Source organism: Bdellovibrio sp. (genome assembly GCF_047637665.1).
Taxonomy (GTDB): domain Bacteria; phylum Bdellovibrionota; class Bdellovibrionia; order Bdellovibrionales; family Bdellovibrionaceae; genus Bdellovibrio.
In genome coordinates this window covers 1-54,710 of the sequence record NZ_JBLJBT010000011.1, presented here as the reverse complement: position 1 = coordinate 54,710, position 54,710 = coordinate 1, and the positions used below count along the sequence as shown (strand labels likewise).

Here is a 54,710-nt window from a genome sequence, read left to right as displayed (position 1 = left end):
CGTTCTCCTGAAAAGCCCGCATCCTAGCGCATTGACTCTATTTTAGGAACTTTCCGGGATAGATCTTGCCGCGCATCATTGCATATTTCCAGTCTCCGTCCATAGTCTCAGAACAAACGCCTCCCGTTTCTAAAATCCAGGACAACTCCAGCCCCAGCTCAAATATAACCTATTCCCAGCCATTTTTGAGGAGTCACCTCCTTTGCTTAAAGAGGGTTTATAAACAAATCAAAGAAAGGTCCCGCCACATGAAATCTTTAGCAATGTTCTTTATCGTAAGCCTACTTTCTATGCATACCTTTGCGAATCAGCCTCCCGAAGTATCCGACACAGAGGTCTACCAAGCCATTGAAGATCTCGCTCTGTATGTGCAAAGTAAGGATCCGCAGTTTAACGCCTCCCAGATCTATCGAGACATCCTGAACAACTCATCAGAAGAGGGCCTCAATGTCGGGCTTTTTTTACCAACAAAAAGACTTCTCGCCCTTGAGTCTCATCCCACTCAAAGAAAAAGACTCGAACAAATCTTACAGCTAGGTTCTCATGATCAAATCGGGGAAATGGACGACTCGTCGCAGATTCCTCACCGTCGCATTGACCTAGTTGCAAACTCAAAAAACGAATGTGTTGGGCAATGCATCCGAGATATTTTTGGAACTGCTGCCGGAGGTGCCACTGTCGGGGCCTCAATAGGCGGAGTCGCCGGAGGGGTTGGTGGTGCTATTATTGGAGGTGCCCTCGGGGGAGTCGCCTGCTCCACAAGTCCCCAGTGTGACAAAGACAAAGACAAAGACAAAAAATTTTCCACTCCCCCAAACATTGATAAAATCACAGAGAAGTTTCTACCTGAAAAAGCAAAAAGAAAACGAGATATCGTTATCAATCCGGGCCCCAGAAGAATAAAGGGATGGTAAGTATGCGAAAAATTATTTTCCAACAAAGTTTTTGGCCCACTCTTTTTCTCCTAATAGCATTGACTATCAGGGCCTGGGGACCACCAATTTTTAAGGAGTTCTGGGGGGATTTTCTGATTACGTACCTAGCCTCATTGCAACTTCTGAGATTCAGAGAAGAAAATCCTTCCGCAATTTACGGTCTTGTGACACTGCTGTGGGTCGGACTGGCTCTGGGGATGGTCTGGAGTAAATAGAATTGGTCATCAAAAAAAAAGGAGTTGTCGCCAACTCCTTTTATTAAATCTTGAACTGATTTTTGTTGTTTTTAAATCTCAAACGGCAAAGACACTGAAAGCATCACGGAATCATGCTTTAAATCTGTCGTCCCGCTTCCAAGATTAGTATCAACATCTTTGAAATCATCTTTAATGTATTCCACATTCAAGGAAACAAAAGGAAGTCCGGTAAAGCCAACGCCCACCTTCACATTGCTTCCCTTAACCTTACTATCAAAGGCATCATCAAATTTGATCTCGTTGACAAAACCATAAGCTAACCAAGCTCTAAGAAGAATAGGGAAGTCCATCCCCACGACCGCAGATAAAGACGTTCTCTTCGTATCGACATCTGTACCGGTATCTGGCTTGTATTTTCCGCTGGTTCCAACGTTGGCATCCACACCCAACCAAAACATGACCGGCAAAGTATAAGCAATGCGACCTCCGACATTCACGGCCTCGGTTTTACCATCGCCACCGGAATCAGATTTCGCAGTACCCATTTCATAACCAATATAAGGCTCCAACAACAACCCCGCCTGGGAAACACTTGTAAAGCCAAGTACCAATGCAAATACCGCCAAGAGCTTTTTCATAAAGTCTTCTCCTTTTGTAACCCAAAATTATTATGGATTCCTTTAGAATTCTGATGAGACTCTTTGCCGTGGTCAATGGGGGCCCCTAAGAACCCCCGACCTTCAATGAGTTCTTCTGGTATAGAGGCTAGTCCAGGAGGGACTATGTTACGCACATTCAAAGACGATAAAGAATTTTATGATTCACTTCCCAAAAAACGCATTGGCACCGGAGTGCTGCTATTCTATAAACACGATTTACTGATCGTGCAACCAACCTACAATCCCGGCTGGATTCTTCCCGGCGGCACCGTCGAAGCCGAAGAGTCTCCTTTAGAAGGTTTGCATCGCGAAATCAAAGAAGAACTGAACATCAATATTCACCCCACCCATCTTCTCGCCATCGACTATGTTTCCAACAAAGATGTGCGCGGTGAATACATTCAATTTCTTTTTGCGGCTCACGATCTCACAGCTTCTCAGGTCGAACGAATTCAACTATCTCCCTATGAGCTTCGCAACTATAAGTTTGCTCCTCTAGAAGTCGCTTTAGAATTGCTCACACCCCTTGTTTCCCAACGCGTGGCAAGCAGCCTTGAAAATCAAGGACTCAATTCGGGAGCTCTATATTTGGAAAATGGGAAACCGGTTTATGATTCTTTAAGACTCGCGATGGCCGATTTATATTCACGACCGAACACGTAACTTCCGGCCACAAAAACATCCGCCTCATGGCACAGTTTGGCCGTTTCATCATTGATGCCACCGTCGACTTCGATCAAACAAGAAAGATTCTTTTTTTGAATCTCCTCACGAAGGCGGGTGATTTTTTTAACTTGATCGTGCATGAAAGACTGCCCACCGAAACCCGGTTCAACAGTCATCACAAGAACCAGGTCACAGAGAGGCAACAAGGGAAGAACCCCCTCCAAAGAGGTGCGCGGACGCAAGGTAATCCCCGGCTTTGCTCCCAACTCACGAATGCGCTTGAGAACCGTCGCAGGATCTTGGGTCGCTTCCACATGGATCGTTAAATAATCACTGCCCGCCTTAATAAAATCTTCCACGTAACGTTCAGGTTCTTCGATCATCAAATGAACATCCAAAGGCAAAGGCGAAATCTTTTTTAAAGACTTTACGACCGGAATCCCAATCGTGATATTCGGAACAAAACGGCCATCCATCACATCCACGTGAATCCAGTCAGCCCCCGCTGCGGCAACAGCCTTAATCTCTTTTTCAAGATTCGCAAAATCTGCCGACAAAATAGAGGGGGCAACCATCTTAGACGCCAAGTTTGTCTCCTACTTTCAGATCATGACCTTTTAAAAAGTCTTGGACCAACATACGATTGCGCGACTCGGGCTGAACTTCATAGAGTTTTAAAATTCCGTCTCCGCAAGCGACAGAAAAATAGTCGTCATGGATGGAGGTCACCGTTCCGGGATCCGCTGTCGCCACACCAGGAACTGAGGTCGCCTTATGCAGCTTGAGTTTTTTTCCCTGCAGCAAAGTATAAGTTCCCGGTCCATACACGAAACCACGAATCTTTCCGTCGATCACTTTGGCTGAAATATTCCAATCAATCAAAGACTCTTGCTTTTCAATTTTCTTGGCAATCGTCACCTGTGATTCATCCTGAGGAATCGGCGCTAAATTCCCGCGCACATAATCCATCAGTTCCACTTTCAATAAGTTCGCGCCCAAGACCGCCAACTGATCATGTAATTCTAAGGCATTCATCTCGGGAGTGATCTTCACGCGGCGAATTCCCAGAATATCGCCCGCATCTAACTTCTTCACCATCTTCTGCAATGTAACGCCGCTTTCGACATCGCCAGCTTCGATCGCCCTTTGAATGGGCGCAGCCCCCCGCCAACGCGGAAGAATCGAGCCATGCACATTCACGCAGCCAAAGCGGAACGAATCCAAAAAACTTTGCGTCAGGATCTGTCCATAAGCGACAACAACGCCGACTTCAGCACCCCAACTGGCAATTTCATCAAGAATGAGTTGATTGGATCTCAAAGACTCTGGTGCCAACACTTTCAAGCCGTGGGCTTGGGCCAGCATTTTCACAGGACTGGGAGTCAATTGAAGTTTTCGTCCCGCAGGACGATCTGGTTGAGTGACAACTCCGACGACCTCAAAATGCTCGTCTTCAAGAAGAGCCTTTAATGAGGTCACGGCAAATTCAGGGGTACCTAAGAAGCAAACACGGACCTTACTCACACTTCACACTTTTCTTCGTCAGCAGTCGTGGCTTCCCCTTCTTTCTTTTCTTTGACAGGGTAGCCGTACTTTTTGATTTGGTTTTTAATCTTATTGCCCTTCACGAAGCTCAAGTGATCCAGGAACAAAGTCCCTTCCAAATGATCCAACTCGTGCTGCATACAAATCGCCAAAAGACCGTCGGTTTTCACCACGAACTCTTTGCCATTCACATCAAAGGCTTTCATTTCAATGTAGTTAAAACGCTCGACCGTTTCAAAGTAACCTGGGATCGACAAACAACCTTCATCAAAAGTGGTCTTTCCTTCCCCTTTAATGATTTCAGGGTTGATCAAAATCAAAGGCTGCTTAACAGCGGCCTCAAGCTCTGACATCTCTTCGTACTTATAACGGCGACCTTTTTCATCCTTAGGACGCGTATCAATAACCACCATACGAACCAGCTCGCCCACCTGAGGGGCAGCCAAACCAATACCGTTGGCGTGGTACATCGTTTCAATCATGTCCTCAGAAAGCTTCTTAATTTCAGGCCCAAAGGTTTCCACGGGTTGCGAAACTTCACGCAACTTTGGATCTGGGAATGTGAGGATTTTCATTATCATGGGAACCTCCGGGAGGCCCCCATTATATCAGCGTTTAAGCCTTTTGAGAAGAACCAAGGCAAAGCCGGTCATGACAATATTCGGGGTCCAAGCCGCCACAACCGGAGGTAGCGTCCCGTGCTGCCCCAGGGTGATTCCTGAAGAGTAAAAGACGTAATAAACAAAGACCAAAGCCAGACAGATCCCCACATTCAGCATGGTCCCGCCCGAACGAGCCCGCTCCACGCTAAAGGGAATACCCAACAGACACATCACCAAACCGGCAAAAGCAAAGCTGATTTTGGAGTGATAATCGACCTCATAGGCCACCGTATCCAGCCCCGCGTCCTTGTTCTTTTTAATAAAGTGTTCGAGCTCCTTTTGCGACATCATGTCCGCAGTTTGCCCGGCACTTTGTAGGTCTTTAGAGTCCTCGGCCATCACAATATTCTTGGTTTTAAACTGACTGGTCAGAGGAAAGCTAGAGTCTTTAGAGAACACCGTCACCGTTCCATTTTCCAAAGACCATTGAGGCCCCTTAATGGTCACTTGACGAGCCGTGATCATTTGCACCAAATCCCACGCCTCACTAAAGAAATACATTGTCAGCCCCTGAGCCCCGTCCCCTTTGGCATTCAACGTCTGAATGTTAAAAATGGAATTCTTAGAGCGATACCAAATCTTGTCGGTCTTGACCGTCGAAAAACGATGGGGCTCTTTTTTGAGGTCGTAGTACAAAATATAGTTCTTCTGTTTGGTAGCCTTCGGAACCACCTGATCCGAACTCCAATAACCCAGGCCCGAAATGATCAACACCCAAATCAAAATGGGCGTGGTAATTCGCAGCAAGCTCATTCCACTGGCAAATAACGCAACGAGTTCATTGGCTTTATTCAGGCTGGATAAGGTCAGAATCGTGCCCAATAAACAGGCGACTGGAAGCAGTTTTTGAATAATCTCTGGAAAAGAATACAAATAAAAATTGAGCAGAGCCGAGGGGGCTACATTCTTATAGTTCACCATCGTCGACATGGCGTCGACCGCCGTGAAGATGGTCAAAAAAACCAAGAGGCCACCAATAAAATAACCCCAGAAGAGCCATGATGTGTATCGATCGATTCTGTTCATTCTTTAAAGTCTACTCCAGGTGCCACTTTGCCCTATTATCCTTGACTCGATGGCAAATTCCTATTTTACTTTTCATATGGCTTTACGCGTCTTACTTGCAGATGAGAGTTCCACAATCAAAAAAGTAATGCAACTGGCATTGTCTGATTTCGGTGTCGAAGTTAAGGCGGTGCCCGTGGGCCTCGATGTCTTGTCGGTCGCAAAAACCTTCAAACCTGACATCGTTTTTGCCGATGTCCTTTTGACCAAACGTTCGGGTTACGAAGTCAGCTCAGATCTTAAAAATGATCCGGAAACCACTCACATTCCTGTGGTTCTTATGTGGAGTGGCTTCATGGAGATCGACGAAACGAAAGCTACTGAGTGCCGCGCGGATCGTCGTTTGGAAAAACCCTTTGATGCGGAACATTTGCGCTCTTTGGTGACAGATCTTGTGCAAAAAACCCTCACAAATCCAGTGAGCAGCTTCCTGACCTTTCCCGAGATGCCCGAGTTTGAAGAGACTCCCGTCACTCAAGAGCTCACTTCTTCCCAAGTGGAAAACGTCTATGCTATTCCTGAAGCCAGCGAAGAGGGATTTCTCAACATTCCTGAAGTCGACGATGTCGATGCCAACCCCTTAGAGGTCGCTGGCGAAGAATTCTCGGCAGTTCCCCTAACAACCCCGAAGGTTGCTGAAGAGCACGATGAGGGTGGCTGGGCTCATCAAGATCTTACAAAATTTAAGATTCAACTTCCCGAAAATGACGCCAACGACTTTGCCTCAAAGTTTGTCATCCCGCAGGATGATGAACTCTCCCAGGCTCACATTGAAGTCGCGGGAGAATTCGAAGAGATCAGCTTTGCTAAACCTGAAGTCAGCAAAGACTCTTTCGTTTCTAAGGTCGAAAAATCAGTTAAAGAACAAATGATGGAGACTTTGCAAAAGGGGCCTGCGAAAGCCGCACCTTCTAATGCTCAGCCCAATACACAATCCAAGGTGGACTTAAACAGCAATATGATGGAAAAGATTATTCGTGAGGAAGCTCGCGAAGTGATTGAGTCCATTTGCTGGAAGGTCCTTCCCGAAATCGCGGAACGTGTGATCCGCGAAGAACTCAGTAAAATCCTCAAAGAAACAGAGAAATCTATTTAAGCACGTGCGCTTTCTTTCAAGGGCCTGACGTGCTTTTGAAAGAGGTTAACGGAAATGATATTGCTGGATCTCATTCGTGCTGCCATCAAAGAAGACATGCCTCATGGGGATGTCACCACTGAATCTTTAGCACTAAAACCTCGTATGGGTCGCGCCCGCCTCAAAGCCAAAGAAGACATTGTTCTTTCAGGAGCCATGGCCTTTGAACAGTCCATGCAAGCACTGGAACCCACTTGCCGTATCAAATGGCACTTTGAAGAGGGTGATGAAATTTTGAAGAATCAGCTGATTTGCACCATCGAAGGGGACCTTGTGCAGATTCTCAAAGCCGAACGCGTGGCTCTCAATTTCCTCGGTCACCTCTCGGGCATTGCCACTCACACTCGCCGTTTCGTTAAAAAAGTGGCCGGCACAAAAACCAAGATCCTTGATACGCGCAAAACCACACCGGCCTTTCGCGAGCTCGAAAAGCGAGCGGTCGTTCATGGCGGAGGCGTAAATCATCGCATGAATTTAAGCACCGCGATTTTAATCAAGGACAATCACATCGCCGTGATGGGAGGCATTACCAATGCCGTGAATCGCGTGCGCGAACACAGCCACCTGCCCATTGAAGTGGAAGCACGCACCTTAGAAGAGGTCAAAGAAGCCGTCACAATGAAAGCACATCGTATCCTTCTCGATAACATGGATAACGAGATGCTAAAAAAAGCCGTGGCCATGGTCCCTGCCGATATTGAAACAGAAGCCAGCGGTAATATGAACTTAGAGCGTGTTCATTCCGTGGCTGAAATTGGCGTGAATTATATTTCTGTCGGGGCTCTCACCCACTCTGCACCGTGTGCGGACGTGAGCCTTATTTTCCAATGGGAGGATTAAAATGGATACTCCTTTAGCAGATATCCGTATCGGACAAGTGACGTCTCAGTGGGCAGAAAACAATCATCTTTATGTCTGCTACAAGTCCCAACAAGACAGCACCAATAATCTTGCCAAAGAGGAAGCCTTCGAAGAAAGCCTCTTGGAAGAGTCCTTGTGTCTTTATCTAACAGATCATCAAACCGCCGGGCGAGGACGTGGTGTCCACTCTTGGACTGATTCTCAACCGGGCAGTTCTTTGCTAAGTTCTTGGTCCTTCCTGTTGGGAATCAAACCGCAGCCAACAACGGCTTGCTTGGTGGGCCTTGCTGTTTATCGTGCTTGTTCAACCACTTGGCCCTTCTTACCTTGGAACCTTAAAGCGCCCAATGATATTTACATTGGCGACAAAAAGGCGGCAGGCATTCTGACGGAAAGCCTTATCCAAGGTGATGAGGTTCGTTTGATTATCGGCTTGGGATTTAATGTCACCGCTTCCCCGGAAGATATGGACACAGCCACAAGTCTTTTAGAGTCGTTGCCAGCGGGCGCTCCTCTTTTGGGACAAGACTATATGGCGTTTTTGGATCGTCTTCTTTTTGAACTGACCGACGCTGTTTCTCACTGCGATGAGCCTCTGAGCACCACAGATCAACTGTCCTTATTGACAGCCCTGAATCAGCACCCTCTATTAGCGGAAAAATACACGGGTGTTCAGGCCGATGGCAGTTTGTTGATGGGTGATAAAAAAATCAGTTGGACTTCGCTCTAGGAGAAACGCCATGGCTTTAACATTTACTCCCTTTCCTGATTTGGGGAACACTTGCCCGGACTTTTCCCTGCCCGCCGTGGATGGGAAAACTTATGCGCTGAAAGACTTCCCGAAGGGGTCGCCCCTTGTCGTGATGTTTATCTGCAATCACTGCCCGTACGTAAAGGCGATCGAAGATCGTTTGATTCAACTGGGACTGGATCTCAAAAAACAAAATGTCCCGGTGATCGCTATTTGTTCTAACGATGACAAAAGCCATCCCGAAGACTCTTTTGAAAATCTAAAAAAACGTGCCGAAGAAAAGGCCTACCCTTTCCCTTATCTGCACGATAAATCTCAAGAGGTCGCTCACAAATTTGGCGCCGTGTGCACACCGGACTATTTTGTGTACGACAAAAATCACAAACTCGCTTATCGCGGTCGTTTGGATGATTCCTGGAAAGATGCTAGCAAAGTCACAAAGCGGGAGCTTTATGAGGCTGTCCAGGTGCTTTTAAAAAATGAAAAGGTTTCTGAAGAACAAACAGCCTCTATGGGCTGCTCAATCAAATGGATATAAAATGAAGTACATTATTGTTTTTGTTACGGTCGCTGTTATTTCTTTCGGTCTTTTTTTGGCAAACTATCTAGGCGCCTTCAAGGGTGTCGATATCAGCGAAGCAACTCAAGGCCCGTTTAAAACCGTCTATCTAGAGCACGTCGGACCTTACCACAAGGTGAATAAAATCATCGAACAAGTTGAAAAGTACATGGCCTCCCAAGGAGCTCCTTGCGGACGCACGTTCGGCGAATACATGGATGATCCTCAATCTGTGGAAGAGGCTCGTTTGCGTTCAAAAGTAGGTTGTATCGTAGAAACAGTTCCCGCAAATCTTCCTGAAGATTTCAAATCAGGGGAGATTCCACAAAGAAAATATGTGGTCGCGGTTTTCACGGGCTCTCCGGGGATTGGGCCTTTGAAAGTTTATCCACGCGTGAATGATTATATGATTAAGCAGAATTTAAAGCAGACTGGCGCCATCATCGAAATCTATGAGATTCACTCGATCACAGAGAAGAATGCGATGACGACGACTTATTTATTTCCGGTGCAGTAGGAAATAAATCCTTGAGGGACTCAACAACTGCTCTCGGAACTTTCTCAGTCTGACCATCCGTGAGTGGTCTTCCTGACGAGCATCCAGCTCGTCAGGATAAGAAACTGGGGGATCGAGAGTCCGCAATTACCTAATTAATTTCGTACTCAGCTGTCACTTCTACGCGAACCTTGATCTGTCCTGCAGCTACTTCCGTGGAAGCCGACTCAGCCATGGCTTTGAGTCCGTAGTTTCTAAAGATCGGCTGCGGGCCACCACCTGACATTGTATGACTGATTTTGGAGACTCCCTTAACTTTTACTCCTGCGGCCTTGGCGATTTCTTCAGCTTTGGCTTTCGCCGAGCGAACGGCATCCCCCAAAGTTGCGGTTTCAACTTGAGATCTCTTGTCGGAATCCCAGGCCAAGGAGTTCACATTCACTCCCGAGTCCATGGTTTTTTTCTCTGATACCAGGGCATCTAGGAAATTGCCGGCGTCCTCGACCTTACGCAAAGTTACAAGCAACGTCTGACTTACGCGAAACCCGATCATTTTATTCTGACGAAGCTTTTGATCGTATTCATATTCAGGGGTCAAAGAGTAGTTATCTGTTTGAACGTCTTCCTTTTTGATCTTGAAGTCATCCAGGGTCTTCTTCATTTGTTTGAACTGCTGAGCCGCCAGCTGTTGGGCCTGTTTTGCCGTGGTTGCCTTACTCCATACCTCCACGGTCAAATTCACAAGATTAGGATCCAAACTTTTTTCGGCCGCGCCACTGACAACGATCAGACGCTCTTCCGCCGCATGAGCAACACCCGCTCCGAGTACCAAAGCAAGAAGACTTGCTCCCAACATCTTTTTCATACATGCCCCTTTCCCTGGGTCTTTGAGTCTTTCCAGATAAAAATATAAAACAGAGAGCGATTCAGAGCAACAGAGCCTCCACAACGCACCGACTCTACTATTGCGCTTCCCAAGTTGTTGTTTTGATAATGTATCCTTTAACAAGGAGACACCATGAAAAAACTAATCTTGATCTGCACTTCTGTCGCTATTTTGGGCACAGGCTGCGCAACAACAAAAGAAAATCCTAACACAGTCAAAGGAGCTGGCATCGGAGCTGCGATTGGAGCTGTCGCTGGAGCCGTGATCGGCCATCAAACAGGCAAACGCAACGAAGGCGCTTTGATCGGTGCCGCAATCGGAGCTGGAATCGGCGGCGTTGCCGGTCAACGTATGGACAAGCAGCAAAAAGAGCTTGAGAAAATCGCCGAAACAAAAAGAACTGAACAAGGTCTTATCACAAAACTTAAAAGTGACATCCTTTTCGACACGGGTAAAGCAGACTTGAAACCTCAAGCCAAAGAGAACATCAATCAGTTGGCGACAATCATGAAGAAGTATCCCGAGAACGTTTTGACCATTCGTGGATACACTGACGACACCGGCGCCGCGGTTGTGAACAATCCCCTTTCGCAACAACGTGCAGAAGCCGTTCGCGCGCAATTGATCGCGTCTGGTGTTCCTGGCAACACGGCAAGTGCTATCGGCATGGGTGCTTCAAACCCTGTTGATCCGGCGAAAACGAAAGAAGCTCGCGCGAAAAACCGCCGAGTGGAAATCGAAATCACTGTGGACGAATCAAAAGTTCCTAAGTCTTAATTAAAGACAGGTCACGATAGGCGAGGGGTTTAAGGGAAACTTTTTTAGAGTTTCAACAAACCCCGAGCCATCTCAAGAAAGCGCGCCTCAGTGACTTCCGGAGGCCAAGGGATCACTGGGAAATCAAAAGGTTCATCCTCGCCAATCCCCCACGACTTCAGATCCTTTGTAATAAGATCTCTAACTTCGGTTGCCAACAGGCGACGATCAATTTGCTTCACAACTTTAGGAAGTGGAAATTCCAAATTAAATTTTTTCGAAATCGCCCAATGAATCCGCGACTCGATGATTTCAAAATCAGGCAACAACGCCTTCACCGGAGACACCAAGTCCCCAATATAAGCTTCGGTGGCATCGTGAAATAGCATGTGCAAAGCAATCTCTTTTGTCGGCGAAACTTCCGCCCCAAGGCAAGAGTGTTGCCCAACGCTGTAAAAGAATCGCGTGTGTCCATTGAAACGCGCCTGGCGAGCCAAGGCACAAGCAATATCTTCAATTTTAACGGCGTCTGGATCTGGATTGAGAATACTAAAACGATTTCCAGAGAGTGTGATCACCCATGATTTTTCAATAATCTCAGGTTTATTCAGCTTTTCAGTCAGTGCAGGGATTTGTAAATTCATGGTTGACCTGATTACCCGAGGACCTTCGAAGTTGCATGATCTTTTTGAGGTGATTCGAGGCGTTAGAATAAAATCCCATCGTCTTAATATGAGAATACAGTGAAAAACATCTAAAGATCGGAAGCGATAGATCGATAAAGAACTATGCGATTTATTGCCTTACTTTTTATCTTATTTTCCACCTCCGCCTCCTGGGCCAAAGGCAAGGCCTATTTGGATATGGAAGATGATCAAATCATCTCTGTTTTTAATCAACCGGGCATGAACTGGAAGAATTGCGCTAAAGACCCCGCCTGCCGCTCGGTGGCCTGGCCGGACAATACGGCAGAAATCGAAATCATCTCGGACTACCCCCAAAGAATGCAGGTTGAGAGCCCCTACACCGGAGAACTGCAAGAGGAAGAGTATCTCGAGGTCAAATATCGCTACAAAAGAACTGTCGATGGAAAGGTGTACACTCAAGAGGGGCAAGGGTGGGTTGATGCCGCCTATGTTTCTCTTAAAAAAAGAAGTTCCTTTTATGGAAAGACCACGGAGCCCTCCAAAGACTGCCCTCCCGGCTCAAAGCCTTCTGGAAAAGGCCCCAAAGAAGTTCAAAAAAACCTAGCACCTTTTGAAAGAGCCCTTTCAAACACGAGCGTTACTGAAACAACCAAGTTGCTGAAAGAGCATGTCGGAGCTTGTGTGATTGATCCCAAGAAAAACGCCGTCAGTGCGGGATCCGGCAATCCCTACGACAACCTAGTCCTTCCCCATCTTCAAAAAAAAGGCGTTCCCCAAATCATTAAAGAAGACGGGAAAGCGATGACCAAAAAAGACCTCATTGATATTGATGCTCTCGCACGGACAATTTATGCCGAGATGGCTCAATGCTATAAGCATGGTTTACACTATCCCATGACCGTGGCCAAAATCGCCGTCAATCGCGCCAATGAAGATCGCCGAGCCAAAGAGTTTATTCGTGGCACCCATAGCTCCGCCAAAGGCGACCTTGCCAAGGTCGCCACTTCACCGACTCAATTCTCTTTGTGGTTAACAACCATCAACGGAAAGCCCAACAACAGTCTTCGCCAAGCCCTCTGTCCTCCGGCGGATAAATCCAAAGCCTTCTGGACAGGCAACGCGCCTCCTCCTTTTGAACTGGATATCTGGGAAAACACCCTTCGTATCGCCACAGAAGCCGTTTTATTCCCCAAAAAATTTAATAGTCGCACCCAGCAGATTAAACAATTTCATTACACCTCAGGGATGCCCGGCTTCTATGGTATGAAGCAGGTTTTCCCTTGGATTGAAGATCGTAAAGTCTCAAAAAATGCTTGTGTACAAGTCTGGGATGACGGCGCAAAATCTTAGATATGAACAATCAGAAGTCAGGCTACGTCTTTTTAATGGATTGCGCGGATTTTGCCGAGGCCCAAGTTGTTAAGTCCTTTCTGGAGTCTCAAGGGCTTCACCCCAAAGTGCGAGACGAACAAACCCGCGGCGTCGCTCCTCACTTCGGCCAGCTTTTAGGACGTCTGACTTTAGAGATTCCCGAAATCGAATACATGGAGGCATCCAAAGCCCTGGAAAGCCGCGAGCGCCCAAGGCTGACCATCGCCCCTGAATTTTCTTACGAACACACGCAGTCACTGGCAAAGAAATCTCTTTGGAATGCCATCATTGGCTGCGTCTTTCTTCCATTGATCTGCAATTTCTATTCGATGATCCTGGGTTACCACGTTCTGCAACAGGAGGTCCCATTAAGTAAGATCAGTCGCAATAGATTACTGTGGGCGATATTCTTTAACTCTCTCGCATTCTATGTTTGGCTCACCCTTGGTCCGCGGATATTTCTGAAGAATATTTGATCTTAGCTTTCACACAGTGTTTTTCGACATCAATCTTTCCACTTAATCATTCGATGAGCTCATGTAAGCTATTCTAAAAGCATGAGAAGACTCAATATCAAACAACTCATCGCCATGGGGATCTTACTTTTCCCTCTTCACGCGGCCCAGGCGTTTGTTGTTGTCGGTCATGAGTCCGAGCCCTTCTATTTCACCGACGGATCAAAAGGCATTCAGGGAGCCTGTTACGAGATCATCCAGCAACTCTGTAAGTTAGAAGCCCGTCACTGCAAATTTAAAATCGCCCCTTTGCGATTAGCCCTTTCCATGATTAAAAAGGGAGAGGCCGACCTAGGCTGCCCTTTGATTAATAGTCCGCCCCGTAATAGCGCCTTCTCATTTAGTCGTGGTCTATTTAAAACCCATCTCTATTTTTATGGACTTCCCAACGTCGCCCATAAAATACAAAAGTATGAGGACCTCAAAGGCCTCAGTGTCGGCGTACAATCGCCATCGATGATTGAGGTGAGTCTGCAGCGAATTCACGAGTTCTCGGATAAAAGCTTCAAGATCATGCCGGAAAATACGGCTATTTTAGCCCTGCGCAAAGTGGAAAAGAAGAACTATCAACTCGCTTATGTCAGCGGCGAAATGGCGCGAGTATGGCTCAAAAGAACCCATAGCCCCGTGATCGAAGTCCCGCAGTTGGGTGAAGACACCGAGTATTCCATCTTCTTTTCGCGGAAGACAATCTCGGAAAAACAATTCAACAAATTACAAAGTCATCTTACCGAGCTGAGCAAGAATAGGTTTTTGGACTCCATAGCCGAGAAGTACCAACTGACTCCACTCGTCGATCAGTAGTACTTTTCAAGAAATCGAAAGTACTGACCTTGGAAGACATCCAACTCCATTTTATTCCCCTCGGAGTCCTGCATCTCTGGGATACTGAGGGTCAGCTTGTCATCGACTTTTTTATACTCTAAATATTTCGTAAAAAGAACGCTGGCATCTTCACCTGTTCTTTCGGAGTAGTAGGGAACAAAAAAACTTTCGATTTCAGCTTTGGCGGGCAAAAAGCCTTCAACCAGATTCAGTTGGTTGATAAAAATGCGCGGACAGTAAAAAAATCGCAAGCGCTCACACTGAATACTATGAATCCAATTATGGAAGTTACGAATTCCCAAAGAATTCATCGCCACCAAATCTTTAACGTCAATATGCAAATCAAAAGAAGGATTGACCTCAACCCCATCCAAAGCAGAAGAGTATTCATTCAGGCTGCCCTTCAAATGAATCGTTGTACATTTATCGCTAACGCTGAAGGAAAGTTGCAAAGCCATTGTTCTCTCACCTTAAACTCTTCGTGGAATCAAAATCTTATTCTATGAAAGAACACCCCTTGGAGCCAGTGAAGAACAAACTTCCCCTGGACCTGAGCCTTGCCTTGAAAATAAAAAACCCACGGTCCATAAACCGTGGGCTATATAGTTCAAACTATGTCCTGATTCCCTAATCCCCAGTGGGAATTAAAGACCGCGAATCAAGTTCAACGCACTTCCCGCACGGAACCATTTCAATTGTTCCGCATTGTAAGTGTGTTTCAACTCGACCGTTTCAGAGGCACCATCTTGATGCTTCACGATCATCTTCACAGGTTTACCAGGAGCCAGATCCTTCAAATCTACAAGGCTGACCAAGTCCGTCTCTTGGATCTTGTCGTAATCTTTTGGATTCGCGAAAGTCAAAGCGAGCACACCTTGCTTTTTCAAATTGGTTTCATGGATACGCGCGAAAGATTTCGTGATCACAGCCGTGCCACCCAAGAATCTTGGAGACATCGCCGCATGTTCACGAGAAGAACCTTCACCGTAGTTTTCATCCCCAATGATCACCCAGCCACGATGAGCTTTTTGATATTGACGAGCGATCTGCGCAAATTCCAAACCAGCTTGGCCTGTCAGCAAGTTCTTACCCTTACCAATTTCGCCGGTGAACGCGTTATCCGCACCCAAAAGCATGTTGTTTGAAATATTGTCCAAGTGACCACGGTAGTTCAACCATTTACCGCCCGGAGAAATATGATCTGTCGTACACTTTCCTTTTGCTTTCGCAAGCACGAGGTTGTCGACAAAGTCTTTACCATCCCATTTTGTAAATGGAGAAAGAAGCTGCAAACGCTCAGAAGTCGGGCTGACTGCCACTTGCGCCTGGGCTCCTGCAGGTTTTTGGTAACCTTCAGTGTCAGGGATGAAACCTTTAGCAGGAAGTTCTGGAGCCACGGGAGCTTGCAACTTCACCTTCCCTTTAGGTCCTTCAAGCTCGTCTGTCGCTGGGTTGAAATCCAAACGACCCGCCAAGCCCAATGCCATCACGATTTCAGGAGACGCGATGAACGCCAAAGTTTCAGGGTTCGCATCGTTACGTGCGCGGAAGTTACGGTTGAACGAAGTCACGATCGTGTTCTTCTCACCCGTCTTCACATCATCACGCTTCCACTGGCCGATACAAGGTCCACATGCGTTGGCAAGAACCGTCGCACCCACCTCATTGAAGGTCGCCATTTGACCGTCGCGCTCAATAGTTTTTTGAATTTGCGTCGAACCTGGAGATACCAAGAACGGCTGATTCATCTTCACGCCCACTTCCATAGCTTGTTTTGCTACGAAAGCCGCACGACCGATATCTTCGTAAGAAGAATTCGTGCAAGAACCGATCAAGGCTGAAGAAATCTTGATTGTGTAACCTTTTTCAGCCGCTTCTTTTTTCAACGCAGAAATCGGACGAGCGATATCTGGAGAGTGAGGACCCACCAAGTGAGGTTCGAGCGCTGACAAATCAATTTCATAAACTTCATCGAAGTACTTACCAGGATTCGCCACAACATCCGCATCCGCAGACAAAAGATCTTTGTGAGAATCAGAAACTTTAGAGAGCTCGTCACGGCCTGTTGATTTCAAATAAGCCGCCATACGCTCGTCGTAAGGGAAAACAGAGCAAGTCGCACCCAACTCCGCACCCATGTTGGTGATTGTGGCTTTACCAGTACAAGAAATAGAAGAGGTGCCTTCACCGAAGTACTCAACAATCTTGTCAGTTCCACCCTTCACAGTCAGCATTCCGCAAAGTTTCAAGATCACGTCTTTCGCGGACGCCCAGCCAGAAAGTTTTCCTTTCAAGTGAACACCGATCAACTTTGGATTTTTAACTTCCCAAGGAAGTCCAACCATAACGTCAGAAGCGTCAGAACCGCCAACACCCACTGCACACATTCCCAAACCACCCGCATTGGGAGTGTGAGAATCTGTACCGATCATCAATCCACCAGGGAACGCGTAGTTTTCCAAGATCACTTGGTGAATGATACCAGCGCCTGGTTTCCAGAAGCCGATGTTGTAACGAGAAGACGTCGTCGCCAAGAAATCAAAAACTTCTTTGTTCGACATATTTGAAGCCGTCATGTCGGCATCTTTGCCTTTGTACGCTTGGATCAAGTGATCACAGTGAACCGTAGAAGGAACAGCCGCTTCATCTTTTCCCGCAAGCATGAATTGCAACAAAGCCATTTGCGCTGTTGCATCTTGCATTGCTACACGGTCTGGTCTTAGTAACAAGAAGCTCTCACCACGAACAAGTTCTTGGTGTTGTGGATCGTCCAAGTGACCAAACAAAATTTTCTCCGCCAACGTCAAAGGGCGGTTCAAGCGATTGCGAACGACAGCCAATCTTTCAGCTGTTTTCTTATAAACGTTCTGCACCATTTCAGGTGTCGTTTCGATTTTAGAAGCCATTGTTATTGCCTTTCTTTGAAGAACGCCCCATCCTAATGAAAGTCAGTTGAAAGCTCAATGTTTCCAGCACTTTATGCGAGGCATAATGGACCTAAGGCTTTTTAAAAATATCGTTATTCTTACCGGCGCAGGGATCTCCGCCGAAAGCGGTATTCGCACTTTTCGCGATCAGGACGGACTTTGGGAGGAGCATCGCATCGAGGATGTCGCCACTCCTGAAGCTTTTGCTCGAGATCCCGCCCTGGTTCAGCGCTTCTACAACTTGAGAAGAGCTCAACTCAAAGACCTTCAAATCCAACCCAATCTCGCTCATCTCGCATTAGCTGAATTGGAGAGGCACTGGGAAGGCTCTTTTCTGCTCGTCACTCAAAATGTCGACAATCTCCACCGCCGAGCCGGATCTAAAAATCTGCTTCACATGCATGGGCGCCTGGACCGGGTTTTCTGCCTCTATTGCGACGAGCATTTTGAATGGACCGAAGACTTGGCCGTAAATGAGAAGTGCCCTCATTGCAGTCGCCAGGGCGGTGTTCGCCCCGACATCGTGTGGTTTGGAGAGATGCCCCACCATATGGAGGAGATTTACGCAGCTTTGGATAAGGCGGATTATTTTATCTCGATCGGCACCAGTGGGAACGTCTACCCTGCCGCCGGTTTTGTGCGCCTGGCTTGGAAGGCAAAAAAAATTGAGATCAATCTCAAGGATACGGAGATTTCACCGGCATTTGATAAACACTTTGTCGGACCAGCGTCTTTAGAGGTCCCTCGTTTTATCAAAGAGTTTTTAGAACTCGAACCCTAATACCCCGGAGCCCCCGCCTCGGGTTCTCCCTTGTTGTGCTCTTCAAACAAAGGCAGAAACTCGCCATAACCTTCTTTTTCCAAATCCTTCACGGGAATAAAACGCAAAGCTGCTGAGTTCATACAATAGCGTTGCCCCGTCGGGGCCGGACCATCGTTGAACACATGGCCCAGATGCGAGTCACTGGATTTACTGCGCACTTCAATGCGCGGCAAAGTTAAAGAGCGATCCACCTTTGTCGTAATATGCTCTGCCTCCAAGGGGCGCGTGAAACTGGGCCATCCCGTTCCCGAGTCGTATTTGTCGCGAGAACTAAAAAGCGGCTCTCCAGAAACCACGTCCACATAAAGACCATCTTCTTTGTTATCCCAGTACTTGTTATTAAAAGGTCGCTCCGTTCCCTCAAGCTGAGTCACTTCATATTGAAGTGAGGTCAGCTTGCGCTTGAGTTCGGATTGATCGGGTCTGTGATAATTCGAGAAATCTTTTCCCATATCGCCTCCCATTCCCCACAAAGCACCCCAAAATATTAGTAGCACTAAACTCTTCATAAAGACCTCAATAACATTCTACTCTCATATCTTCGAATAGAACTCGCGTAGGTCATTTGTCTTACAGCAAAGATCACGTAAATTATAAAATTCACTTTAGACTCCAGTTGGTCTTTGCTATACCACCCCCTGTATGAGGCTAAATCTACTGCTCCTTATGGGCATTTATTTTGCGTTTTCACCCACGGCGGAGGCCCTTTCTATTCCGAAGGACTACCTCGGCGGCGTGGAGGTCTGCGCGAAAAACTTAGACTCTCGTCAAAATGAACTGGGCCGCTGGATCAAGGTGCCTGTCGACTACTCGTCTTTGCATCGTGGCACGACAGACTTATACACATGGACAAAGAAGCCCTATGATGCACAAAAAAAGACCGTGGTTTTTGTCTCGGGAGGGCCTGGCGACACGGCTCACTCTTCGTCACTGGATTTGGACGAGTGGAATATCATCTTCTTCGACCAACGAGGCAATTCCTGCTCGCGACCTGCGGCGAAAGAACTATATCTGGATCGTTCTTTCTATAGCTCAGAAAAAACCGCACGGGATATCGAAGAGATCCGCAAGGCATACGCCGTCGACGCTATTTCTGTCTATGGAGTCTCCTACGGGACCGTGCCCGCGCATCTCTATGGACACTTCTTTCCTCAGACAACCCGTGCTGTGGCCCTTGAGGGGGTTGTTTACGAAGGCGGTTCTCGCCTCATCCAGCCCGCTCGTCGCACAAAAATCCTTCAACACTTTTTCGATTCTCTTCCTGAAAAAACCCAGAATCGGATTTTGGAGCTCTCCGCTCACCCTGAAGTCGCTCCGACTTGGTTTTCCAGTGCCGGAATGATGATGTTGTACTTGGACGATTCATTGGGAAGTTATCTTCATTTTTTGAACAACATTCTTTGGAATGATGACGTGGCCATTGGAACGCTTAAGTCCTTTGAAAAAAGCAACTCGGAAGAGGATGTCGAATATGGTTTTGGTCATGTCATGATGGGCATGATTGGCTGCCAAGAGTTGGGAATGAATCTGCCGGGACTCAGTTTCTATTCTGTTTTCCAAAACCGACGATTGGTTTCCGATGGCAAGAATCATTTTATTGATTCTTATTGCCGTTCGTTGGGGTTTACAGACAAGGAAGTCACAAAGCTTTTTAAAGCGACCGAGTATCCGACGCAAGCCCGCACCACCTACATTCAAGGCACCTTGGATGGAGCGACGTCTGCCGACAATGCCGTTGATCACTTCAAAAATGCAGCTCGTGGATTTGCACAGCTGGTTTTGGTGCGCAATGGGGGACACATGCCTTTACATGGGCCACTAACGTCGGGCTATGAACAAGGCGTTTCCGTCGAGACACGCAAGGAGATCTTAAATAGAGTTCTTCTAGGCGAGACTTTGTCCGAAGAGGATCTGCAGAAGATCAGCAACGCCACTTCTTTGCGTTGGGTGCGAAGATCCGGCCCTCGAAAATAATGATCCAATTTTAATATCATTTTGATCATATATTTATAATTTTTTTAGATCATTTTTGCAGATAAGATGGATCAAAAAAAAGGATACAAAAAATGATTTCCTCAGGGCAAAACAATAATATCTGCGATCTAGACACTGGCGTATGTGAGGCACCGATACTTTCCTCCGATGCGAGTGCCGCACAAAAGAAAGTCTCAAATCTTGAGATCGTCTATATCGGCGACCCGATGTGTTCGTGGTGCTGGGGGATTTCCTCTGTTGTGAAGCAACTTCAATCCTACTGTGACGAACAAGGTTTGTCTTTCTCTGTTGTTGTTGGGGGGCTTCGTCCCGGGGGCGGCGATCCTTGGAATGACCAATTCAAAAATTTCTTGCGTCATCACTGGGAAGAGATCGGCCAAAGAACAGGGCAAGCGTTTCGTTTTTCCTTATTTGAACGGTCGCACTTCAATTACGACACGGAACCCGCGTGTCGGGCAGTTGTGACAGCGGGAACCTTGTTGAATTCTAAGAACGACAACAACAAGACACTTTATGCTTTGTTCGCTGATATTCAAAAAAAATTCTATGTTGATAACGCCGATCCTGGTGAAGAAGAGTTCTATCGTTCTATCTGCGAAGACTACGGACTTTCATTTGAAGAGTTCCGTCGTATTTTTCAAGCTCCCGAAACAAAGAAAAAAACTTTTGAAGAGTTTCAACGCAACCGCAGTTGGGGTGTACGAGGGTATCCCAGCTTTGGGCTTTTGAAGGACGGCAAGTTTGAACTTCTTGCCGTTGGGTTTACGGATTTTGAGAGGATTCTGGAGCGGTTGAAGAAGGGGCAAGCATAGGGCGCGACCAAAGTTAGCCGCGCCGCACTTCAAAAAGGTACGGCGTACCTCCGCCGTCGGTTATTTGGATTCGATGGCGGAGATGACGGCGGTGATGACTTTTTTGCCGTGATCAACGTGACTTTTCATTTGTGCGGGGTCTTTTAAGGAGCCCAGCATTTCTTCGGGAGCGAAGCTCATCGTTTGGAAGATTTCAAAAGTTTTGGCGATGTCGTCACCGTGATCGCGGCGCAGACTTGGAGGCACCATCTCTAACAAACGAGAGATCTCGGTGGCGGCGCCACCTGTTCCGGAAGCTTCTCCTAAAACTGTGTAGAAGATGTTTGTCATCTCTGCGCCCACTTTGCGGTAGTCGCCCTTTTGCAAAGCTCCGTCGACCCTCTTATAACGTTTTTGTACAAGGTCTTTCAGACTGCGACGACGACGTCCCCAACCAAATTCGTTTTGCGCCTTTAACAAAAGCCCCAAAGACATCACTCCGTAAACCAAGGCCCACAGCCACGGTTTGTAAACGATGCTCGCCGCGGTCGAAGGCTCCCACACCATGATCGGATCTGGAAGCCTGTTTTCTACAACCTTCTGGGGCGCAGCAGGCTTGGTCGTCTCCGCCAAACGTGATGCTGAACCCACCGGCGCATTGGGATTATTTACGATGCTCAACGTGATCGCTTGAGTCGTCTTGGTGTAGTACTTCTTCGTGTGAGGATCAAACATGCTGATACTCATTGCGGGAATAACCATGCTGCCCTCTTGACGAGGAATCACCAAAACTTCGAACTCTTTATAACTGCGCCCGTTTTTAAAAAACTTAGATTCTGACTTCGTATCGTACTGCTCAAGTCCTGTGGGCAAATTCAATACTGGAAGGTCAATCAGCTTGGCATTTCCGGCGCCCTCAAAGCGCACTTTAAGACTGAAGGGCTGATTCACCGGAGCCGTCGTGTTTTCAACGCTGGCATGCACCTCAAATTGCCCAACCGCACCAGTAAAGTCAGAGGGACGCCCTTCGACGGGAAGAGGCTTTACCTTGATGGGAACTCGCGCTGAGCTTTTGGTGTATTCATAAGGGCGACCGTAAAATCCTCCCAAACCTTGAGCGGGCAAACGAACGCGAGACTTGATTTTGTATTCATCGATGACAGCGGTCCCGGCTTTAATTGGAAACAACGCATGGGAAGCAAGCAAAGCTTTTTTCCAAGGAACGCCATTTACGATTTCTTCCGAAAACTGGATGGAGGGAACTTCCTCGATAATCTCTTTCCAAAAACCTTTTAGGCTAGGGAACTTCAAACGATCCAAGGTTTCCATCTGTCCGCGAGTATAGATGTACCAGTTCACGGTGACTTGCTCGCCCTCATAAACTTCCGTTTTATCAACCTCTACCGAGATGAAAAACGCTTCATTGGGATTGGTGGGAAGACTTCGAAAAGCGGCTTCCGGCAACCCTACAGCTGACGGCATATTTTCGTCAGGGGCCATTTGCCCCATCTGCTGTTGTAAAAGTCTTTGGCGTTGTCGTAAAAGCTGATTGAAGATTTCATCTTCCGCCTGATCCATGGACTCAAACGGGTCTTCCATCGGAGGCATCCCCGGAGCTTGAGGAACCGCACGTTTTCGGGGGCCAGGACCCACGGACTGCGTTCCAACCTTTATGACGATGGGTTGAGTTCGAAAGACCTTGCCGTTGACCACCACTTCAAAAGAAGAAACGCTCAGTGTTCCCGTCTTTTTTGCTGAAAGCATATAGTGGAACTCTTTGCGTCTTTGCGTTTCAAACTGCATCCCTTGAGGACCATTCACTAACTTTTGCGCCACGGCCGTCGACTGCCAGTTATTCAAAAGATCAAACCCATCCAAATCCGGAATACGCGGATCTTGAACATCCACATCATCCGTCGACACCACCGCGACCGTCAGAGTGAACGTATCACCAACTCCCATTTCATTGCGATCCACCGTGGATTGCACCGTGGTGTTGGCGTGGGCGAATAAACTAAAAAAAAGGAAACTCAGAAAGAACAGGAAATTACCAGTCTTTGTCACGCGGCTGCTCCTTCACTTCTTTACGATTGTATTCAGCACGAATCTTTTCTTCTTGCTGCTTTAGTTCTCCGAGGATCTTCTTCACATCCCCTTCGGAAAGTTCTTTACCCTGGAAAGGACGAGGTTTGTATTTGGGAGACTGTTGAACCTGTTTGGGTTCTTCTTTTTTGTCTTTCTCATCCTTTTTATCGCTCTGATCTTGCTGTTGCTGCTGCTGATTTTGATTCCCTTGCTGGTTCTGCTGTTGCTGATTGTCCTTCCCTCCCTGCCCCTGTTGGGATTGAGTGAGAAGTTCAATGTTGGTTTTCGCCTCAACAGAAGAGGGAATAATCTCTAGAGCTTTTTGATACAGAGCAATCGCCTCATCAATTTTTTTGGCTTTGCCCAGAAGCTGCGCCTGATTAAATCGCGCCATAAAGACCAACGGAAGATCTTGGGCCTTCACTGCCAACGCTTCGGCCTCTTTGTAGGATTGGATCGCTTTCTCGGCCTGTTGCAGCCCCTCAAGACTCAGTCCCAGATTCAAATGCAAGGCTCCGGCAAAAGGGTCATAACGAAGGCCTTCGATATACTTATCCATCGCAGGACCGAAATTCTGAGCCTTGAGACTCTTATTTCCTTCCCGATTTAATTCCAACGTCCGCAAATGAGGGCGTCCCGGTCCACAGGAGGTCAGAAGCAGCGACAACACCAATAAGGGAATAGCTCTCACGATGATCATGCTGGCGGCACCTCATAACGGCCCTTCCAGAAACGGAAGGAGCTGCGTCTTTCTCCGAGGAAAAGTTCCAGAAGAGCCACCACAATCCCCAACAACAAAAGAGCCTGAAAACGCTCTTCATATTGAGTGGCCACCGTGGAATCAAATTGAGTTTTCTCAAGCTTCGTGATGTCTTCAACCAGAAGTTTCGTTTGATCTCCCCCGAAGGTCGCAAAATAAAAACTTCCCTTGCCCGCTTCCGCCAGGGCTCGCAAGGCATCGCCCTTAACCGTCGTAAGAATCGTTTGTCCCTGACGGTCTTTCTTATAGCCTTTTAAAAATCCCATGCCATCGCGTACCGGAATGGCTCCGCCTTTTTCAGTTCCATACGCCAAAGAAAATATGCGAATGCCTTCACCGGCCATTTTCTTGGCTTCTTCCAAAGCTCCTGGCTCGTGATCTTCCCCGTCAGACGCCAGCAAGATCACGCGTGTTACTTTCACGACTTCATCGGTTGTGACCCCACCTCGTTCAAAAGCTTCCTTGGAAACTTTCAAGGCTTCAGTGAAATTGGTTCCCTGCGAAGAAACCGAGTTGGCCTCTAAAGACTCCAGATACATTTTGATCGCGCCAGGATCATTGGTCAAAGGTGACAAGAGGGCCGCTGATCCCGCAAAGGCCACGACGCCCACTTTGTTTCCCGGCATCAAATCCACCAAACGACTGAGTTCCGCTTTGGCCTGAGCCAGCCGAGAGGGCTTAACGTCTTCTGCCATCATACTTTCAGACACATCCACCGCGAAGATGATTTCCACGCCTTCGCTTTTTACTTCCTGCTGACTTTCCCCCATTTGCGGACGAGCCAACGCCAGAACGAAGAAGAAAACAGTTAATACCTGCAACAGAGTTTTGAAGGAACGTTTTTTATTGGATACCGAGCTTGATAAAAATGGATACAGTCGGCTTCCAATCGCCTGCTGCATACGCTTGCGAGAAAGGCGATCAAAGAAATAGCCGACAACCAGGATCACCGGAATCAACCAGAGGTAGTTAAAAGCCGCGATGTTTTCAAAACGAAACATTATGGCACCCTCCTTAACCAAGACCGTCCCAGAAGAATCCCGACCAGATAAAGAATAATAGCCGTCATCAGATAAGGAGGAAACTTCTCTGTATAGTTTGTAAACTTATTCACATCAATTTTGGTCTTTTCAAGATTGTCGATGTCATTAAAGACCTTTTTCAAAGACCCTTCGCTGGTCGCACGATAGTACTTTCCACCCGTTTCCGAGGCCATGCGACTTAAAAGATCCTCATTCACCGTGCTTTCAAAGGGCTGATAGGTTTTAATTTTCTGACCGAAAATGTCGCGCGTATAGACAGGAATACGCGTCGGACCGTCTTTCCCGATTCCAATAGAATAAACTTTGATTCCATAACCTTTGGCGATCTCCAAACCTGTTTCCGGGTCGATCGTGCCGGAGTTATTCTCTCCATCCGTCATAAAGATCATGACCCGGCTTTTAGCTTGGGAATCCTTCAGGCGCCCCGCCGCGTTCGCCATCGAAACACCCAAGGCCGTTCCGTCTTTAATCTTCGCACTGGAGGCACTGGTAATCTCGCCCACACGTTGCAGAATCAACTGATAGTCCAAAGTCGGCGGAACCAGCGTAAATGATTCTCCGGCAAAAACCACCAAACCGATACGATCGGAACTTCGCCCCTCGATGAACTTCTTGATAGTTTCTTTCGCTGCTTCCAAACGGTTCAGCGGCTTCATGTCCTCGATCAGCATACTGTCAGAGACATCCAAACAAATAACTATATCGATGCCTTCCACATTTTTACGAATCTTGGTGTTCATCGTCTGCGGACGGGCCAAAGCCACAATCGCAAAAACAAGAGCCCCCGCCTTCAGCAAGGTCGGCACATTCATCAAACGCGTGCGCAATCCCGGAGTCACCGACTTTAAGAGTTTCACCGAGCCAAACTGCAAGGTCGGTGTTTTCTTTTTCTTATTCCACAGTGTCCAAACCAAAATCAGCGCTAATGGAAGGAGCAGCCAAAAAGCCCAAAGAGAATGATAAGTCATGGCATTCTCTCCATCTTTTCAACCAAAACACGCGTGTGCGTGGAAATATTCAAGACATCCCGCTCTTTTAAGTTGGCCTTGTCTTGAAAGCCGCGCTCATACTCTTTAAGAAGTTTTTTAAGTTCGTCGCCGTATTCCTGGAACATTTTTTTATGATGTTTCTTAAGATCTTTTAAGACCAGTCGGTCACCCCACTCTATGGCAGGAACTTGATAACGACGGGTCAAATAAAGCTTAAACATGCTGTGCGTTTCTTCCAGGCATTGAAAGATATGATCTTCCTCCGCCTGCGTTCCAAAGAACACGGTATTGCTTCTTTGCAAGCGACGGAAACTTTGATGGAACTGCGCCAACGGAGTCAACGCAGAGTCGTGCTCCTTAAGTCGTTCCAGCATGTTTCGTCTTTGCACCGTACGGTAGATCTTGCTGATAAAAATCAAAATAACCACACCGACAAGTCCCGCCAGCAGGGCCCAATAAAGCATAGGCACCGGCATCTGTGCAGGTCCCACGGGACCATAAGGCTCTTGTTTGGTTTCCGGCTGTCCCGGCTCGGGCTTCGGCAAAACACTTTCAACCTGATACTGAACCGGCCCCAAACTCAAACTGTTGGTGCCGTCACTCAACTGAAGATCCTGATACTGAAATTGACCGGCCTTATAGGCCGTGATCTTGATGTCCGCCTGAGTCGGGGACCTGAACTCAAAACCCAAAAGATGGATCTGATACTTTTCTTCGGGTTTTAAAATAAACTGAAGTTTTTCCTGGGCAAGATTTTTCGGGAACTCCCCGTCACAGACTAAAAGAAACTCGCGCCCGACGGTGAGCTCGTTGTCTTTTAACCCCGCGACAGCAGGGATCTCTGTTTTACACTGAATCGTTGCCATCACTATCTCTTCTTAAAAAATGCCACCAGGGGATTCACATAATCTTCACTGGATCTCACATCCACACGTTCTACCTGCGACAAACGCAGCAACCGATCTCTCTGGTCTTTTTGCTTTAAAACGGACTCCTCATACTGAGCGCGAAAGCTCGCCGAAGAGGTGTCCACCGTCAGCACTTCTCCCGTTTCCGCATCCTGGACCTCGATGACACCCATTTGCGGCAAAGAATATTCTGCGGCGTCATTCACCACGCACGCAACCACGTCATGTTTTCTTCCTAACAAACGAAGACTTTGATCAAAGCCCTCGTCCATAAAATCACTGAAAACAAAAATGGTGGCTCGCTTCTTTAAAATTCCCTGCAAATAGGTAAAACTGGAAGAGAGTTTTGTGCGATGACTTTTGGGTTGGTAATAAAAAAGATCCCGCAACAGACGATGCACATGGCCCCGTCCTTTTTTGGGCGGAACAAAGTGTTCCACCTGGTCACTGAAAAGTAACAACCCCACTTGGTCGTTGTTTTTAACCGCAGAAAAAGCCAAGAGCGCCGCCATGTGAGTCATCACTTCGCCCTTAAAATAAGGACCCGTTCCAAAATCACTGGAGCCACTGACATCCACGGCAAGGATCAAGGTCAGCTCACGCTCTTCTTCAAAAGTTTTAATATAGGGTTTCCCCGTTCGAGCCGTGAGCGGCCAGGAAATACTTCTCACGTCATCGCCCGGCACATACTCCCGGAAGTCCGCAAAAGTCATCCCTTGGCCCTTAAAGGCCGTGTGGTATTCACCCGCAAAGAGATTATTCACAAGCTTCCTTGTGTTGATCTCTAAGAGTTTAACTTTCTTTAAGACCTCAGGAGGCAAACTCACTAGGGCACCTCAATTTGACTTAAGATTTCCTTGATGATGTCGTCTGTTTTAATATTTTCCGCTTCCGCTTCATAGGTCAGAATCAAACGATGTCTCATCACATGATAAGCGATCGCCTTCACGTCTTCCGCCGTCACATAACCGCGACCACGAATGAAGGCATGAGCCTTCGCCGCGCGATACAAGCTGATCGTCGCACGTGGTGAACCACCCACATTGACCAGATTGGCGATACGGCTCAAACCGTATTCACCGGGCTTACGCGAAGCCATGATGATTTCGACAATGTAGTTTTTAATTTTGTTATCAACATAAACCTGATCGGCCCGCTGTGATGCCCGCAGAAGATCTTCTTTAGAGATCACCGCATTGACTTCAGGCTTTTCGTTCGTGCCCATGCGGTTTAGAATCTCAAGTTCCTCGCCTTTACCTGGGTAAACGACGTTGATCTTAAACATAAAACGATCCATCTGGGCTTCGGGAAGAGGATACGTTCCTTCTTGCTCTAAAGGATTTTGCGTTGCCAATACCAGGAAGGGATTTGCCAACTTGTAAGACACGTCGCCAATCGTCACTTGCTTTTCTGCCATCGCCTCTAGCAGAGCCGATTGAACCTTCGCAGGGGCGCGGTTGATCTCGTCAGCCAACACGATATTGGTGAAAATGGGTCCCTTGCGCGGAGCAAATTCTCCTGATTTTGGATTAAAGATCATCGTCCCGATGAGGTCTGTGGGCAGAAGATCCGGCGTGAACTGAATCCGTTGAAAGTCCAAAGAGATGGATTTAGAAACGGTCGCAATCGTCAAGGTCTTCGCCAAACCTGGCACACCTTCTAAGAGAATGTGTCCACCGGTGAGAAGACCCATCATGATGCCCTCCACCATTTCCTTTTGCCCAACGACAACTTTGTTGATTTCAGCCATCATTTTTTCGATGAATTGGCTTTCTTGCTTGATCGCGGCATTGAGGGCCATTATGTCAACTTCACTCACGCTGTATCCTCCTAAAGAGATTAACTTACTTATTTCACAGTTTTCCCTTAAAGTTCGCAAGCTTAGACTTTCTAAAGCAGCGCTTCCTCTACCCTTGCCAAGGGACCAATAAAGTGGGACAAATTTTATATGATCAACAACAATACAAAAGTCTGGATATTTATTCTCACAAGTTCCCTCGCGCTGCTCGTTTTGGGCTATGAGTTGGGCGAACGACTAGGGTTGTTGATAGGATTTCTCTTCGCCCTCACCTTGAACTTCTTTGTCTTCTTTTACGGAGAAAGTCGCGTTCTTGCAAAACTCAATGCCAAAAGAGTCAAAGGACAAGATGCCTGGGGCCTTATCGACAAGGTGCAAAGGCTTTCGGCCGAACTTCATATGCCAGCACCCGCGATTTATATCACCCCCCACACCTCCGCTAACGCGTTCTGCGTGGGACACTCTTGGAAGAGAGGTTCTTTAGGTTTCACGGCCGGCCTTCTGCAAAAGTTAAATGATGACGAGCTAGAATCCGTGGTCGCCCACCAACTGTGTCACATCCGTCGTTTAGATACTTTTGCATTTGGCGTGAGCAGCGCCCTCGCGAACTCTGTTGTGGGCTTGGGGCAATTTTTGGATTCAATTTTACCTTATAAATTGCAGTTTTTTATGCCCATTCTTTCTCCGGTGGGTTGGTTCATTATCAAGTGCGTGGTGGTTGAAAAGTCCTTCTTCGAAAATGACCTGATGGCTTCCCATCTTTTGGACAGCCGCCATCGCCTTGGCGAAGTTTTGTGGCGCATGGAGGGACTGGCGCAAACCATGCCTCTGGAAGTTCCCCCCTGCACAAGTCACCTTTTCATGGTGAATCCCGAGGGTTTTAAACAAAAGAATTTATTTTTGAAATCTCACCCAGCCATTGAGGTGCGTTTGCAGAAGTTGATGGGCTACTATCCTATCTAATTCGCAATGAACTCGCGACCTTGACAGGGAGATTTCAAAGCTCACATTTAGACAAGGTGTTATTATGGGTGAAAAATTAGAAGCCTCTTTTTCAGTACTTATTATGTCTATTGCTTCATCGGCTGTCATGGCCATGGGGCTAGCTCCACATCCTCAGTCGGGAGAAGTGAGCAAAGATAAGAACATGGCTCGTTTTAATATCGACCTTCTGCTGGTTCTTCAAGAGAAGACCAAAGGAAATCTCTCTGGCGATGAAGCCAAATTTTTGGAAAACTTAATCAGTGATTTGCAAATGAAGTACGTTTCCATCTAGAGGAGAACTGTATGAAAAAATCGTTATTTCTTGCACTGGCTTTTATTTTGGCGGCGCCGACAACTCAAGCACAAAGCCTTCCCAAAGATCCTCCCAAGCTGAAGCTGAGTGAGCCTTTGCCTGGGAATCTTTTTGTGGAGTTGGCAAAAGCCATCAACCCTGCGGTCGTCAACATCTCGACGACGGCTTTACCTAAAAATATGCCGCGCGGTCGCGACCCCATGTTGGAAATGCTGGAACAACTTTATGGCTTCCGCATGCAACAGCCGCAGCAACAACAGCGCCCTCAACAGATTGGTTTGGGAACAGGCTTTATCATTCGCGAAGACGGTTTGATTATCACCAACAACCACGTGATTGCGGGAGCTGACATCATCAATGTTCAGCTCAGTGAAAACTCCAAGGATATCTACGAGGCAACTCTGATTGGAAGTGATGAGCGAACGGACATCGCTTTGATTAAGATTGCGCCGAAAGGAAAACTCCCCGTGGCGGTTTTGGGATCTTCCAAAGATCTTGAAGTCGGCGAATGGGTCGCGGCGTTCGGGAATCCCTTTGGCCATGGGCACTCGATGACTAAGGGAATCGTTTCCTCCAAAGGGCGGGACATCACCGAGATCAATAAAATCCCTCTGATCCAAACTGACGCTAGCATCAACCCTGGAAACTCAGGCGGTCCCTTGGTGAACACCAAAGGCCAAGTGATCGGCGTGAACTCGGCGATCGATGCTCGCGCGCAAGGGATCGGCTTTGCCATTCCGATTGATGACGTGAAAACCATCCTGCCAACTCTTGAAAGCAAAGGCCGCATCGCCCGTGGTTACATTGGCGCGGCTCTGGGGGATCTAGATCCCGAAGCGGCCGAGTATCTAGGACTGGGTGACGTGCGTGGTGCTGTGATCACCAACATGGATCCTCGTGGCCCGGCAGCTAAGTCCGGTTTGAAAGTTTACGATATCGTGACTGAATTTAACGGCAAAACGATCCGCAGCTCTTTAGAGTTGATCGATGCCGTGAGTGACGCCCCTATTGGCAAAACCGTGAAAGCAAAGATTATCCGCAACAACAAAGACATGAACGTGAATGTCAGTGTCGCGGAAAGAGCAGACGACCGCCGTGTCAGGCCCGCTCAAGCAAAAACTTACCAAGGTCAAAAGGCTCCTTTCAACTTGGGCTTCACAGTTATTGACCCCACTCCAGAACTTCGTAAAGAATGGGGCCTTCCTGAAGATATGACCCAACCCGTGATCATCGAAACAGAGCGCGCGTCTGTTGCCAGCCGAGGAGGACTTCGCGTGGGGGATGTCGTTCTTGACGTAAACAAGAAGCCCGTGGACTCTAGCAAAGACGTACTTAAAAACCTCAAAAAAGGACAGAACACCTTGCGCATTGCTCGCAACGCACGCATCCAAATCATCAACATCGAAGCCAACTAAAAAAGGTGCCTGGTGACATTTTCTAACCACGGCGCCCCACAAAGCCCCTCCGACGAGGGGCTTTTGTATTTTTGTGCTTTACCAATCGGCAACTTGTCTCAAAAAGAGCCACAGTGGTAACTCCTTACCGGCAAATTAAAAAATTCCTCGACCTAGGTCTTTAGTTTTTCTGGGCGTCGCCGAGAAGTTAATTGGACCATAGTATGGCTCCAGGTGTGCAACTAAGAATGGCAACAAGAAAGGGACTCTATGAAAGTCACCGAGGTCAAAGTATTCCCAGTCAACGAGGACCGACTCAAGGCCTACGTTTCAATCACTCTCGACAACTGTTTTGTGGTGAGGGACTTGAAGGTCATTCAAGGAACCAGCGGCCTTTTCGTCGCAATGCCTAGCAAAAAGCGCAAGGACGGCCAGTTCCGCGACATTGCCCACCCGCTCAACCAGGAAACTCGCACAATGATCGAGGATCTGGTTTTTGAAGCTTATGAAAAAGAATTAAAATCCATGGGAGAAACTTTAGTAAATCTGAAACGCCAGAAAGCGCCTAACAGCGACTACGGCGAAGACTACTAGGGGAAGTTCCCTGCTCACACGCCAGCTTGTTTTTTTATGTGGAGAAAACAAGTCGACGGCGGCTTCCAAACCCCATGGACCCTTTTAGCCCTCCAGGCCAACCTGGCGGGCTTTTTCTTTAAGGTGCCTGCTTCTTTTCTTCAGTCCCCACCGCATCATGCATTGACGCAATGTATCTCACCTTGCTTTTCGTCCCCAAAATCCGTAATTTAGCGATTCGCAAGTCATCTTGTTGGGGTGTCGACAAGTTGGTAAGTCAACAGATTTTGATTCTGTCATTCGCAGGTTCGAGTCCTGCCACCCCATCCATTTAACCCATCTCGCAAATTTACAAACGGCAGACTCAAATCCGATCCGGCAGCCCTCGGGGGCAACGCTGGAGGCCTGCTCATGTCCAAAATCTGCTCTGTTTTCTTATTTTTACCTCTATTTATCGAAATAACATTGTCCGCCCTTGCCTCCGAAAGATTGAATTCGATTTCAAGTCTGCCGGGCGTGTAGGTCAAATTCCCAATAACTTTTCTTAGAAGTCTTCTCTGCACTGCGGGCGCGGTCTTCGAGAACCCTTTTTTGAACTCCGAAATACGTTCCTTAATTCCATGAACCACCTCTTTCGCATCCAAAAGCCCCTCTTCTTGAGCTTTCACATCCAAAAGTAAAAAGTTTAGGTCATTTCGTTTTTCCGCCAATTCCTCCAAATGCTTTACCGCGAGCTTTAAAGCTTCAGTTCCTTCTTGCAGCTTGGCCTGCATTCGGAAAGTCGCTGAAATTTCACTATCAATGTCGGCAAGAGTCTTTTGAATATTGTCTGATCGTTCTTTTAATATCTGCGGTTCTTCCTTGATTGATTTAACCAAGGCCATCTCGATCTTATCAAGATATCCGGCCTGCCAAATTGTTGTGGACAGATATTTGATGACCACTTCTTCAAGCTTATCCGCACGGACTCTTTTAAAAGAACATTTAATGTCCTTCATTTTTCCGGAATGGGTATAGTGCCTGTAAACGCCATCCCTACCATGAGCAGAATGCCCATGCAGACGCCCACCACATTCTTTACAATAAAGTCTCTGGGAAAGAAGAAATACCCGGAACTCCGCTGCAGACATCCTGCGACGTTCAAGAAGCATATTTTCTTCAAGCACTTTTTGGACCTCATCGAAGATTCTCTTTGGGACAATTCCGGGCCAAGAGGCCTTTACGACTTGATACCTCTGCCAGGGCTTCAAGAAATCTTGTTCCTGATTTTTATTCTTTTTATTCACTTCCTTTAGACCGACATACGCAATATTACCAAGAGTCAATTTTAAAGACGTATGGCTCCATTGTGACTTTTCAATTCCTTTTTGCGCTTCGGACACCGCAATCTTCGGCGACATTCTAAGACTATTAATGACCTTAAGAGTCTTCGCGATACTTCCTTGCTCAAGGAATGTTTCAAAAATCAATCGCACATCTTTAGCTTCCTCCTCGTTGACAACGAGTAAGCTATTTTTTTCCGGGTGGCGATCATAACCAAGAATGGAACGAGCCCCATTGACCAACCCGCGAACCGCGCGCGAATGACAATTGATGGAGACTCTCTCGGAAGTTTGTTCGCGCTCAAATTGAGCCATATTCACGACCATGTTCATCATCAAGCGCCCCGCGGGTGTTGATGTATCAAACTGCTCTTTCATTGAAAGATAGCTCGCGCCATATCTTTCCAGCTCCTTTAAAAGAACCTGAAAGTCATGGGTACTTCTATTCAGGCGAGAAATATCATGCACTAAAACCAAATTGATTTTTCCACTACGAACATCTGCCATCATTCGTTGATACTGGGGACGCTTGTCCGTTCCTGCCGATAGGCCTTCCTCGACATAGAACTCAACGATCTCACCCCATTTACTTAATTCCTTATTGCGGTTCTTAACGAACTCCACCATGCGGTATTTTTGGGTATCAAGCGACCCTTCAAAGACTTGTACCTGCTTATCAGTTGAGACTCGGATATATGCGCCAATTTTATGCTGCTTGTTCATATTCATCCTCCTTTCGCGATGGTCTTCCCTTTTTCCGCGCCAGCAAGAGAACCTTCTTTAGGATTTCTTGTACTTCCTGGGTTCGTTCTTCAAATGAAGCATCCGATTCGACTTTAGGAATCAGAACGACTTCGATATCATCAGCCACCAGCGATAGGGGATCGGGCTTACGCCCCCTACTCATTAGAGTCCTTTGTAATCTTCGCAACGTGAGCCTTCAAAAGTTCAATTAACTCATTGGCTTTACGAGGCGAGGACTCCCCCAGTATTTCCATAACGGCCATTGCCAATTTACTTGGGTTCCGCGTGCCAGCTTCAATACGGGATACAACCTCTTTCCCTGATAACCCCAAGACCTCTGCCAACTCTCCTTGAGTCAATTCCAACTTCTCGCGAATCTTCCTAAATCTTGCAGAACTCACGCTGCTTCCTCATTTCTTTCAAGTTGACCATTGGTTAACTTCTCAGTCAAGCCTCTTTTGCCCTTCCTTGGAGCATTAGAGGTTATATTCATTTGCCCCATTAAAGCAGCTTTAAGCTCTGTTGGGACACTGCCATTTTGCTTTGCCTTTTTTAGAATAGCCTCTAACAAGGCAATTTCATTAAAAAAGGTACCGCGAATCTGCTGAATTTCGACGTCAGAAAAGCTCTCAATAAAACGAGTTAAAATCCAACTTGCCACATCTTGTCGATTTACGCGACCCGCATCAAAACCATCATTCACTTTGCTAACGACTTGGCTAACAGCCTCTTCTGCTTCTTTTGTTACCGTGATCTTTGCGACCAATTCCTCCCTTTGACTCATAAATGAACCTCCTTTGTAAAATGTGTTTTGCCCCCGGCGAGACTTTAAACTTCTAAAAACTTAAGTCTTCCCGAGCCGCCCCTCTAACCTAGGATCGGAGGAGTTTGCGTTGAGCTGTGGGTCGCTAAGTGCCCGTGCTGCTCGAAACGCAAACCTCTCATGCGCAATTTTTCAGGAATCAGAAGAGGTAGGTAGTTTCTTTGTCCGTCATTTTTACGCTGCCTCGCTCGCCCCTACAGACTTTTTCCGCAGCCATCAGTTTTTCTACCTGCCTCTTTTGATTCCTGTTTTTGTGTTTTGTATCTCTTCCTCTCTCTATCACTCTCTTTATTATTTTTATTTCTTATCTTTCTTCCGCCCACTCCCATCCCCCGTTTTTTTGACCACTTCCTCTCGTAGGGAGGGAGTGGTCAAAAAACCGCAGGAGGGGGATGGGGGTGGGCGGTCCCGAATTTTGTTATCTGATTCCGACAACTTAGAATCAAGATGCACTTGAGACTTCTCGCAATTCAGCGCGGACACCGTGTCGCCTAAAATCCGCGCTCGCGGAATTACCAGTGACCACTGCAAGGAAATAGTCACGCAGTGAAATTTCCTTACCTGCAATTCGCAATGTCGCGTGAAGCTCTTTGTCGCGAAACTCGGCCAAATCAAAAAATCCTATGTCCTTGCCGTAAAATTCCAGTCCCGCTTCTTCAATTTCTCGTTGGATCAATTCCTCAATCCGTTCTTCCACAACTCCAAAAAGAAGAACATCCACATTATCTGCCCGTTGATAAGCCCTTCTCATCGTCTGATAACGCCCCTGGGATTTCCTTGTTCGCTCAATCTCCAGCGCATAACGAACTGGCGTCCCCTCCATTTTTAAGTCAAAAAGAAGATCCGGCAACTTTGCAAGGACACCGTCCCCTAAGCTTTTAATGGCAAGGACTCGATCCATCCGAAGCTCGCCTTCCGACCAAGACTGTTCAAGGAAACCCATATCCTGAAGAAGTAGAAAGAATCGCATCACAATTTCATCATGCTCCAGATAAACCGTCGGAACTTCCGTCAAGGCATCCATGCCCACCAAACTTCGACCCTTCTGACTCAATATCAGGTACTCAGGAAAACCACTTCCGAGAATGTACGGACTGAACAACGGAGACTTTTGAAGTTCACGCCAGTGCTTGTATCTGGCTGTTCTTCCCTTCGGACAGATAAAGTCCCATACCACGGCCCTCGGTACAAAACCGAATTTCTTAGTAAGCTGCAGGCACTTTTCACGGACTTCCAAATTATCCACTACTGAGAGCCCCCTTGCCCCGCTGGAATCAAAACGAAGTGTCCCAATTCCAATGCCCCATTCTTGAAAGAGCTTTCCACCCAGCGGTAACTCCACTGGGTGTCTGAGGATTTAAAAGACAATGATTTTGGAAGTTCTAAATCCGACCCCACAATGACCTGACGAATTCTCACCGAACAATCTCTGTCTGGATCAAGGACAGACCGAAATCCATCATTGCTGTTAATACAAAGAGGCTTTGTTGCACATCCTCCTAAAAATAAAATTGATAAGAAAAAAGCAATCCTCATGCAGCCCTCCTTTCTGAGTTTCCTCTACCAAGCTCTAAGTACGACATCGGAAGCTTGGCGACTTTTGGTAATTTTTGAGACTTCAGATCCGGCTGCATCTGAAACTTCAATTGAGTTGAAAGACTTCCATCGGAAAATGGAACAACGATCACGCCATCTCCCGTGCCTAAAAATCTTTTAAATTGGTTCGGGTGATAAATGAATTCTTCAACATCCCTAACAGATCCATCCCCTGTTCGCTCATCTCCCAGAAGCCCCGCTTTCTGCCTCTCCGTCTTCTTAATGCCATCCTTCGTTCCGATCAGACGAGAGAAGTATTCCGCCGTCTCAGGTTCATTAGTCCGCATAAAAACCTTAAGATTTGAGTTGGTCTGAATCGTATTCTTGATGTCTTCGCCCAAGGCGCCCAAGTCTCCTTGGGCTTGGTGCGCAAATGTGACTCCAACATTGGCACTTCTTGATTTATTCAAAAGGCTCACAAAGCTGGGGATCAAATATTCCGTAAAGTCATCAAGATAGACCCCAAAAAATGGCACATTTTTGTCTTCATCAAGGTGTCTTGATGAAACTGAACTTTGAATGCACTGAAGCACTAACTTCGCCGTTGCCTTCCCCAAAGTTGGAGTCTTCAGAACCGGAAGCTGAAAATAGACAATCAGCCCCTCGCGCATAACGTGCTCAATGTCTATCTGTGGCTCGTCCGCATTAAAAAGAACCGCCGTTTCTCCAGAGGTAAAGTGTCCAAGTTGATTAACTAGACCACTTGTTCTCTTTTCCCGATCCTCTTTGGAAAGAGCCACGAATCTTGTCACCCATGCCGACAACATCTTATCGTCAGTTTTATTTTGCAACGATTGCATGACAACCGGGTTCGTAATCGCCTGAATAAGCTTATTGAAGGTCGGCGTGATACCGGCTTTCTCAAACAAATAAAGCGTTTGCTTTAAAACTTCGTATTGAAGATTTTTGTAATACTCGTCATCAAAATTGAAGGCCGCAAAGATCCTCTCGGTCACTTCATCCGCAGAGCCTCCTTTTAAAGGATTGATGTTTGAACTCAGTTCTGGATTAACTAAGGACAGCATACGGAAGTCTTTTGACCTCTTATACTTCACAGCATAAGCGTATATCTTATCAAGCAATCCCCGATCTGACTTGCCGTCAATCAGAATAAATCCACGGCCACTCTTAATGTCGTCTATCGCCCAGGGTAAAATCACAGACTCGGTTTTGCCAGCGTTCGTTGTCCCAACAACCTGTGCGTGCATACGTCTAGCGGCTAAAGGAATATAGACGGGCTCTCCTGCCGCCGATGTTCCAAGAAAAATACTGTCTGATGATGTAGCTCGATGAAGACGACTAGAGACCTCCTTCTCTTTGGAAACTTTTTGCATTTTTCCTTTAAGCTTCCAGTAACAATATAAAACCAACGACGAAATCACTAGGGCTGTGATGTGGCGATGCCGGATCATGCCAGCAACCAAAAGAGGCGTAAAATTATGCAATGCCAACGCTGTGAACAGGACAATCAAGATTAGAACGGCAAACTGATCCTTGTCCTTATTCAACAGAACCACCGTTTTGCAGATCCATGGACTCAAACAACTGAGCATCGCACTCTTCGTTCGGTTGAATCTCAAGCCATTCTCTTTCGGTCTTGAGGTTTTCTCCATAAGCTTGAGCTTTGCCCCTCGCGGTCTCAGCAACAGCATTGAGAAGTCCGTTACCAATCCCCCCTTGGGACCGTCCAAACATATCAGTCTGTACGCTGCCAGCCGCAAGGCCCCCTACAAAGGTAGTCAAAACTTGGCCTGCCGTGTTTTTAGTTCCATCAGAATAAACGCGCCCCGGCACACCACCTTGCCCATCCTTCCCGAGAGCTTTCGCCGATATTTGTTTAATCTTTCCATCGGGAAAAGAAATCTGTTTAAAGACAATGTTTGCTCTATCTGCCCCTTTGGAAAAAGACGCCTCCCCGTAAAACCTCGTCCCAGCAGGTAATCTCAATCCAGATTCAGTCTCTCCATCTAAAATCATTTCAGCAAGAACCGGAACTGGTTCCTGTGATACGACGACCTTATCCAAGATTCGTAAAGGTAAACGAATACCCGCGCGAAGCTGCGTCTTTGCATTCCCTGAAGTGCCAAGAACCATTGCCGTGTTGTAGTTCACCTGTGGGCTGCCGCCTGAAGACCCACGATAAGAATCCCTTCGGGGAGCCGCCCAAAGATTGCTCGAAGACCTCTGTGACGGTGCCGCATCAGCAACGCCATTGGCATCTACTGTGTTCTTCTTAGAATCGATCTTTTCGATAAATTGAACCGGGACTTCGTTCGGCATCAACAGAACAACGCAGACAAAGACCAAAACAAAGGTAAGTCCCAGCCATTTGAACGAAGAGATCCGCAACTCAGTCTTGGAGCTAAAAGACGTCTTTCTAACAAATAGTCTCCTGAGAGAACTCCAGACATTTTTCGCAGCTTGAAATGCCGTCTGCTTTATCTCCATAGCACTTCCTTGGGAATTTCAAGGCGCAAACTCTCATCTCGCCTTCTTAATTCGAGAATCAACGGCTGACCAGCAAGGGCCGACCTTTGAATGGAAATACCAACCAGTGTCTTTTGATTTTTCTTAATTTGGGTCTGTGATAGAAATAGGCTGTGAATGACTTTTGATTCTTTCCCTTGCCATATCCAAAAATCACTTGTCTGAATTTTTAGAGGCATTTTTGCCAGCAATTCCATGTCCAAAAGAACGAAACCATCTCCGGTGTTGCCCGTGCGAACAAGCTTCAACGTCAGATCTTTACCTGCAACCAACCGTCCACTGGAGAACCAATATAGTCCCGTGCCTACATCTTGCTTTTTAATATAGACAATATAAAAGGCTGACGACTGAGGAACCACAGACAATCGCAGATTGTAACGCTTCTCCTTAGTGAAAAGATAAAGATTGGTTTTCGCTCCAAATCTTAACGGCTTGATTGTCACGGCTTTATCAATGTACTCAATGCGATAGGCCGATTGATCCCCAATGATGGCAGATTGAATGGCGTCAGGAATTTGAATAATTGTAGCAATTCCCAAAGCTGTCCGTATCTCAAGAATTTCGTCCCCTTTTGGCGTCATCGTTTTGACGTTTGCAACCGACACGCTGGCCAACAACCAAGCTGCAACGTGAATGAGTAGTGCGACTCTCAATGGGACTCCCCTTCAGCTTCTTTTCTAATGTAAATGCCCCATGGATTTAAAGTCGTTCGATCTCCAACCACAAAGTCCAAAACGACCTTCATTTTTGTTGCCGCATTAAGACTGTCAAACTCAGTAATACGATCAGCCAGAATGACAATCTTCTTTTCCTTCAAGTCCACGTGGACACCACTAGGATAGACCCTTTGAGTCACTTTCTTTTCTTTAACAAATCTCTGCACCTCCATCATCGACTTCTGAAAAGATCCCACAAGGGTCGGATCAATGAAGTACTCAGCTTTTTTTAGCTGAGTACTGATACTTTCAGGGCTCCATTTGTAACGATAGGAAAGGTATTCTTCAGCGGCCCGTTGAATCTGTACATCCGTAGTCTTGATCTCAATCTTCGCAATCTCTCCACTGCCATCCAGGGCAATAACCTCGGGGCCCCTTTTGACCAGATAGACCACTAGGATTAAAAGCACAAATGACAGACCCAACAATGCGGCACTCAGAGCTTTTAAGTTAAAGTTCTCAGTCGCAAAATCCTGTACTAACTTCGGATATTTTCTAACGGTTAAAGTATTATGTTCCATATATAGACCTCCTTATTTTAATTTTGATGAAAAGTATTTGTGGCTATTTGCAAGTATCTCTCTTGAAACCGTGGTCACTTTGACTGCCTTGGTTGGCAAAGCAATCATTGATGCCGCTGCGACAGACCCCACGGTAGAAGCGGCATTTTGTAGGCCTCCACCAATAAGGGACTTCACAAGCATTGGAGTGCACAGCAACCCAATGGCAATTACGAAGTTTAAAACAGTCAGAGTGATATAAGACCCTTCCGTCTTATATATATTTCCAACAGATAAGGCCGCGAGCATGGCCGACTGAATTGCCCAGATAATCTTCCATGACGCCACTTCAATAAGCCCACGATAAAGTCCCTTCGTTATTCCCGCCGTGGCCGGAAACATATAACAGAGGATCATTAACGGAGAGAGCACCGACAACATCACCCAGAAAAAATAATAAAGGGCTATCGTCAGATACCGGGCTACATAAAGGAGCACATAGCTTGCAAAGCTTAAAACCGCGATAAAGAGATCATTAAACTTAAGCAGCAAGACGTTCTGGGCCCCTGAATAGCTTCGAGATTTTTCTTCCGCCATTCTCATAAAAGCTTCAAGGCCAGCCATAGAGTCAATTTTGTTAGCAATGCCATCGCAAAGATCCAAGATCCAACCAGACACCTCTGGAAACGATGCCAACAATAAAGCTGCAACTAAGGCCCTTCTTAGGACATCCACGTAATCTGGCCCACCTCCCTTAAGAACACTTATACAAACCGAAAGCGCTATCAGTACGGGCAGTGCCATATAAAAGAAATTCGAGAGCATCTGATGCAGGTCACGAACTAATGAGCCCAAAACGTCCATATTTGGAATCATAGTCCGTCCCCTTTAAGACGCGGCAACGCAGTCTCTTTTGGCAAAGCCTTAAGGCCATCAGACAAATCCCGGTAGTTTTCTTGAAACCCCCTTGTCTGAATTTTTTCCCTCCGGTTCTCCATGGCCATATTCTGCGCAAGTAACTTCAACATCTGACTCTGTGTCCGAAGCAACTGGGTCGTTACTCCAATTAAAACGCCCAACGCTTGATTTTGAAGTTTTCCCGCTCCTTGAGGACTCACCACTCGCGAATGAAATAGAATTCGGTCTCTTTCGCGATCCACTTCATCAGCATAGTCGTAAAGATTTCTATTCATTGAAATGACTTCGGCGACACTCTGATCTTGAGACCTCATAAGGTCCTGATCCATGCCTTGTGGAACACTGCCGTACACATCTTGGAGAGCCCTGAGTACCGAGTCCGCATTATTCAAGTCTCCGTAAACTCCGGGATTGAATTTAGGGTTGATAATGCGGATCACATCAAGTCCCGAACGCACTCCAGAGTTTATGTCTCTCATCAAATTCAGAGAGTCCTCGCCATTGGAAAGGATGGCTTTAAGCTGAAGGACAGTTTGAATGGTTTGAACCAGAATCTGCGTTAAAACCACAACGTCCCCACCAAAAAGGTCGGCACGAGCAGATACGGGAGCCACGAGCATCATAAATGAAAAAGCTCCGGCAAGAATTTTCATCCTCATGCCACCGCCCGCATTTGCATGACCTCGACGCCGAAGGGCGCGTGCTCTGCCGCCGCAACAATGGCCTCTTGAAGGGTCAAACCGCCATCCCGCAATGACTGAAGATAGTTATTATCGGCAGCATCACTGGTGGAAATCCAATACTCTACAGGGGAAGGGATAATGCGAAGAACTTGACGAGCATCGCCTTTCATCAAGAACACCTCACTAAAAACCCCTTTCTTGCGTTCAAGGCTCTCGATCAAACGAGTCTCTTGAATATTGAGCTTCAGCGTCTCGCGCAGAGCTTTCGTATCACCTTGCTGCTGAAGAATCAGCTTGGTCGCGGTGTTGTTCAAAATTGCCGATCCAATGGAACTTTGAACTATTTCCTCAACACCTTGAGTAATGAAGGTGATTCCTGATCCCGTCTTGCGAAGTGTTCGTGCCGCATATTCCATAAAGCAGCTTGCTGCTTTGCTCTTTAGCAGCTCCCAAGCCTCATCAAGAAGAACCCTTTTCGGCACCCCTTTGTTCTTCTCCACTTGATCCAAAATGAAATTAGTAAGAATCAGCGTCACCACAGATTGCAAATCAGGATATTGGGACAACCCCTTTAGGTCGAAGGCGACGACAGGACTGTCCGCTCTGATCTGCCCTTGACGATCAATCAGTCTCCCGTAAGCACTATTTCCAATCCATGGATAAAGAAGCTTTGCAACTCGCTTGAGAGCCTCTTCTTTCGACTTCTCACAATACTTCGCAAAATCCGAAATTTGGGGGGATCGCAAAGGAGTCTTTTTCCTGACCTCTTCAAAGACAGTCGTCAACGCCTCTTCAATCAATACTCGATCAAAGCGAGTCAGTTTTTCTCCGTCATCGACAATCATTTGCTCGATGATATTCACCAAAGCCTTGATGCGCTCTCCGGAAACGATTTCACTGGGGTTCTGAAGTTGAAATGGATTTAGCGCATAGTCTTCTGAAAGTTTGATTTCAAAATACTGTCCTTCCATCAGCTCTGTAAGCTTTCTGTAGCTCCCCCCAACATCAATAATGAATAACTTCACCCCGCGAGCAATTTGCTGGAGCATAAAGAAGTTATTAGTAAAACTCTTACCTGTTCCGCTGGAGCCGGTCACAAGCGAGTTATAATTGGTAAGCTTCGAGTCGTAGGGATCAAGAGCGTAAAGTGAACCCGAACGAGTGTGAGTGAGAACCATCGAGCGATGATCTCCAAAATCTCCGCCATACAAAGGCAGAAAATCCGCTAGATTGTTCGATTTCATCTTCTTTCCACGAACAAGAGTCATCGGACTGCCGATCAGCTCATTTGAGAATACCTTCCAAGAGCCGACTGTTTCCTGAATTCCCTCCGCCCCGCTCATCTTTCGGAATCGGGATAAAACCTCTTTGCTGTGAAGATTTAATGACTTTTTTCCTTCAACGGTATTTTCTTCCCGCAAGATGACCAGAAGTTCGGCAACAAACACCCGCTGCCCAGTGTCAATAATTTCCCGAATCAACTCCGTTGTTTGATGCAAGCGAGATTCGCCCTCCAGATCACTCACCCTGCCATTGTTATGACTTGTTAATGAGTGGGCCATGCGCCTCTTTTGCTCCAGCCCTTTCATTTCTGAAGCCTGGTCAGGAATATAAAATGAAAAAATCATTTCATATTTGAACTTCAAACTTGCAAAAAGATTCATCATTCCGGCATAGGTCAACTCTGGAAGAGTCTTAAGGGACAAGACTCTTGTAAGAGTGCGATCCAGTACAAAGTCGTCTTGATCCAAGATCAAATCCCCAAATACCAACTGACTGCGAGGCGATTCATTCTCTAAAGAATTCGGTCTCGCTGCCACCGTCGGAGCCGATAGTTCTTTTGCCCGTTGCGGATTAAGGTGCTTATAGATCAAAGAAGTCATTTGTTCGTGAGAAAGCAACTTTGTCGCAAATCCCGCAGCCGCCAGGACTGACCTGGAACTTTCCAGTGCCTGAGAAAGCCCCTGCAACGCCGTCACAAAGTCATTTCCATAGGAAAGAGCAAACTTCTGTGTCTTCTTCATCGACAAGGAAGAGGGCTTCTCCGGCGCTTCCGTTTTTAAAAACAGAAACACTCTTGAACGATAGACCTCTTCTCTCTCAATTTGACCTTTTACTTGCGCAATACGATTTTCATCCAGCTCTTTCAGAAACGGATTCGACGACTGAACAAGGCCCGCGTGTCGCTCTAGCAACTCTCCAAACTCGGTTTCAACTTTTACAAAGACCTGGCCCGTTATCTTCTCCGGCAAAGAGTTGATAAAGGTTCGTAAATTCCAGGCAATGTGATTAATCCCAGAGGCATCGAGACACTCAATATCTTGAGGAAAGACTTCGATTCCACTTGAAAGAGACCCGTCCCACAATACCATGTGAGGCGTTGGACCACCCTCCAACTCCCAGTAAGGCAAAGATTCACACAAAGCCGTCTTATTCACTGGAGTGCTCTTTCTGTAGCGGCCTATATGATTCATCGGAGGCATTCGCTGAACGAACAATCGGCGACAGAAGATGTTCAAAATAGTGCTGAATATAGTTGTCTGGTTTTCCCCTTTTAAAAAAGAACAACATCAATCCCAGAACAAGGCTTGTTCCAAAGACCATTGGAATCTTCATAGCAGTTCCGCCGAAAGCAAGATTTTGAATGGACAGATTCAGTAAAAGCAAAAGAACGTCTGAAAGCTCGAAGCCCATAATTTTACTTTTGGTTTCCAGGGTTCTCGGAACACTCGACGTAAGAAGTTCTTGGCTATCGCTCATAACTACCTCACCGTCTGCGAAATCATATCGGAAATCGACTGGGCGCCAAAGCCAATGATCGTCCCGATAATCGCGTAAATGATATGCTTCTTGGCGTTCTCATGCCCCGTAAGAAAGGAAAGGCCTGCTACGGCAATTCCAATGACAGAGAGAACCGGAAGGATGACTCTTGTAAGCTTACTTTGAATCCCCACCAAGGAAGACTCAACGGAAGCTTGAGCAAGAAATGGCGTTAATGTGCAAGCCAGGATCAGAAGCAAAACGCCCAACATGGCACAACTTCTTTCCGAGTTTTTCAGCCCCTTAACTTGCGGCATAAAACTCCTCTGATTGCTTTTCGTCCGGAAATAGACAAAGGAACACTTCTTCCGACAAGAGATGAAACTTCATTCTGATATGAAGGCCCATGAACTCTCCGGCACCCACCTTCTGCCAACTTGCCTTCTTCTCATTGACTTGCGAGTGATACTCTTCCAATGAAAGCACTGCGTATGTCGTGGAGTTTTCATTTTCTGGCGCCAGAAAATACTGGTTGCCCGGAAACATCCAAAGCTTTACGCGAAAGGTTTTAGATCCGGGCTTAAGATAAGCCACACCAACCTGTTCGTATTCCAGCAGTTCATCGTTAGGCCCCATCGTGCCCCGACACAAAACAAACCGATCTGTTTTCTTTAAGGGAATGACATTGTTATTACTATTCATATTCCGCACCTCCTTTGTGAAAATTATTTTTAGGACGCTGTTTGGTATTGAAAATCCTCTTCCTCCTCTTTAAGCCCATTCGCCGGAAAGTAATTTCCCCAGCCACAACTTGGACAACTTATAAATCCGCTCATAAAATCGGTGAGAGAGTGGCATCGAGGACATTGATCCAAATCTTCATTATGGTTCGGTCCCCCTTGGTAGTGGTGCAGCTCAAACCGTTTCGTCCACAAGGGTTCGCCGCACTTTTTTCGTCTGGCTTTAATCTCTTTGCGATCTTTAAATGTTCGAGACATCAGTGATTCCCCAAGTAAGCACGAATTTGTTCACTAGTTTTGATTTGCTTTTTGCCCTCCAGCCGTTGCCACTCTTCCGGGGGCCGGGCTAAACTAGAAGCTCCCAATAAATGCGCCATCACTCTTTTTATTTTTGCCGTTCCTGCCCCTGTCTTGACATTTTGTTTTTCCATACTTGCACCTCCTTGTTTGTGAAATGGTTTGAACAAAAGAAGCGGAGTTAAAGAAAACATACGTCCCCCTTAAATTGCTCCTTATACGCTTTAAAAATTTGATCCATTTTCCCGACTTGAACGGACCTGAATGTACTTTCCCAGTCACAGGTTCCACACAGGGTTTCAGGTTGTACCCAAATAAGTTCCCTCGAACCGCAGGCTGGGCAGCGGTCGTATGATTTTTCTAAGTTATTTTTTTGCGTTTTTTGAATTCCTATTAAGCTTATTGATAGATTCACAAAGCCCCCTCGTTGAGAGGCTCTTAATCATCATTTATGCCAAGCCATTCCGACTTCCGGACAAGGAATACATCTTATTGATATTACATATGTTTTATGAATAATTTAGACTCCACTAAATCATCACAGATCGTAAAATATAAAGAATACTTAACACATAAAGTTTACTTTACTTAACCATTACAAAAACCGATAAGAATTCTATGGAAGACTCTCGCATCGTTAAAATTTTAGTGATTGACGACCAAGCCGCCAGCCGATTGGTCGTCCGCATGATGGTGGAAAAGCTTTTTAAAAAGCTCGCTAATGAACAGGTTTACTTGCAAGAGGCCGCCACCCTAAAGCAAGGACTTCGACTTCTTCAGGAAGAGAACTATCATATTGTGATTCTAGATAAAGACCTCGGCCCCGGCGACGAAGGTAAAGACATCAAGGGAACCGAACATATCCCAGAGATTCTTTCTCTACGCCCACTGACCCAGGTGGTAGTCATGACGGCCGATCCAAGCCCTTTAGAAATTGCGACTGCGATCCGCGCCGGAGCTGCCGACTATCTTTTTAAAGGGAATGAAAACGGTATGAGCGAACACCGAGAGGCCGTGCTTATAAAGTGCCTCGCTCGGGCTCGCTCAGAAATTCAAGAAGCCACACGCAAGGCAACCCCTATCGACACTTCTCTTTATGGCGAGTTCATCAGCACTTCTTCCGTCATGCAACGATTGCAAAGACAAGCTGAAGCCTATGCGGAAAGCCAACGCCCTGTCCTGATCCTAGGTGCTACCGGACTAGGAAAAGGGGCCGTCGCAAGGCTTTTGAATAGATATCGCACAAAATATTTAGGGCAAAAGGAAAGACTGTTTTTGAATCTGAATATTGCCAGTCTTTCCGATGAAACCGCACAAAGCGAGCTCTTTGGTCACGAGCCCTATGCCTTTACGGGTGCTGGCAACAAAGTAAAATTAGGCTTTTTAGAGGTCAGCGGCAATGGTGACATTTTTTTAGACGAAATTGGCGATGCGTCCCCCGCAATTCAGCTTAAGCTTCTTAAAGTCTTAGAAGAGCGCGAATACACCCGCTTAGGTGGAACCAAGTCTCTTAAAACCAACGCAAGATTTATTTTTGCTACCAACAAAGATCTGGGAGAGTTAGTAAAACAAGGAAAGTTCCGCCAGGACTTGCTAGCTCGAATCAGTCTGACAATTGAAATGCCTAAGCTGGAAGAACGCAAAGAGGATCTTCCCGATATAATTAAACTTATCATTGCAAGAATCAATACCGAACATAAAGATCGAAAGCTGTCTTTTGCTTCATTCCCAAAAGAGCTTCGAGAGTATCTTTGTCGGGACAATATTGAAGGCAATATTCGCGGCATTGAAAACGATCTGCTGCGTCTGTCGTTAGGCGGCACGAAACAAGGCAATGGATTTGTGGATATCGGCTCATGGCAGAATCTACTAGGCACCAAAACCCCCTCAAGAGTCAGGGGCGAAATCATTATAAACCACGAGACTCTTTTAAAAAGTCCCACCGACTTTTTATCCACAGGGTTTCCGGGACTTAAAAAAACAAGAAGTCTGTTGGAGCGTCGAATTTTAGAAGAGGCGACGACAAAGTTTTCGTCTTTAGACCAAGTTGCAAAGGCTCTGAAGATCACGAAGCCCGCCGTCCATCAAAAGTTGAAGGTGGAAAGACTTAAGCTTCGCAAAACCAAGAAATCAACGCGGTGACTTCAAGAATCCCAAAATCTCCTCCAACCTCTTGGCAGAATCCGCAGCCAACTTCCTAACGGGTTCACTCACGTTTTCGGAATCTAACGCCTCTTTAAGGGTGTGAAGCCAGAACGCCAGCTCTTTGAGATCATGATTGAGCTTTCGCTCTTTGGGGTTTTCGCTGTCACCACTCATTTAGGTCTCCAAAAGTTTTTTGATAGCGGGAATCAAGGTTTGGTGCAAATTACCTTTGGATAAGATCAGATCCACGCCCGCCTCCTCGCAAGCGGCACGGATGCTTTGAATGTCTTCCCCACTCATAACGATGGTTCTCAGGCTCGGAACCCTTTCCTTTGCCATCTTTATTAACTGTGGCCCCGTTTGCGACTCTAGATTGTAATCGCAAACTATCACGGCGATTTCATTTTCCTTTACGAACTCCAAGGCATCCTTTTCGAACTGCTTAAAGATTACCTGGAAGTCATTTTGACTCTTAAGGATTATCTCCAGAGCCAATTTCATGGTGATCTCATTATCTACAAATAATACTTTCCGCATACAAAATTCCTTTCGGACCCCCAGGGGAACTTACGTCCCCCTGGAATGCAGCCCGGGATCAAAGTTCAGGACTGCCTGGAAACCGCCTAAAGCTAAACTCTTTAAGCAGTAAATATGGCAAGCCGACAGCCCGTAAGCTGTCAGTCCTATCTTGCGCTCATTCGTTTCAAGTCTCATCCCACGGGACGAACACGCAGCGGAACCCGATGTTCGTGTTCGTGTTCGACGGCGCATTGTTCAGATTGACTGCAAACACGCCCGCGTTCGCGCCGTTGTTCCAGTTACCACCACGAAGGACGGCCCCGGCGGACGAACGACCTCCCTTGAGAACTTCAACCCCCTTCTTCTTCCAAATCTATCCATGCCTCATAAGAATTTCTAACCTGCGCAATCAAGCTGGGTCTTTGATTTTCCCGCTCCATGCGAGCGATCTTTTGTTTAATCTTACGCGCATTTCGCGCCAGCGGCCTGACACTGTCGTGATCCATCACGTAGCCCAGAAACGGAATCGGATCGCTGGCAATGTGCATCCTTTTTCTCATAGGAATACTTAATCCCAATTCCGGCGTTATCTCACGCACGATACGATCCGCCACCTCACAAACCTTTTCTTTTTTGTCGGCAAGCAAAATCATATCGTCCATATACCTGATATAAAATGCGTCCGCTTTTAGCTCGGCCTCTGAAAGCCAGTGATAGGGAACACTCAAACCTTCGCAGGCAAATTGATCGACTTGCCGTAAATAGAAATTCGCAAAAAGCTGTGACGTTAAATTTCCAATCGGTATTCCATAACCGCGCTGGGCATAGCCAGGATGGGAGGCCAATAAACTTACCAAAAGGTGATGAAGACTATCGTCAGGCAAGTGGGCTTCAAGCTGCTTTAAGAGCTGTGCATGATTTATCGAAGGAAAATACTGACTGATATCCAGCTTCAACGTATACCTTTGTGGACCCAAGATTTTCAAGCGACGAAAAAGAAGTTGAGAAGCAAAACGATTCCCCCGCCCTTCACGACAAGCAAACACCGAATCCGATAAGTAGACATCCAGGTAGGGTAAGATCACCCGATGTATAGCATGATGAACCACACGACACATATAGGGAGCGGCCATAATCAGGCGCCGCTTCGGATCACACACATAAAATTCACGATAGGGTCCCCATTGATAGGAATTACTTCGTAACTGCTCACTGAGTTCTACAAGACCTTCCCCGATATTAAACCGACTTTTTTGAAATCCCATGGAGGAACGTTTTCTTTTTGCGCACTCGTGATAAGCCTCATAAAGATTCTGAAAGCTTGATACTTCCTCCAATAATGTCATGCCTCACCATCCGCATGTTTAATAAGCCCTCCGATTTCACGGCCAATTTGCCGACTGAGTTTGGTCAGCTCTTCAAATGCCGCCACCGGCAGAACTTGCAGATCGCGGCTAAGATCCATCAAAACCCGTAAGTCATCCAAATGGTCTGATGCCGTCTTTAGCAATCGAAGTCGCAATGACGGCCCCGATCCTTTGGACGCCTTCACTGGCGTCATCAAGGCGCGACGCAGGTTCTGAGTCATCTCCAGTGACAGTTCTTCCATTTTTCTTCCCAAGGTCGGGCGAAGACTGCGTGGAAAGCTTTTCGTCCGGCCAAAAAGACAGATTGTAAATTGATACGAATCAGAAAAGACTTTGGGTTCCCTCATGCCAGCTCCCCATTTTGATTTCGATAGCTTTTTTGTTCTAATTTTTTGATAAGAGCACCGAAGGCAGGTAAGAGTCGCTCTTCAATCTGTTCGATTTCTTCCTGCCACCGCTTCCGCAGGTTTTCATCAGAGTGTAATAACGCGATAATGGCCCCCAAACGAGCCCGGGCATTGATATAATGCAATCGTTTCATGTGAGCGCCAAAGGCGTAAAAGCCTGCGCCGATTTCTTCCAAAACTCCGGCACCAAGATTGGTGATTCTTAATTCACACGGGTGAGAGGATTCGGCTTTAAAGCGCCCTTTTTCAAAGATGTCCTTAAACATTTGATACACTCGCAATGTCTCGATATTGCCATGTCGCTTTTTGGCGACCGGATACTTTTCAAGATCTTTTTCGGGGTTTCTTTCGATAGATGAATTTGGAGGTCTCAAGTCATCGGCAGACGTTTCTTCTTCGTCTAACAAGGCATAGTCATATCTTTTCGCAAATGAAACGAAACTTGCATAGTCAATAAACCAGTCCCGCCCCACTTTCAGAGCTTCAAAACGCTTCATCTTAATAAAATTAATAATTGTTCGCTCCGTACAGTTGATTTGCCGTGCTGCCTCCCTGACGCTGATTTCTGTTTTTTTAGCCACAACCCCTCCACTTTTGTTTCGGAAATATATTTCCGAAAATTTTCCGCAACCTCCATTTTTTCCGAAACTTTCCGAAATTTTCCGAGTCTTTCGGAAAAACCCTCACCCTTTCCGAAAATAAACAAACTTTTGTCACCTTTTTGAGCAAAAAAAAGGCCCTTGCGGGATTCTTCGGAAAAAACTTTCGGAAATTTCCTTTCCGAATCTTTTCCTAACACCTCATTTTTGTTCACCTCAAAGCCGGGTCGGCTGCCGCCGCCCCTGCCAAAATCCAAGAGTCCAAGTCACAAGCCGTGCCGTCTTGCTGGCTGCCAGGCTCAGATCCACTGCAGGGCTTCGCCCCGCAGGATCACGGGACGAACACGCAGCGGAACCCGACGTTCGTGTTCGCGTACGACGGCGCACTGCTCAGAGCGACTGCAAACACGCCCGCGGCCGCGCCGTGGCTCCAGGTACCACCACGAAGGACGGCCCCGGCGGACGAACCATAGGCTCGTCCCAAACCTTGTGTTGAATTCCATGTTCCATTTGCTGAAGAGAAGAGCACTTTATTTGTCGCCGAAAGAGTATCTAATTCATTCCAAGCTGCGCTGATTGCCGGGTTCACTCCTAGATCTGCGTAGTTGTCACGAGTCCACTCCCAGACGTTCCCGCCGAAGTCCCAGATGACTTTGCCATTCGTAAGTGTGTGCGTTCTACGATAAAGATGTGTTCCCGTAGCAGCACAAGTATTAGCTCCCGTATTATATAAACAGTTATTATCTGTTGACGGCGCGACAGCGGAGTTTGTCCAGCCATCCCCGTAGCCTGTGTTTGCGGCCCACCCACGCGCCAGGGTCCCCGTACCCACGGTACCGCTAGACCAGTTGGATGCCACCGTTTCGATGTTTCTTGCGATCGTTTGCCATTGAGCATTGGAGATCAAGTCATACTGACCACCGATAGCTGTACATGCTGTTCTTGAATCGTCCCTGTTGATGCTGACCCAAGGATTTCCTGTGGCTTGAGATTTTGCACCGGAACTACTTTTCATTTCATACTGCGCGACACAGAAGTCTTGCGTCGTATATCCAGCCAAAGCCGGAACTAAAATGTAATTTGTTGGACATGGGTCGTTGATGGTTGTCCAAGCCGCAGATGCCACCACACCAATATTACCCACGGCATCCTGCGCCCGAACTTCCACCGTGTAGTTCGTATTAAATGTCAAACTAAGCCCACTGATATCTGCCCCGCTGACATGATCAGCCCAAGCCTTGACGATGCTGCTATCTGAAGTTTTCTTGATTTGCACTTGGTGTTTAGCGATAGCGCTTCCCCCCACATCTGTCGCTGCGGTGTAGGTTATCGTGGGAGAGTTCGTGAAGTTATTCGGCACTGAACCTAGCACCAACGATGTCGGTGCATTGGGGCCTGTGTTATCAACCAAGTAACTTGCAGACGGGCCTGCTGCGGGTGCCGCGTCCCCAGTTGTGGAGTTCGCAGTTCCTTGGGCAATCGTGATATAAACAGAACCTGTTCCCGTACAACCATTTACAGTCACTGTTCGGGTTATCCCGCCACCAGCAACCCCCGTCACCGAGCATCCTGCGGTGGCTGTTCCTGCAATGGTAACATGGGCTGGAGTTAAATTAATTGTGCCGGTATCGACTCCTGAACCGTAATTCACATCAAAAGTCACAGGGCCGGATTTAACAATAGCACTGCTTGGTGCGCCAAGAATCAAGGACGCTATCACACCTTGAGATATTTGAGTCCAGTCCGTGCCGTTACAATATTCCATTTTCTTTTTGGTGGTGTTGTAGCGTAAAGAACCTTCTGTTGTTCCATCGCAAGTGGCGCTGGAATTTGCTACTTTGATTCGGTCGGCACTGACGACGCCTGAAGCCGTCATATTTGTTGAGGCTAAATCTGCGCTGGTCGTGATATTTCCTGATGCCGTGATTGTATTGAAAATGGCATTGTCAATAAAGGTCTTCACGCCTTTTATTGACTGCGCGATCTGATTAATAATTCCATCCGTCGTGCCACTGGCCACCGGTAACTTGCCGCTGCTGATCGTTCCTGAAATCTTCGCGTCTGTCACCGCGCCATTTTCAATATGACCTGTTTTGATAATATCCGTCGCTAAATCTGTTGAGGCTAGTGGTGCGCAGGAATACGTCGCAAGGGTTGATTTCACCACACCCACACACGGAGAAAGCACCAAGGGTTCTGCCACATTGGTCGCACCCGTCATCACTAAACCGTTTGCAATAAAGCTCGGCGTGTGACTGGCGATTTGTTCACTGGAAAGGACCCCGGTCATTTGATTCCAACCCAAGCTAGGGATATCGCTTGCGGTTAAAGTCCTAAAACCCGGCGCTGCGGCCCCGCCACTGGATGGTCCCGCAAAGATGACGTTCGCATTTTGATTTTTAAGCGTTGCTGAAATCGTTCCATCCGCAGCTAAGGGACTGTTCGCCACATCAAACACAGTTGAAGGCAGACTTAGACCCACACTGGTGAGTGTGCCTCCACTTGAAGTGACCGCCTCCCATTTAAGATTAAGATCTGCGCCTGATACAGAATCAATCTTAAGAACCTGACCTGCGGTTCCAGCGGCAGTGGGAAGCGCGATATTATAACTTGTCAGTCCCGAAGTTGGAGCTGCGATCTGGATTTCGTTGCTGCTCGGACCTGTTAATTTGAGTGTTCCCGTTTTGACTGAAGAACTGAAAACCGCATCATTCGGTAAAAGGGCCAATGGAATTTTAGTGCTCGCATCAAGTCCCGCAATGCCATTCGCTGTATCTTTAGCTGCGGTAATTCTTGCATCAGCTCGCGTATCGACGTCTGTATCAAACGATCCCACGTCGGCTGTTGATAAAGTTCTAAAGCTCGGCACGCCACTGCCACTGGTCGGCCCCGCAAAAAAAGTTTTTGCATTTTGATTGGTAAAAGTGGCACTGACTTGACCGTTAGCCGTGATGTCAGCACCATTTGTAAATACACTTGTGGGCAGATTGATTCCTACTTGAGTCAGCCCCCCACTGCTGGCTGCTGTTTCCCAACTGACATTCGTGCCGTCAGTTTTAAGATATTTCCCACCATTTCCAGTTTGAGCTGGCAATAAAGAATTTACGCCACCGACAAGACTATTTGCCGTGGTCGCTGTGGCGGCATTCCCGGTAATATTCACACCCAGGTTATTGCCGGCACCGTTGGTGTTCCCTAACAACGAATTCAGTTTGGTATAGTTGTTCAATATCGCATCTAAGTTCGTATATCGCTGAAAGATACTTTCGACATTATCTTGAGTTACACCTTTGGTATTGTTGACATTCACAAAGTCCGTATCGGTTTTACTGTTCAACATTTCAGAATTCACGGCAAAGGCCACCGCACGCATATTGAAGTCCGCGACAACATCATCACCTTGAATATTCAAACGAACCCGTAATACCCGGCGATCGACGTTGGAAGGAATATATGTCTGGTTACTAGCGACGACATTGTTATGAATATCAACGCATTTTAGCCCTGTTCTTTGTTTCCCATTATCCATCACTTCAGGAATCGACAAAACTGGTGAGGGATTTTTCCCCAGTGGAGTGGTGGCACTCGCGTCCCCGATGATCAAATTCAAATATCCGTTAGAAACATTTTTGCTGGAATGCTCTTCTTCCCTGAGAACACAGTTCGTCACAGGGTCTAAAATCTGCAAAGTCACCGTCAAACCGCTGGCGCTGGGGTAAGTCCCATCAGGCTTTTTAATCACCGCTTGAAAGTTAATACCTTTATGTTGAGCCCTTACAAAGCCCGGCAATGAAAACATGAGTAGCGCAAGTATGCACAGAAATACCTTACTCATAAAAGACTCCTTCAAGCTGCCATTGATTGCCATTTAAACTTTTAGTTTTTTCTGAGATTTCGCCGAAGACGGCTTTGACTTCATAGCCGGGTTTGCCACCATAGGTGGTTACGACCTCACCGTAAATGAAATCAGGCTCTTTGCGTTCTTGAATTTCAAATTCTGGATTGAGCGAACGCCCATTGATAATTTGCGCATCCAGAGAACACGCAGAAAGACCCAACGTAACCAAGATGTAAAGAAAAATTTTTTGTTTTTTGGTATTTAAAGCGCAGTTATGGCTTGAGTTGCTGAGTTGCTGAGTTGCTGAGTTGCTGAGTTGCTGAGTTGCTGAGTTG

At 46.8% G+C, this 54,710-nt stretch carries 61 protein-coding genes and 1 tRNA gene; 21 read left to right on the top strand and 41 right to left on the bottom strand.

Translation table 11 applies throughout. The features are described 5' to 3' along the window. Positions 1-248 precede the first annotated feature (248 nt). Positions 249-914, top strand: a complete 666-nt coding sequence (locus tag ACM64D_RS02540; RefSeq protein WP_415061617.1) for a hypothetical protein — start codon at positions 249-251, stop codon at positions 912-914. Between the two features lie 307 nt (positions 915-1,221). Here the strand turns inward: ACM64D_RS02540 and ACM64D_RS02535 are convergent, their stop codons facing one another. Beyond that, a complete protein-coding gene (locus ACM64D_RS02535) occupies positions 1,222-1,770 on the bottom strand; it encodes an outer membrane beta-barrel protein (protein WP_415061616.1) in 549 nt (182 codons plus the stop codon). 144 nt (positions 1,771-1,914) lie between these two features. Here ACM64D_RS02535 and ACM64D_RS02530 point away from each other — a divergent pair, with 144 nt between their 5' ends. Continuing rightward, positions 1,915-2,454: an NUDIX domain-containing protein gene (locus ACM64D_RS02530; protein ID WP_415061615.1), complete on the top strand. Its 540-nt coding sequence runs from the start codon at positions 1,915-1,917 to the stop codon at positions 2,452-2,454. Here the strand turns inward: ACM64D_RS02530 and rpe are convergent. From rpe to lptG, 4 genes are read right to left on the bottom strand one after another with little or no spacing between them, the layout of a single operon-like run. After that, a complete protein-coding gene (gene rpe, locus ACM64D_RS02525; protein ID WP_415061619.1) occupies positions 2,400-3,032 on the bottom strand; it encodes a ribulose-phosphate 3-epimerase in 633 nt (210 codons plus the stop codon). The genes ACM64D_RS02530 and rpe overlap by 55 nt on opposite strands. 1 nt (position 3,033) lies before the next feature. After that, a complete protein-coding gene (gene fmt, locus ACM64D_RS02520; protein WP_415061614.1) occupies positions 3,034-3,981 on the bottom strand; it encodes a methionyl-tRNA formyltransferase in 948 nt (315 codons plus the stop codon). Beyond that, on the bottom strand, positions 3,978-4,583 hold the full coding sequence (def, locus tag ACM64D_RS02515; protein WP_415061613.1) for a peptide deformylase: 606 nt from the start codon (positions 4,581-4,583) through the stop codon (positions 3,978-3,980). The genes fmt and def overlap by 4 nt, the downstream gene beginning before the upstream one ends. A 27-nt stretch (positions 4,584-4,610) precedes the next feature. Beyond that, positions 4,611-5,690 carry an LPS export ABC transporter permease LptG gene (lptG, locus tag ACM64D_RS02510; RefSeq protein WP_415061612.1) on the bottom strand — a complete coding sequence of 360 codons (1,080 nt, stop codon included), beginning with the start codon at positions 5,688-5,690 and terminating at the stop codon, positions 4,611-4,613. Positions 5,691-5,766: 76 nt separating this feature from the next. On the opposite strand from lptG, the gene ACM64D_RS02505 reads away from it, so the two are divergent. Genes ACM64D_RS02505 through ACM64D_RS02485 form a run of 5 tightly spaced genes read left to right on the top strand, consistent with a single transcriptional unit; the run spans position 5,767 to position 9,552 of the window. After that, positions 5,767-6,825, top strand: a complete 1,059-nt coding sequence (locus tag ACM64D_RS02505) for a response regulator (RefSeq protein ID WP_415061611.1) — start codon at positions 5,767-5,769, stop codon at positions 6,823-6,825. A 54-nt stretch (positions 6,826-6,879) separates the two neighbouring features. Then, positions 6,880-7,704, top strand: coding sequence for a carboxylating nicotinate-nucleotide diphosphorylase (nadC, locus tag ACM64D_RS02500; RefSeq protein ID WP_415061610.1), 825 nt, complete (start codon positions 6,880-6,882; stop codon positions 7,702-7,704). Between the two features lies 1 nt (position 7,705). After that, a complete protein-coding gene (locus ACM64D_RS02495) occupies positions 7,706-8,455 on the top strand; it encodes a biotin--[acetyl-CoA-carboxylase] ligase (RefSeq protein WP_415061609.1) in 750 nt (249 codons plus the stop codon). Between the two features lie 10 nt (positions 8,456-8,465). Beyond that, on the top strand, positions 8,466-9,014 hold the full coding sequence (locus ACM64D_RS02490) for a thioredoxin family protein (RefSeq protein ID WP_415061608.1): 549 nt from the start codon (positions 8,466-8,468) through the stop codon (positions 9,012-9,014). A 1-nt stretch (position 9,015) separates the two neighbouring features. After that, entirely contained in the window at positions 9,016-9,552 is a 537-nt protein-coding gene (locus ACM64D_RS02485) for a GyrI-like domain-containing protein (RefSeq protein ID WP_415061607.1), read from the top strand. A gap of 130 nt (positions 9,553-9,682) precedes the next feature. On the opposite strand, the gene ACM64D_RS02480 is transcribed toward ACM64D_RS02485, so the two are convergent. Beyond that, a complete protein-coding gene (locus tag ACM64D_RS02480) occupies positions 9,683-10,396 on the bottom strand; it encodes an SIMPL domain-containing protein (protein WP_415061606.1) in 714 nt (237 codons plus the stop codon). A gap of 153 nt (positions 10,397-10,549) precedes the next feature. Here ACM64D_RS02480 and ACM64D_RS02475 point away from each other — a divergent pair, with 153 nt between their 5' ends. Continuing rightward, positions 10,550-11,194 carry an OmpA family protein gene (locus ACM64D_RS02475; RefSeq protein ID WP_415061605.1) on the top strand — a complete coding sequence of 215 codons (645 nt, stop codon included), beginning with the start codon at positions 10,550-10,552 and terminating at the stop codon, positions 11,192-11,194. Between the two features lie 44 nt (positions 11,195-11,238). On the opposite strand, the gene ACM64D_RS02470 is transcribed toward ACM64D_RS02475, so the two are convergent. After that, a complete protein-coding gene (locus ACM64D_RS02470; RefSeq protein WP_415061604.1) occupies positions 11,239-11,817 on the bottom strand; it encodes an HD family phosphohydrolase in 579 nt (192 codons plus the stop codon). Positions 11,818-11,961: 144 nt separating this feature from the next. On the opposite strand from ACM64D_RS02470, the gene ACM64D_RS02465 reads away from it, so the two are divergent. The 3 genes from ACM64D_RS02465 to ACM64D_RS02455 all read left to right on the top strand — a co-directional run bounded on the left by ACM64D_RS02465 (position 11,962) and on the right by ACM64D_RS02455 (position 14,510). Next, positions 11,962-13,170 carry a hypothetical protein gene (locus ACM64D_RS02465; protein ID WP_415061603.1) on the top strand — a complete coding sequence of 403 codons (1,209 nt, stop codon included), beginning with the start codon at positions 11,962-11,964 and terminating at the stop codon, positions 13,168-13,170. A gap of 2 nt (positions 13,171-13,172) precedes the next feature. Continuing rightward, positions 13,173-13,667 carry a hypothetical protein gene (locus ACM64D_RS02460; RefSeq protein WP_415061602.1) on the top strand — a complete coding sequence of 165 codons (495 nt, stop codon included), beginning with the start codon at positions 13,173-13,175 and terminating at the stop codon, positions 13,665-13,667. An 81-nt stretch (positions 13,668-13,748) separates the two neighbouring features. Continuing rightward, positions 13,749-14,510 (top strand): substrate-binding periplasmic protein, encoded by a 762-nt coding sequence (locus ACM64D_RS02455; RefSeq protein WP_415061601.1) that lies wholly within the window; start codon positions 13,749-13,751, stop codon positions 14,508-14,510. Here the strand turns inward: ACM64D_RS02455 and ACM64D_RS02450 are convergent. After that, positions 14,504-14,989 (bottom strand): hypothetical protein, encoded by a 486-nt coding sequence (locus ACM64D_RS02450; protein WP_415061600.1) that lies wholly within the window; start codon positions 14,987-14,989, stop codon positions 14,504-14,506. The two genes, ACM64D_RS02455 and ACM64D_RS02450, sit on opposite strands and share 7 nt — an antisense overlap. 186 nt (positions 14,990-15,175) lie before the next feature. Continuing rightward, positions 15,176-17,437: an aconitate hydratase gene (locus ACM64D_RS02445; protein WP_415061599.1), complete on the bottom strand. Its 2,262-nt coding sequence runs from the start codon at positions 17,435-17,437 to the stop codon at positions 15,176-15,178. A gap of 85 nt (positions 17,438-17,522) precedes the next feature. On the opposite strand from ACM64D_RS02445, the gene cobB reads away from it, so the two are divergent. After that, a complete protein-coding gene (gene cobB, locus ACM64D_RS02440; protein ID WP_415061598.1) occupies positions 17,523-18,239 on the top strand; it encodes a Sir2 family NAD+-dependent deacetylase in 717 nt (238 codons plus the stop codon). On the opposite strand, the gene msrB is transcribed toward cobB, so the two are convergent. Continuing rightward, the gene (gene msrB / locus ACM64D_RS02435; RefSeq protein ID WP_415061597.1) at positions 18,236-18,790 is read right to left on the bottom strand and encodes a peptide-methionine (R)-S-oxide reductase MsrB; all 555 of its coding nucleotides are present in this window, start codon (positions 18,788-18,790) and stop codon (positions 18,236-18,238) included. The genes cobB and msrB overlap by 4 nt on opposite strands. 133 nt (positions 18,791-18,923) lie before the next feature. Between msrB and ACM64D_RS02430 the strand changes: the two genes are divergently transcribed. Together ACM64D_RS02430 and ACM64D_RS02425 are read left to right on the top strand one after the other, a co-directional pair. Then, entirely contained in the window at positions 18,924-20,255 is a 1,332-nt protein-coding gene (locus ACM64D_RS02430) for an alpha/beta fold hydrolase (RefSeq protein ID WP_415061596.1), read from the top strand. Between the two features lie 92 nt (positions 20,256-20,347). Then, complete coding sequence (locus tag ACM64D_RS02425) at positions 20,348-21,088, top strand: DsbA family protein (RefSeq protein WP_415061595.1); 741 nt, start codon at positions 20,348-20,350, stop codon at positions 21,086-21,088. A gap of 60 nt (positions 21,089-21,148) precedes the next feature. Here the strand turns inward: ACM64D_RS02425 and ACM64D_RS02420 are convergent, their stop codons facing one another. Genes ACM64D_RS02420 through ACM64D_RS02390 form a run of 7 tightly spaced genes read right to left on the bottom strand, consistent with a single transcriptional unit; the run spans position 21,149 to position 28,653 of the window. Further along, positions 21,149-23,131 (bottom strand): BatD family protein, encoded by a 1,983-nt coding sequence (locus ACM64D_RS02420; protein ID WP_415061594.1) that lies wholly within the window; start codon positions 23,129-23,131, stop codon positions 21,149-21,151. Then, positions 23,115-23,852, bottom strand: coding sequence for a tetratricopeptide repeat protein (locus ACM64D_RS02415; protein WP_415061593.1), 738 nt, complete (start codon positions 23,850-23,852; stop codon positions 23,115-23,117). The genes ACM64D_RS02420 and ACM64D_RS02415 overlap by 17 nt, the downstream gene beginning before the upstream one ends. After that, the gene (locus ACM64D_RS02410) at positions 23,849-24,913 is read right to left on the bottom strand and encodes a vWA domain-containing protein (RefSeq protein ID WP_415061592.1); all 1,065 of its coding nucleotides are present in this window, start codon (positions 24,911-24,913) and stop codon (positions 23,849-23,851) included. The genes ACM64D_RS02415 and ACM64D_RS02410 overlap by 4 nt, the downstream gene beginning before the upstream one ends. Next, positions 24,913-25,923, bottom strand: coding sequence for a vWA domain-containing protein (locus tag ACM64D_RS02405; protein ID WP_415061591.1), 1,011 nt, complete (start codon positions 25,921-25,923; stop codon positions 24,913-24,915). Before ACM64D_RS02405 ends, ACM64D_RS02410 begins: the two co-directional genes overlap by 1 nt. Next, positions 25,920-26,810, bottom strand: a complete 891-nt coding sequence (locus tag ACM64D_RS02400) for a hypothetical protein (RefSeq protein WP_415061590.1) — start codon at positions 26,808-26,810, stop codon at positions 25,920-25,922. The genes ACM64D_RS02405 and ACM64D_RS02400 overlap by 4 nt, the downstream gene beginning before the upstream one ends. Positions 26,811-26,812: 2 nt before the next feature. Then, positions 26,813-27,679 carry a DUF58 domain-containing protein gene (locus ACM64D_RS02395; RefSeq protein WP_415061589.1) on the bottom strand — a complete coding sequence of 289 codons (867 nt, stop codon included), beginning with the start codon at positions 27,677-27,679 and terminating at the stop codon, positions 26,813-26,815. After that, positions 27,679-28,653 (bottom strand): AAA family ATPase, encoded by a 975-nt coding sequence (locus ACM64D_RS02390; protein WP_415061618.1) that lies wholly within the window; start codon positions 28,651-28,653, stop codon positions 27,679-27,681. The genes ACM64D_RS02395 and ACM64D_RS02390 overlap by 1 nt, the downstream gene beginning before the upstream one ends. Before the next feature lie 147 nt (positions 28,654-28,800). Here ACM64D_RS02390 and ACM64D_RS02385 point away from each other — a divergent pair, with 147 nt between their 5' ends. The 5 genes from ACM64D_RS02385 (at position 28,801) to ACM64D_RS02365 (ending at position 32,244) form a co-directional block, all read left to right on the top strand. Then, positions 28,801-29,613 carry a M48 family metalloprotease gene (locus tag ACM64D_RS02385; protein ID WP_415061588.1) on the top strand — a complete coding sequence of 271 codons (813 nt, stop codon included), beginning with the start codon at positions 28,801-28,803 and terminating at the stop codon, positions 29,611-29,613. Between the two features lie 64 nt (positions 29,614-29,677). Next, the gene (locus ACM64D_RS02380; protein ID WP_415061587.1) at positions 29,678-29,926 is read left to right on the top strand and encodes a DUF1844 domain-containing protein; all 249 of its coding nucleotides are present in this window, start codon (positions 29,678-29,680) and stop codon (positions 29,924-29,926) included. 11 nt (positions 29,927-29,937) lie between these two features. Beyond that, complete coding sequence (locus ACM64D_RS02375) at positions 29,938-31,362, top strand: trypsin-like peptidase domain-containing protein (protein WP_415061586.1); 1,425 nt, start codon at positions 29,938-29,940, stop codon at positions 31,360-31,362. Between the two features lie 249 nt (positions 31,363-31,611). Continuing rightward, positions 31,612-31,935 (top strand): septation regulator SpoVG, encoded by a 324-nt coding sequence (spoVG, locus tag ACM64D_RS02370; protein WP_415061585.1) that lies wholly within the window; start codon positions 31,612-31,614, stop codon positions 31,933-31,935. 233 nt (positions 31,936-32,168) lie between these two features. Then, positions 32,169-32,244 (top strand) — tRNA-Gln (locus ACM64D_RS02365). On the opposite strand, the gene ACM64D_RS02360 is transcribed toward ACM64D_RS02365, so the two are convergent. From ACM64D_RS02360 to ACM64D_RS02280, 17 genes are all read right to left on the bottom strand, one after another. After that, positions 32,211-33,959, bottom strand: a complete 1,749-nt coding sequence (locus ACM64D_RS02360) for a recombinase family protein (protein WP_415061584.1) — start codon at positions 33,957-33,959, stop codon at positions 32,211-32,213. The genes ACM64D_RS02365 and ACM64D_RS02360 overlap by 34 nt on opposite strands. Beyond that, the gene (locus tag ACM64D_RS02355; RefSeq protein ID WP_415061583.1) at positions 33,943-34,143 is read right to left on the bottom strand and encodes a hypothetical protein; all 201 of its coding nucleotides are present in this window, start codon (positions 34,141-34,143) and stop codon (positions 33,943-33,945) included. Before ACM64D_RS02355 ends, ACM64D_RS02360 begins: the two co-directional genes overlap by 17 nt. Beyond that, positions 34,136-34,381, bottom strand: coding sequence for a helix-turn-helix transcriptional regulator (locus tag ACM64D_RS02350; protein WP_415061582.1), 246 nt, complete (start codon positions 34,379-34,381; stop codon positions 34,136-34,138). The genes ACM64D_RS02355 and ACM64D_RS02350 overlap by 8 nt, the downstream gene beginning before the upstream one ends. Continuing rightward, complete coding sequence (locus ACM64D_RS02345) at positions 34,378-34,746, bottom strand: hypothetical protein (RefSeq protein ID WP_415061581.1); 369 nt, start codon at positions 34,744-34,746, stop codon at positions 34,378-34,380. The genes ACM64D_RS02350 and ACM64D_RS02345 overlap by 4 nt, the downstream gene beginning before the upstream one ends. Positions 34,747-35,245: 499 nt before the next feature. After that, positions 35,246-36,049: a hypothetical protein gene (locus tag ACM64D_RS02340; protein ID WP_415061580.1), complete on the bottom strand. Its 804-nt coding sequence runs from the start codon at positions 36,047-36,049 to the stop codon at positions 35,246-35,248. Continuing rightward, the gene (locus ACM64D_RS02335) at positions 36,049-36,339 is read right to left on the bottom strand and encodes a hypothetical protein (RefSeq protein ID WP_415061579.1); all 291 of its coding nucleotides are present in this window, start codon (positions 36,337-36,339) and stop codon (positions 36,049-36,051) included. Before ACM64D_RS02335 ends, ACM64D_RS02340 begins: the two co-directional genes overlap by 1 nt. Continuing rightward, positions 36,336-37,979, bottom strand: coding sequence for a type IV secretory system conjugative DNA transfer family protein (locus ACM64D_RS02330; protein WP_415061578.1), 1,644 nt, complete (start codon positions 37,977-37,979; stop codon positions 36,336-36,338). Before ACM64D_RS02330 ends, ACM64D_RS02335 begins: the two co-directional genes overlap by 4 nt. Next, the gene (locus ACM64D_RS02325) at positions 37,900-38,847 is read right to left on the bottom strand and encodes a TrbI/VirB10 family protein (protein WP_415061577.1); all 948 of its coding nucleotides are present in this window, start codon (positions 38,845-38,847) and stop codon (positions 37,900-37,902) included. The genes ACM64D_RS02330 and ACM64D_RS02325 overlap by 80 nt, the downstream gene beginning before the upstream one ends. Continuing rightward, a complete protein-coding gene (locus ACM64D_RS02320; protein WP_415061576.1) occupies positions 38,838-39,539 on the bottom strand; it encodes a TrbG/VirB9 family P-type conjugative transfer protein in 702 nt (233 codons plus the stop codon). The genes ACM64D_RS02325 and ACM64D_RS02320 overlap by 10 nt, the downstream gene beginning before the upstream one ends. Then, positions 39,536-40,123 (bottom strand): TraE/TraK family type IV conjugative transfer system protein, encoded by a 588-nt coding sequence (locus ACM64D_RS02315; protein ID WP_415061575.1) that lies wholly within the window; start codon positions 40,121-40,123, stop codon positions 39,536-39,538. The genes ACM64D_RS02320 and ACM64D_RS02315 overlap by 4 nt, the downstream gene beginning before the upstream one ends. A gap of 12 nt (positions 40,124-40,135) precedes the next feature. Then, positions 40,136-40,978 (bottom strand): hypothetical protein, encoded by an 843-nt coding sequence (locus ACM64D_RS02310; RefSeq protein ID WP_415061574.1) that lies wholly within the window; start codon positions 40,976-40,978, stop codon positions 40,136-40,138. Further along, entirely contained in the window at positions 40,975-41,679 is a 705-nt protein-coding gene (locus ACM64D_RS02305; protein ID WP_415061573.1) for a hypothetical protein, read from the bottom strand. Before ACM64D_RS02305 ends, ACM64D_RS02310 begins: the two co-directional genes overlap by 4 nt. Next, positions 41,676-44,177, bottom strand: coding sequence for a VirB4 family type IV secretion system protein (locus ACM64D_RS02300; RefSeq protein ID WP_415061572.1), 2,502 nt, complete (start codon positions 44,175-44,177; stop codon positions 41,676-41,678). The genes ACM64D_RS02305 and ACM64D_RS02300 overlap by 4 nt, the downstream gene beginning before the upstream one ends. Beyond that, positions 44,134-44,463, bottom strand: a complete 330-nt coding sequence (locus tag ACM64D_RS02295) for a hypothetical protein (protein ID WP_415061571.1) — start codon at positions 44,461-44,463, stop codon at positions 44,134-44,136. The genes ACM64D_RS02300 and ACM64D_RS02295 overlap by 44 nt, the downstream gene beginning before the upstream one ends. A 2-nt stretch (positions 44,464-44,465) precedes the next feature. Further along, the gene (locus ACM64D_RS02290) at positions 44,466-44,780 is read right to left on the bottom strand and encodes a TrbC/VirB2 family protein (RefSeq protein WP_415061570.1); all 315 of its coding nucleotides are present in this window, start codon (positions 44,778-44,780) and stop codon (positions 44,466-44,468) included. Further along, positions 44,767-45,165, bottom strand: coding sequence for a hypothetical protein (locus ACM64D_RS02285; protein WP_415061569.1), 399 nt, complete (start codon positions 45,163-45,165; stop codon positions 44,767-44,769). Before ACM64D_RS02285 ends, ACM64D_RS02290 begins: the two co-directional genes overlap by 14 nt. A 295-nt stretch (positions 45,166-45,460) precedes the next feature. Continuing rightward, the gene (locus ACM64D_RS02280) at positions 45,461-45,694 is read right to left on the bottom strand and encodes a hypothetical protein (protein ID WP_415061568.1); all 234 of its coding nucleotides are present in this window, start codon (positions 45,692-45,694) and stop codon (positions 45,461-45,463) included. A gap of 424 nt (positions 45,695-46,118) precedes the next feature. On the opposite strand from ACM64D_RS02280, the gene ACM64D_RS02275 reads away from it, so the two are divergent. Then, entirely contained in the window at positions 46,119-47,642 is a 1,524-nt protein-coding gene (locus tag ACM64D_RS02275) for a sigma-54-dependent transcriptional regulator (RefSeq protein ID WP_415061567.1), read from the top strand. Here ACM64D_RS02275 and ACM64D_RS02270 read toward each other — a convergent pair. Next, positions 47,631-47,819: a hypothetical protein gene (locus ACM64D_RS02270; RefSeq protein WP_415061566.1), complete on the bottom strand. Its 189-nt coding sequence runs from the start codon at positions 47,817-47,819 to the stop codon at positions 47,631-47,633. The genes ACM64D_RS02275 and ACM64D_RS02270 overlap by 12 nt on opposite strands. Further along, positions 47,820-48,182 carry a response regulator gene (locus ACM64D_RS02265; protein ID WP_415061565.1) on the bottom strand — a complete coding sequence of 121 codons (363 nt, stop codon included), beginning with the start codon at positions 48,180-48,182 and terminating at the stop codon, positions 47,820-47,822. A gap of 151 nt (positions 48,183-48,333) precedes the next feature. Here ACM64D_RS02265 and ACM64D_RS02260 point away from each other — a divergent pair, with 151 nt between their 5' ends. Beyond that, a complete protein-coding gene (locus ACM64D_RS02260) occupies positions 48,334-48,564 on the top strand; it encodes a hypothetical protein (protein WP_415061564.1) in 231 nt (76 codons plus the stop codon). Here the strand turns inward: ACM64D_RS02260 and ACM64D_RS02255 are convergent. The 5 genes from ACM64D_RS02255 to ACM64D_RS02235 form a co-directional block, all read right to left on the bottom strand. Further along, positions 48,515-49,510, bottom strand: a complete 996-nt coding sequence (locus ACM64D_RS02255; protein ID WP_415061563.1) for a reverse transcriptase domain-containing protein — start codon at positions 49,508-49,510, stop codon at positions 48,515-48,517. The two genes, ACM64D_RS02260 and ACM64D_RS02255, sit on opposite strands and share 50 nt — an antisense overlap. After that, positions 49,507-49,878 (bottom strand): four helix bundle protein, encoded by a 372-nt coding sequence (locus ACM64D_RS02250; protein WP_415061562.1) that lies wholly within the window; start codon positions 49,876-49,878, stop codon positions 49,507-49,509. Before ACM64D_RS02250 ends, ACM64D_RS02255 begins: the two co-directional genes overlap by 4 nt. After that, positions 49,875-50,519, bottom strand: coding sequence for a helix-turn-helix domain-containing protein (locus tag ACM64D_RS02245; protein WP_415061561.1), 645 nt, complete (start codon positions 50,517-50,519; stop codon positions 49,875-49,877). Before ACM64D_RS02245 ends, ACM64D_RS02250 begins: the two co-directional genes overlap by 4 nt. A 349-nt stretch (positions 50,520-50,868) precedes the next feature. Then, entirely contained in the window at positions 50,869-54,372 is a 3,504-nt protein-coding gene (locus ACM64D_RS02240) for an SUMF1/EgtB/PvdO family nonheme iron enzyme (RefSeq protein ID WP_415061560.1), read from the bottom strand. Next, on the bottom strand, positions 54,365-54,710 hold a 346-nt coding region (locus ACM64D_RS02235; RefSeq protein WP_415061559.1), incomplete at its 5' end, for a hypothetical protein. The genes ACM64D_RS02240 and ACM64D_RS02235, both read right to left, overlap by 8 nt.

What these genes read in the sequence shown, in the direction of transcription:
- ACM64D_RS02360 (WP_415061584.1), bottom strand. Translation starts at nt 33,959, where the DNA reads ATGAACAAGCAGCATAAAATTGGCGCATATATCCGAGTCTCAACTGAT.
- ACM64D_RS02470 (WP_415061604.1), bottom strand. Translation starts at nt 11,817, where the DNA reads ATGAATTTACAAATCCCTGCACTGACTGAAAAGCTGAATAAACCTGAG.
- ACM64D_RS02415 (WP_415061593.1), bottom strand. Translation starts at nt 23,852, where the DNA reads ATGATCATCGTGAGAGCTATTCCCTTATTGGTGTTGTCGCTGCTTCTG.
- ACM64D_RS02335 (WP_415061579.1), bottom strand. Translation starts at nt 36,339, where the DNA reads ATGAGGATTGCTTTTTTCTTATCAATTTTATTTTTAGGAGGATGTGCA.
- nadC (WP_415061610.1), top strand. Translation starts at nt 6,880, where the DNA reads ATGATATTGCTGGATCTCATTCGTGCTGCCATCAAAGAAGACATGCCT.
- rpe (WP_415061619.1), bottom strand. Translation starts at nt 3,032, where the DNA reads ATGGTTGCCCCCTCTATTTTGTCGGCAGATTTTGCGAATCTTGAAAAA.
- cobB (WP_415061598.1), top strand. Translation starts at nt 17,523, where the DNA reads ATGGACCTAAGGCTTTTTAAAAATATCGTTATTCTTACCGGCGCAGGG.
- ACM64D_RS02275 (WP_415061567.1), top strand. Translation starts at nt 46,119, where the DNA reads ATGGAAGACTCTCGCATCGTTAAAATTTTAGTGATTGACGACCAAGCC.
- ACM64D_RS02405 (WP_415061591.1), bottom strand. Translation starts at nt 25,923, where the DNA reads ATGACTTATCATTCTCTTTGGGCTTTTTGGCTGCTCCTTCCATTAGCG.
- ACM64D_RS02270 (WP_415061566.1), bottom strand. Translation starts at nt 47,819, where the DNA reads ATGAGTGGTGACAGCGAAAACCCCAAAGAGCGAAAGCTCAATCATGAT.
- ACM64D_RS02285 (WP_415061569.1), bottom strand. Translation starts at nt 45,165, where the DNA reads ATGAATAGTAATAACAATGTCATTCCCTTAAAGAAAACAGATCGGTTT.
- ACM64D_RS02475 (WP_415061605.1), top strand. Translation starts at nt 10,550, where the DNA reads ATGAAAAAACTAATCTTGATCTGCACTTCTGTCGCTATTTTGGGCACA.
- ACM64D_RS02455 (WP_415061601.1), top strand. Translation starts at nt 13,749, where the DNA reads ATGAGAAGACTCAATATCAAACAACTCATCGCCATGGGGATCTTACTT.
- def (WP_415061613.1), bottom strand. Translation starts at nt 4,583, where the DNA reads ATGATAATGAAAATCCTCACATTCCCAGATCCAAAGTTGCGTGAAGTT.
- ACM64D_RS02445 (WP_415061599.1), bottom strand. Translation starts at nt 17,437, where the DNA reads ATGGCTTCTAAAATCGAAACGACACCTGAAATGGTGCAGAACGTTTAT.
- msrB (WP_415061597.1), bottom strand. Translation starts at nt 18,790, where the DNA reads ATGAAGAGTTTAGTGCTACTAATATTTTGGGGTGCTTTGTGGGGAATG.
- ACM64D_RS02530 (WP_415061615.1), top strand. Translation starts at nt 1,915, where the DNA reads ATGTTACGCACATTCAAAGACGATAAAGAATTTTATGATTCACTTCCC.
- ACM64D_RS02430 (WP_415061596.1), top strand. Translation starts at nt 18,924, where the DNA reads ATGAGGCTAAATCTACTGCTCCTTATGGGCATTTATTTTGCGTTTTCA.
- ACM64D_RS02450 (WP_415061600.1), bottom strand. Translation starts at nt 14,989, where the DNA reads ATGGCTTTGCAACTTTCCTTCAGCGTTAGCGATAAATGTACAACGATT.
- ACM64D_RS02480 (WP_415061606.1), bottom strand. Translation starts at nt 10,396, where the DNA reads ATGAAAAAGATGTTGGGAGCAAGTCTTCTTGCTTTGGTACTCGGAGCG.
- ACM64D_RS02315 (WP_415061575.1), bottom strand. Translation starts at nt 40,123, where the DNA reads ATGGAACATAATACTTTAACCGTTAGAAAATATCCGAAGTTAGTACAG.
- ACM64D_RS02535 (WP_415061616.1), bottom strand. Translation starts at nt 1,770, where the DNA reads ATGAAAAAGCTCTTGGCGGTATTTGCATTGGTACTTGGCTTTACAAGT.
- ACM64D_RS02490 (WP_415061608.1), top strand. Translation starts at nt 8,466, where the DNA reads ATGGCTTTAACATTTACTCCCTTTCCTGATTTGGGGAACACTTGCCCG.
- ACM64D_RS02280 (WP_415061568.1), bottom strand. Translation starts at nt 45,694, where the DNA reads ATGTTTTCTTTAACTCCGCTTCTTTTGTTCAAACCATTTCACAAACAA.
- ACM64D_RS02505 (WP_415061611.1), top strand. Translation starts at nt 5,767, where the DNA reads ATGGCTTTACGCGTCTTACTTGCAGATGAGAGTTCCACAATCAAAAAA.
- ACM64D_RS02310 (WP_415061574.1), bottom strand. Translation starts at nt 40,978, where the DNA reads ATGATTCCAAATATGGACGTTTTGGGCTCATTAGTTCGTGACCTGCAT.
- ACM64D_RS02300 (WP_415061572.1), bottom strand. Translation starts at nt 44,177, where the DNA reads ATGAATCATATAGGCCGCTACAGAAAGAGCACTCCAGTGAATAAGACG.
- ACM64D_RS02485 (WP_415061607.1), top strand. Translation starts at nt 9,016, where the DNA reads ATGAAGTACATTATTGTTTTTGTTACGGTCGCTGTTATTTCTTTCGGT.
- ACM64D_RS02240 (WP_415061560.1), bottom strand. Translation starts at nt 54,372, where the DNA reads ATGAGTAAGGTATTTCTGTGCATACTTGCGCTACTCATGTTTTCATTG.
- ACM64D_RS02465 (WP_415061603.1), top strand. Translation starts at nt 11,962, where the DNA reads ATGCGATTTATTGCCTTACTTTTTATCTTATTTTCCACCTCCGCCTCC.
- ACM64D_RS02290 (WP_415061570.1), bottom strand. Translation starts at nt 44,780, where the DNA reads ATGCCGCAAGTTAAGGGGCTGAAAAACTCGGAAAGAAGTTGTGCCATG.
- ACM64D_RS02425 (WP_415061595.1), top strand. Translation starts at nt 20,348, where the DNA reads ATGATTTCCTCAGGGCAAAACAATAATATCTGCGATCTAGACACTGGC.
- spoVG (WP_415061585.1), top strand. Translation starts at nt 31,612, where the DNA reads ATGAAAGTCACCGAGGTCAAAGTATTCCCAGTCAACGAGGACCGACTC.
- ACM64D_RS02385 (WP_415061588.1), top strand. Translation starts at nt 28,801, where the DNA reads ATGATCAACAACAATACAAAAGTCTGGATATTTATTCTCACAAGTTCC.
- ACM64D_RS02255 (WP_415061563.1), bottom strand. Translation starts at nt 49,510, where the DNA reads ATGACATTATTGGAGGAAGTATCAAGCTTTCAGAATCTTTATGAGGCT.
- ACM64D_RS02380 (WP_415061587.1), top strand. Translation starts at nt 29,678, where the DNA reads ATGGGTGAAAAATTAGAAGCCTCTTTTTCAGTACTTATTATGTCTATT.
- ACM64D_RS02400 (WP_415061590.1), bottom strand. Translation starts at nt 26,810, where the DNA reads ATGGCAACGATTCAGTGTAAAACAGAGATCCCTGCTGTCGCGGGGTTA.
- ACM64D_RS02375 (WP_415061586.1), top strand. Translation starts at nt 29,938, where the DNA reads ATGAAAAAATCGTTATTTCTTGCACTGGCTTTTATTTTGGCGGCGCCG.
- ACM64D_RS02305 (WP_415061573.1), bottom strand. Translation starts at nt 41,679, where the DNA reads ATGAGGATGAAAATTCTTGCCGGAGCTTTTTCATTTATGATGCTCGTG.
- ACM64D_RS02265 (WP_415061565.1), bottom strand. Translation starts at nt 48,182, where the DNA reads ATGCGGAAAGTATTATTTGTAGATAATGAGATCACCATGAAATTGGCT.
- ACM64D_RS02460 (WP_415061602.1), top strand. Translation starts at nt 13,173, where the DNA reads ATGAACAATCAGAAGTCAGGCTACGTCTTTTTAATGGATTGCGCGGAT.
- ACM64D_RS02325 (WP_415061577.1), bottom strand. Translation starts at nt 38,847, where the DNA reads ATGGAGATAAAGCAGACGGCATTTCAAGCTGCGAAAAATGTCTGGAGT.
- ACM64D_RS02355 (WP_415061583.1), bottom strand. Translation starts at nt 34,143, where the DNA reads ATGAGTAGGGGGCGTAAGCCCGATCCCCTATCGCTGGTGGCTGATGAT.
- ACM64D_RS02295 (WP_415061571.1), bottom strand. Translation starts at nt 44,463, where the DNA reads ATGAGCGATAGCCAAGAACTTCTTACGTCGAGTGTTCCGAGAACCCTG.
- ACM64D_RS02390 (WP_415061618.1), bottom strand. Translation starts at nt 28,653, where the DNA reads ATGGCCCTCAATGCCGCGATCAAGCAAGAAAGCCAATTCATCGAAAAA.
- lptG (WP_415061612.1), bottom strand. Translation starts at nt 5,690, where the DNA reads ATGAACAGAATCGATCGATACACATCATGGCTCTTCTGGGGTTATTTT.
- ACM64D_RS02495 (WP_415061609.1), top strand. Translation starts at nt 7,706, where the DNA reads ATGGATACTCCTTTAGCAGATATCCGTATCGGACAAGTGACGTCTCAG.
- ACM64D_RS02250 (WP_415061562.1), bottom strand. Translation starts at nt 49,878, where the DNA reads ATGAGGGAACCCAAAGTCTTTTCTGATTCGTATCAATTTACAATCTGT.
- ACM64D_RS02410 (WP_415061592.1), bottom strand. Translation starts at nt 24,913, where the DNA reads ATGTTTCGTTTTGAAAACATCGCGGCTTTTAACTACCTCTGGTTGATT.
- ACM64D_RS02540 (WP_415061617.1), top strand. Translation starts at nt 249, where the DNA reads ATGAAATCTTTAGCAATGTTCTTTATCGTAAGCCTACTTTCTATGCAT.